We start from the raw sequence: 57,671 nt of genomic DNA, 5'->3' as shown, positions 1-57,671 counted from the left end.
CGGCCTCCTGAAGGACGAGTTCCTGCCGGAATATCCCGAGGCGATCGTCAATATAAAGACCATCACCGGACTCGATCAGATCTGGACGGATGAGGGCGTGCTGCGGATCGGCGCCCTGGCAAGGCTCGTTGACCTGGCGAATTCTCCCCTTTTGAGGGAGCGGTACGGAGCGCTGGCCGAGGCTGCCCATAGCGTGGCTTCCCCCCAGCTCCGCAACGTCGCCACCATCGGCGGCAATATCTGCCAGGATGTGCGCTGCTGCTATTACCGCTATCCCCGCCACCTGGGCGGCCCCATAAACTGCGCCCGCAAGGGGAACGGTCCCTGTCTGGCCGTGAAAGGCGACAACCGCCAGCACGCCATCATGGAGGGGCGGCGCTGTTTCGCCGTCTGTCCCTCCGATACCGCGGTGGCCCTGGCCCTCTACGATGCGCAGCTGGTCGTGGTCGGGCCGGCCGGTGAGCGGCGGATAGGGATCGGGGAGTTCTACACCCCCCTGGGCAACGTTCTGAACGGAAATGAACTGGTTAGGGAGATCGAGATCCCGGCACTTACCGGTCCGTGCCGGCAGACCTTTCACAAGTTCACCCTCAGAAAGCCGATCGATTTCGCCATTGTCAGTGTGGCAACCGCTGTCAGTGTCAGTGATGGCGTCTGTAGCGACGCTCGAATAGCCGTGGGCGCCGTGGCTCCTGGCATTCATCGGGCAATGGCGGCAGAGGAGTTCCTGCTGGGGCGTCCCCTGAACGAAGATTCGGCGGCCCAGGCAGGCGAACTGGCGGTAACGGGCGCACGGCCGCTGAGCCGTAACGGATACAAGGTTGAGATCGCCAGGACCCTTGTTGCCAGGGCCCTCCTGGGAAAAAGGGCCGGGGCTGGCGTTATGTCTGAGGAGGTCCGGACGTCGCAGGAGGAGGGGAGGCCGGGGTGCGACATCCACGGCCATGGTGGGCATGGGGCGGGCTAGCTATCCGAGAGGGTCCCGACTAATAACGGCATCGAATAGCGCAAAAAACAAACGAGTAGCAGGGACACAACCGGTGCGCTTGCAAGGGCCACCCACTTAAAGGAGGCGTGATATGAAACGGAGTATGGTCGTTATCAGTATGGTTGCCGTCATGGCGACCGCCACTGCTGCACGGGCTGACATCACGATTGGTGTGAACCTCTCTTCCACAGGCCCGGCGGCGTCTCTCGGCATGGCGGAAAAAAATGCCGTCACCCTCGGTCCCTCGGTCATTGCCGGGCAGAAGGTCCGCTACGTGGTCTATGATGACGCCACCGATACCACCGCCGCCGTGCAGAACGTGAAACGCCTGATCTCGGAGGGAAAGGCCGATTTTTTGATCGGGCCAACCACTTCACCGGCCGGCCTGGCGGTTGTTTCAGTAGCTGCTGAAGCCAAGACCTCCATGATCCAGCTTGCACCAAGTCCCGCCCCTATTGCCGCCGGTGATGAAAAGCGCAAGTGGATTTTCTACGGCCCGCCGACCGCTGATATCTACGCTGCCGCCCTGATCAGGCACATGGTCAGGAAAGGGGTCAAAACAGTTTCGGTAATCTCCGTGGATGATGCCTACGGTGAGAGTTGTGTTGCGGCATACAAGAAGCTCGCAGATCAAAAGGGGATCAAGACCCTGACTGTCGAGAAATACAAGAGAACCGACACCAGTGCCACCGGTCAGGTATTGCATGCGATGCAGGGGAATCCCGATGCAGTATATATCGCGGCCTCCGGGACGCCGGGGGCACTTCCGCATATTGCGCTGATCGACCGCGGCTACAAGGGCAAGATCTACCAGTCGGGCGGTTCTGCCTCCGCTGAATTTCTCCGTGTCGGCGGGAAGGCCTTGGAGGGTTCGTTCATGCTCGGATTACCTCTCCTTGCGGCGGAACAGTTGCCAGCTGACTATCCAGCCAAGAGAGAAGCTTTGGCGTTTGCGAAGGCCTATGAAGCGAAGTACGGACCCCGCTCCATGTTTGCTGCCCAGGTCTGGAATTCAATGAAGATCCTTGAAGCGACAGTCCCCAAGGCCCTGAAGGCTGGCAAGCCCGGTACGGAGAAATTCCGGGTTGCTTTACGTGACGCCATCGAGAGCACCAAAGGGCTTAAGGGCGCCGGGATGGTTTTAACCTTTTCCCCCACCGATCATACGGGGATCAACCAACTGGGCATGTGTGTGCTGAAGGTGGAAAACGGCAAATGGAAGCTGGAAGATCTCGCTGACTACAAGTAGTCCGAGGTAGTGCCAAGGGTGCCAACGCAGGGCGCTCCTGAATGACCGCCACAATATCGTTAACTGTGAGGGTAATTTCTTCTGGGTAAACCCCCACCTCTGGTGGGGGACCCCCAACGTTCGACAGTTCCGGAAGTATGCCTAGATGTTGCAGTTTCGGGTTTTGATTTTGTCTTAATCGATTGCGAATAGGCCCCTTGAGGGGCCAGCAATCGTAAAGCCCCCGGCTTTGCAGGGGGCGAATTACTTTAGACGGAATTGGGAGTTGTAGGGGGGGCAAGGGGATGTTGTCATGGGACTTGAATCCACAATAAGACGACGAGGGTGGCAAAAGGGGCGAAAGAAAAGAGCGGTGAGGCCAATCAGCAATGGCTGCTCCTTAACGGCTCCGTTGCCCAGGCACCGGTTCAGCTCCTTCCGACAAAGATACAAGACGAGGGCCGCCTTGGAGTGCTCTGAGTGTCTCGATATTGCCACTGCACGTGCGGCGAAACTCCTCGGAAATTCTGGAATCTTTCACCACCTGGCCCCAGAACCGTAGTGCAGCGTCCAGCGCCGAAGTCCATTCCAGGGCCGCTGGCGTTCGTCGCGGGGTAAACTCCGGTTTTGGGCCCCGTCCCTCTTTCGGACGATAGAGCATGGGCAACATGTCGTATGCCGGTGCCAGGCTGAAGCGCTTGTGGCTCAAGCCGGCCGGGATGAGCGAGATATTCCCGAAGTGTTGGTCAGTGTTCCCGATCAAATCGCCGAAAAGGGACAACCAACGAATCGCCGATCCCTCCCCGGGGGAGAGCAGCCTCTCTGCTTCCAGCCTGTTTGCCATCGTGACCCAGTTGCTACCCTGGCCAACAAATTCGTTATCGACAGCGCCAAGGGAATTCATCGGAAGCCGGCCGGAAAGGCCGATTCTGTCAAAGCGCCTGACCTCCAGGAAGGTGCGGTCGCCAGCCTGCAGGATCATGCTTTCAGCTGCCCGTATTCCCGATGCTGCGATGATTTCGGACGCGATGCTTTCGCAGATGAGCAGATCAGCCCAGCGCTGGCCTTCTTCCGTATCCATCCCGGGCGAGAACTTGACGAGTACATGGTGGATGTCGCCATCATTGATGATGGCAGTGAACTTGGGCTGTTCGCCGCCAGCTGATGAGCCGGCAGGGTCGCCCGCGATTGCTCTCTCTGCCAGCCTTGGGTACTCGCTCGCCCGCTCTGACAGATCTATGATCTGTTTAGGTGACGCCACCGCCTCGAAGTATCTGGTAATGGATTCGTGGCCGAGAATCAGGTTCCCCATACAGTCTTCACCGCGGTAGGAAAGAGCGATCAACATATGATCGTTGTTCCAGTCTATAAGACGCGGCGGCAGGTTCAGGTCCTGGTGCTGGCGATGCGCAAAGGCCCGCCCGACGAATCCCTCCGGACAGATGTCACGGATGAACCAGGGGAGGTCTCTATAGAGGACCGGCGGGCCGTCTTCAGCCGGTTCCCAGAAGTATGAGGATTCCCAGACCGAGTACAGCTTTCCTGCGATTCGTGCGTTCCCGTCCTTGTCGACCTGGCACACGGGGAATTCGTGGCCCAAACCTCTTATGTTCCTGGGTCGTGCATATATGGTCGACCGGGCCTTGCCGATTGTCAGGACGCTGTTGCCAAGGGATGTCAGCAACCTGGAAAGCGAAGCCTGGCTGATATCCAGACGCTTCATGAGTTCAGCGGCATTGGCAGGTCTTACCGCCAGGATTGCGAGCAGTTGCTGCTGGGACTTTTCCCTCGAAATTGTGCTCATTTTTGGTTGGATTCCTGAATTGATCATTGAATAGATAGTTGAATATAAGATTACGTTAAAAACCCAGGAGTGTCAACTAACTAGCAGTTGTGACGCTGGTCAGGGTGAATAGATTTTCGAATTGCCCCCCACGACGACAAGTATTTTGACATTTGGGGACAAATAAGGTGGGGGCAGGGCATCGGCTCAGCCCCGCCTGCGTTGGACTTGCCGGGAAAAATTCTCCCAAAGATTCATCGGCAAACAAAAAATGCTTGACGTTATTTTGGTATAGTGGTACCAGTTTACATGAATGTGGTGTTAAACGATGTTTTGTTGTGAAACAAATTACCCAACTCAACGATAGGAGGAAGAAACGATGGCCACAACAGACGAGATAATTGCCCGGACCGCACCGAAGCACCTGATCGATCACAACCTGATCGACCGAGACGTGGAGAGCCTGTGCGACGGCATGGTGCGATATGAGAAGCGGCCGGCCAAGCTTCGTGACGGCAGCGTGGCGGAGGGGATCTACAACGCCTGGATCGTCCTGAACAATCCCAAGCAGTACAACTCCTACACCACCGACATGGTCAAGGCCGTCATCCTGGCCTTCCGCCGCGCCTCGGCCGACCGCGAGGTGAACGCCGTGGTGTTCACCGGCGTGGGCGACAAGGCGTTCTGTACCGGCGGCAACACCAAGGAATACGCCGAGTACTACGCCGGCAACCCCCAGGAGTACCGGCAGTACATGCGGCTGTTCAACGACATGGTCTCGGCCATTCTCGGTTGTGACAAGCCGGTTGTCTCCCGGGTGAACGGGATGCGGATCGGCGGCGGGCAGGAGATCGGCATGGCCTGCGACTTCACCATCGCCCAGGATCTGGCCAACTTCGGCCAGGCCGGTCCCAAGCACGGTTCGGCCGCCATCGGCGGGGCCACCGACTTCCTGCCGCTGATGATCGGCTGCGAGCAGGCCATGGTTTCGGGTACGCTGTGCGAGCCGTTTTCGGCTCACAAGGCGGCCCGTCTGGGGATCATCTGCGACGTAGTGCCGGCGCTGAAGGTGGGTGGCAAATTCGTCGCCAACCCGACCGTCGTAACCGACCGGATGCTGGACGAGTACGGCCGGATCGTTCACGGTGAGTTCAAGACCGGTGCCGCCTTCAAGGAAGGCCAGGCATTGATCAAGGAAGGGGAGGTCGACCTCGGCATGCTGGATCAGAAGGTCGAGGAGCTGTGCGCCAAGCTGCTGGATACCTTCCCGGAGTGCATGACCAAAAGCCTGGAAGAGCTGCGCAAGCCGAAACTGCAGGCGTGGAACCTGAACAAGGAAAACTCCCGCGCCTGGCTGGCGCTGAACATGATGAACGAGGCCCGCACCGGCTTCAGGGCGTTCAACGAAGGGACCAAGGAAACCGGCCGCGAGATCGACTTCGTTAAACTGCGTCAGGCCCTGGCCAAGGGGACGCCGTGGACCGAGGAGATCATCGATAGCCTGATGCCGGCTGTCAAGAAGTAACAACTGACTGTCAACAAAAAGGCAAGATACGAACAGGCCCCCTCTTGATCCAAGAGGGGGCCTGTTCGTCAGATCAACGGTCCTGCATTAGCAAGTCCCCCTTTAAGAAAGGGGGGTAACTTACGGCACGACTACGGAGGGCAGGATGAAGGTCAAAAAACTGGATCACCTCTGCATAGCGGTGAAGGACCTCAATGCCGCCCGGAAGGTCTGGGAACCGGTCCTCGGCAAGAGCTGTCCTGACGACTCCTACGAAGACGAGCCGGAGAAGATCCGGGTTGCCCGTTACTGGCTGGCCGGGGTGGGGTTCGAGCTGATGGAGTCCACCACTCCCGACGGCCCGGTCGCCAGATGGATCGAGAAGAACGGCGAGGGGATCATGCTCGTTGGCCTCAACGTCGAGAACACCAGACACGCCGTTCAGGAACTGGAGGGGAGGGGATATCCGTTCATCCCGCCCGTTGACCCGCTTCCCGGCGACAGTACCGGTAAGGCCCGGCCGTTTAGGGACTGCGAGTATGCCATGATTCACCCGAAAACAATGAATGGCGTACTCCTCGAACTCATCGACTACCAGTGGAAGGAACTCGGAGATGAGGGGGCGCCCGATGTGGAATCGTGACAGCCTTGATTACGAAGGCGCCATCTATCGTCCCCCCAGCGAAGCCCGCTCCATCATCCTGCAGGCAACCATAGGCTGTTCCCACAACCGGTGCACCTTCTGCGCCAGCTTCAAGGACAAGCGGTTCCGGATCAAAGACCGGGCCACCATCGAGGCGGACCTGCAGAAGGCCGCCCGCCTCTACCGGGGTTTCAAACGGCTGTTCGTCGCCGACGGTGACGCCCTGATCATGCCGATGAACGAGTGGCGCTGGCTTCTGCCCGCTATACGCAACTATCTGCCGTGGGTGGAGCGGGTGGGTGTCTACGCCACCGGCCGGGGCATCCGTAAAAAGACTCCCGAAGAACTGGCATGGCTGGCCGACAACCGGCTCGGCATCATCTACCTGGGGGTTGAAAGTGGTGATCCGCAGACCCTTGACTATGTCCGGAAGGAATCCAGTGCCGAGCAGTTGATCGAGGCGGGACAGAAGGTGAAAGCCGCCGGCATCGGGCTGTCCGTGACCGTTCTGCTCGGTATCGCGCCAACCGGGCGCAGCCTTGATCACGGACGCCAGACCGGCCACCTGCTCACGGCCATGGACCCCGACTATGTCGGTGCTCTGTCAATGATCCTCTGCCCGGGGACCGAACTGGAAGAACGGGTAAACCGGGGAGAGCACCAGGTGCCAACGCCGGTGGAGCTGCTGGCGGAGCTGCGGGAAATGCTTGCCCATACTGAGCTGTCGCAGGGGCTGTTCATGGCCAACCACGCTTCCAACTACCTCCCCCTCAAAGTGGAGATGCCTCGGGGCAAGGCCAGGGCATTGGCCCTGCTCGATGCCGCGATCCAGGGGCAGGTACAGTTACGACCCGAATCCTATCGGGCGTTATAAGCGCTGGTGCTCTGCGCTCAGATCAGAATCAATTTTCAGTTCGATGTTTGATTTACCCATACCTCCAGAGCAATAATACTTCCTTAAAAACATGGAAAAGAGCTTGCCTAAGCGTTTCAGTTCGGAAGGTATGTGTGCGCCCGGAATCTGTTGCCGGACAATGAATTCCCGTCAGGTCACGACTGTCTGTTGTCTCGGAATAATACATATAATGAAATTACGTTTCACTGATTGAAAAGCTCGACACTCAGTCCTGAAACAAGCACTACGGCTGCCATTTTGAGATCACGGCAGGTATGATCCCCCGTAGTCTGCCCTCATCTCCTTTCTGTTGCAGGCACTAAAATAAAAATGGTGTTCTACTGAAAAAAACTTGACTGCAAGAATAAAAACGGTATTATGGTACCAGGTTGCTTCATTGCGGTCTGCTGGTGGTTGGAAATGCGATGGGAAGTGTGTCCGTGTATACAAAATTTGTTTGACAACGAATTATTAAAATGGTATTCTGGTACCAAGTTACGTGAATTGGTTTTTGCTGTTACGGGCGCGCTGTGTTTGAGTCGGTCTTGTTGGCCGACACCATGAATTAAGGTGATCTGGAAGGGGAGAGCGAATGAGGTACGCAGAGACTGGATACAATTTGGAGATCGACCTGTCCCGTGGAGCTATCGAGAGGGTTGCAACCGATCCGAGAGACACCGAGATGTATCTCGGTGGTCTGGGAACAAATGCCAAGCTGCTGTGGGACAGGGTCCCCCCTGAAGTCGATGCATTTTCACCCGATAACCTCCTGATATTTGCGGCAGGCCTGTTATGCGGAACGCCGGCTACCGGGTGCAACCGCACAATAGTTTCCACCATTTCTCCCCAGACCAAGTTGATGGCATTTTCCATGATGGGGGGGTTCTGGGCGCCGGAATTGAAGTATGCCGGGTATGACAAGGTGATCCTCCGCGGCAAGTCCCCCAACTTGGTCTATCTGTACATAAACAATGACAAGGTGGAGATCCGTGACGCTTCCCATTTGAAGGGCAAAGGGGCGATCGAGACCGCCGAGATCATCAAGAAGGAATTGAATGAACCGAGTGCTCAGGTGGCGGCCATCGGCTTGGCCGGAGAAAACCGGGTCTTTTATGCTTCCATCGAACAGGGCAGGTCAAGTGCCAGTCGCGGCGGTATCGGTGCCGTCATGGGAGACAAAGGGGTCAAGGCGGTCGTGGTGCGCGGGACAAAGGATCTCTGTGTCGCCAAGCCGCAAGAGTATATGGATCTTTGTAACGAAGTGCTCGGCTACATAAAACACCGGGAGGATAATCCGATCCCCGACGTCATGCCGATTCTTGCCGGCCTCGGGTCGCCGCAGGAGATGAAGGTTCATGATGAGAAGTGGCATACCGAGAACTTCAACTGGGGCAATGCCCGCACCCGTCGCAAGGATTTCTGGACCGAGGATGTCGACAAGGCCTGGGCGGAGACGATGGAGAAGGCCAGGACGCGCCTGATCAGCTGTTACAACTGCCCGATGAAGTGCGGTGCGACCATTTCCATGGAGGGGCTGCCAACCTACATGATGAAATGTTTCACCAAGCTCACCTATACCATGGGCGCCTATTCGGACCTGGATTTCGGTTTGCGGATCGCCCAGAAGGCCACTGAGTACGGGCTGGACGGTTTCTCCGCGCCGCAGGTGATGGCCTTTGCCCTTGAGCTCCTCGAGAAAGGGATACTGACCGACGCCGACTTTCCGGGGATGCCGGAGGATAACGAAGGACGATTCTTCTATCTGCTTGACAAGATCGTCACGCGGGACGGTATCGGCGATCTGCTGGCCAACGGTACCTATTGGGCGGCACAGGAGATCGGCAAGGGCGCGGAAGAGTACGCCCACAACAACATCAAGAAGCACGAGCAGTTGCCGCTCAAGCTCTCCATGCTGAACCCCATCTACTACCTCATGTATTGCACCGGGGAGAAGATAAACATCACCCAGATCGAAGGGCAGTTCCCCCAGGCACCGTATCCCACAAAAGAGCAGCGGGAGGCGTTTGTCAAGGACTGGTTCCAGGTTCCGGATGAGAAATTCAAGCAGATTTTCCTGGATTGGGAACCGCGCGGTGAAAAATCCATGCCGCACTACCCGACAGTGGACATGTGCTGCGATATCGTTGACTGGCAGGAGATGATGCATTACATCGATGACGCCCTCGGTCAATGTGCCGGTCTATCGTCATTCCCCCTGAAGCCCCCGTATCACATCCACAATTATCCGAAGTTCATCTCGGCAGGGGCCGGGATCGACATGGATAAAGAAAAGCTGACCAAGGCGGCCAAGCGATACCGCACCCTGGTCAGGGCCATAAACATCAGAAGGGGCATGAGACGGATCGACGAGACTCCGCCGGCGAACCACTGGAAAAACAGGTTCCCGGAGCTTGAGAAGGATCTGTTGGATTCGTACTACAAGCTCAAGGGGTGGAATGACGACGGTATCCCTACCAAGGAAACCCTGGATGAACTGGGCCTGGGCTACGTAAGCGAGGAATTCCTTAAGAGGGGAATTCTGGCGGGGTAGTGAGAACTTGTTCCTGCGGCATTAGGGACACACAAGAGTGGAGGGCGTGACCTTGAACAGTGATACGAACAAAAGAATAGTCAAAACCATCAATATCGATGCCGACAAATGCAACGGCTGCCGGGCCTGCGAGGTGATCTGCTCCGCTTTCCATGCCATGCCGAAATACAGCAGCAACAACCCGGCCCGCTCCAGGGTCAGGGTGGTGCGTGACCCGCTCAGAGACATCTATGTCCCCCTCTACGCGGGTGAGTACACGGAATCCGAATGTATCGGCCGGGACAAGTACATTATTGACGGCAAGGAATATGACGAGTGCGGTTTCTGCCGGGCCTCCTGCCCGTCCCGTGATCTGTTCCGGGAACCCGATTCCGGCCTGCCGCTGAAATGCGACCTGTGCGATGGCGAAGAGGAGCCGCTGTGTGTCAAGTGGTGCCTGGTTGGCGCCCTGACCATCACGGAACGGGAAGTTGATGTCGTGGACGAACAAAAGAAGGAAGAGATGGAGATTGGCCTGGAGTCGTTGGTAACCAGGTTTGGCATCGAGAAGGTAGCTGATGCGGTTGCGCAGATATCCAAAGAGAAACGCTAAATCGAAAGAACGGGACAGGTGATATCGTGGAGACCGTAACCCCTTATAAAGAAATAGTTGATGTCATCAAGGAAAAGGGTGGCGATTCTTTTAAGTACTGTTATCAGTGCGGACTGTGTGATTCGGTATGTCCGTGGAACAGGGTCCGGAAGTTCAGCATGCGCAAGATTGTCCGCCAGGGCACGTTCGGACTGGCAGAGATCGAGCAGGAGGATATCTGGCGCTGCAGCACCTGTGGCACCTGCCCCAGCCGCTGCCCCAGGGGCGTGAACCAGATAGAGGCCGGGGTTGCCCTGCGCAAGATCGCCGCGGAATACGACGTCTATCCGGGGCAGGCCGGCACGGTCCGCAACGTCGTGGCCAGTCTCACGTCCGAAGGGAACTCCATAGGCGGTGAGCGGGCAAAGCGGGGGGACTGGGCAAAGGATCTGCCGGTAAAACCTTACACCGAAGGGATGGAACTCCTGTACTTCACCGGCTGCTACCTGAGCTACGACCCGCGCATGAGGAAGGTTGCTGCCGCCACGGCCGCAGTGCTCAACAAGGCCGGCGTGGATTTCGGCATCCTCGGTTCCAAGGAGAGCTGCTGCGGGGAAAGCATCCGCAAGACCGGCAACGAGGATCTGTTCAAGCGGTTGGCCAAGGAGAACATCAAGCAGTTCATCGACAACGGGGTGAAGAAGGTGCTGGTCTCCTCTCCCCACTGCTACCATACCTTCAAGAACGAGTATCCCGAGTTCATGGTCAACTTCGAGGTGGTGTTCATCTCCCAGTACATTGCCCAACTCATCAATGAGGGGAGGCTCAAGATCACCGGGGAGTTCGCCAAGAGAGTCACCTATCACGATCCCTGCTATCTGGGGCGTCACAACGGGATCTACGACGAGCCGCGTGAGGTCCTGAAGGGCATCCCCGGTCTGGACCTGCGGGAGATGGCCGATAACCGGGAAAGCAGCTTCTGTTGCGGCGGCGGTGGCGGCAGGATCTGGATGGAGACCCCCAAGGAGGAGCGTTTCTCCGACCTGCGGCTTCGGCAGGCAGTCGATGTCGATGCCCAGGTGCTGGCCACCTCCTGTCCTTACTGCATCACGAACTTTACGGACAGCAGCCTGGACCTGGAGCCGGGTCAGGCGCTCGAGATCAAGGACATTGCGGAGATCGTCCTGGAAGTGATTGAGTAATCTGCCGGAAACCTGGCGACGGACGAAAGAGAACCGAACAGCAATTCAGCCGAAGGATAGACTTCTATGACTACCGCAGAGAGAAATATTGGTGACGTACTTATTGTCGGTGGCGGGATCAGCGGCATTCAGGCCTCACTCGACCTCGCCAATTCGGGATTCCGGGTTTATCTGGTCGACAAGTCGCCGGCGCTCGGCGGCAAGATGTCCCAGTTGGACAAGACCTTCCCCACCAACGACTGTTCCATGTGCATCGAGTCCCCCAAGTTCATCGAATGCGCCCGGAACCCCAACATCGAGATCATCACCTATACCGAAGTTGAGCGTGTCGAGGGTGAGGCCGGCGACTTCAAGGTGACGCTGCTCAAAAAGCCCCGATACATATCCGAGGAGAAGTGCACCGGGTGCAACATCTGTGTCGACTACTGCCCGGTTAAGATCCCCGATCCGTTCAACCAGAACCTGTCAGAGAACAAAGCGGTCCATATCTACTTCTCCCAGGCAGTTCCCCTTGTGACGTACGTGGACCCGGAAACCTGCCTCTACCTCAAGGAAGGCAAGTGTCAGATCTGCGTCGGTGCCTGCAAGACCAAGGCGATTGATCTCCACCAGAAGCCGGAGCGGATGGAGGTGGAAGTCGGGGCGATTCTGCTTTCTCCGGGCTACGAGACGTTCAATCCGAAGCTCAGGAACGATTTCGGCTACGGCAGGATGCCGAACGTCGTGACCAGCCTGGATTTTGAGCGGATACTCTGCGCCACCGGTCCGTACGAGGGGGAGATCCTGCGTCCCTCCGACAAGAAGCACCCCCACAAGATTGCCTGGATTCAGTGCGTCGGCTCACGGCAGGTAACCCCCGGAGGCAACAGCTACTGTTCGGCGGTCTGCTGCGCCTACACCCAGAAGCAGGTGATTCTGGCCAAGGACCATAGTGCCGATCTCCATGCCACGGTATTCCATAACGATATCCGGGCACACGGCAAGGATTTCGAGCGGTTCTATCAGCGGGCGGAAAAGCTCTCCGATGTCCGTTTCATCCGCAGCTATGTCACGGTGGGGAGAGAGATCGAGAGCAGCAAGAACGTCACCATCAGGTACTCGACCTTTGAAGACGGGGTCAAAGAAGAAGAATTCGATCTCGTCGTGCTGTCGGTCGGCCTGAACCCGCCGAAAGATGTGGAAGCGCTGGCCGAGAAATTCGGCATAGAGCTCAACCCCCAGGGTTTCTGCAAGACCAACCCGTACAATCCGATCGAGACCAACCGCAAGGGGATCTTCGTGAGCGGGGCCTTCCAGGGGCCGCTGGACATTCCGGAATCTGTCGTGACGGCCAGCGGTGCAGACGCCCTCTGCGGCCAGCTGCTCGCCTCCCGGCGGGGCAGGCTGGAGAGGGAAAGGGTCTATCCGGCGGAGCGGGACGTCTCCCAGGAGGAGCTCAAGATCGGGGTTGTCGTCTGCTACTGCGGCGCCAACATCGGCCGGGTCGTCGACATCCCTGCCGTTATTGAATACGCCTCCACACTGCCCAATGTTTCCTGGGCCGGCGAAAACCTGTTTGCCTGTTCCACCGAAAACGCCAAGCAGATATCCGATGCCATCGTGGAAAAGGGGTTGAACCGCGTTGTGTTGGCAGCCTGTACCCCGCGGACCCATGAGCCGCTGTTCCGGGACACCTGCCGTGAGGCGGGCCTCAACCAGTACTTCTTCGAGTTCGCCAACATCCGCGAGCACTGCTCCTGGGTCCACTCGCGGGAAAAGGAAAGCGCCACCGAAAAGGCCAAGGATATCGTCAGGATGTCCGTGGCCAGGGCCGCCCATCTGGAGCCGTTGCAGGAATTCCAGCTGCCGGTCGATCACACGGGACTGGTGGTCGGTGGTGGCCTGGCCGGAATGACCGCTGCCCTGAACATGGCCGAACAGGGTTTCGAGGTGTACCTCATCGAGAAGGAAACGGACCTTGGCGGCATGGCCAGGAGGATCAGCTATACCCTGGAAGGGATGGACGTGCAGGGACATCTGAGCGGTCTCATCCGCAAGGTGTACCAGCATCCCCGGGTGCACGTGTCGACCGATGCCACCATCATGGAGGTCTCGGGCTACGTGGGGAATTTCACGACCAGGGTGAAAACCCAGTTGGGTGCCAGGGAGATCAAGCACGGAACAGCCATCATCGCCACCGGTGCCCAGGAGTACAAGCCCACCGAATACCTCTACGGCGAGAACGAGCGGGTGTTGACCCAGTTGGAGCTGGAAGGGGAGATCACCCGGCAGAGTGAAAAAGTGCTCGGCGCCCGGAGCGTGGTGATGATACAGTGCGTGGGCTGCCGACAGGCGGACCGGAACTACTGCAGCCGCGTCTGTTGCAGCCAGGCGATAAAGAACGCCCTGAAGCTCAAGGAGATCAACCCGGAAATCGACATCCATGTCATCTTCCGGGATATGAGAACCTACGGCTTCAAGGAGAACTACTATCGCGAGGCGTCCAACCAGAATGTGAAGTTCATTCGTTACGAGCCGGATGGCAAGCCGGTAGTGGCGGCAGCCGGCAGCGGCTTCACGGTGACCGTGCCCGATCCGGTCCTGGGACAGGTCATGGAACTGGAGGCAGACCTGATCGTCCTGGCTGCCGCGGTCATCCCGTCCGACTCCACCCAGGAGGTAGGCCGCTTCTTCAAGGTCTCCATGAACCCGGACGGCTTCTTCCAGGAAGCCCACGTGAAGCTCAGGCCGGTCGACTTTGCCGCGGACGGGGTGTTCCTCTGCGGGACGGCCCACTATCCGAAACATATCACGGAAACGATCAGCCAGGCCTATGGCGCAGCCGGCCGCGCCGTCGGCATCCTCTCACGGGAGACGGTCACGGCCTCCGGGGCAGTCTGCGATGTGAATGAGAGCGCCTGTATATCCTGCGGGGCATGTATTACCTGCTGTAATTATGGCGCCATCGAGTTTGCCGATACGCCGAACGGCAAAAAGGCCCGGGTCAAATCGATCCTCTGCAAAGGTGACGGTCTCTGTAACACGAAGTGTCCCACCGGCGCCATCTACCTGAAGCACTACACGGATGACGAAATCTTCGCCCAGATCGACGAGGCGATTCCAGCCCGTAAAAAGGCCCACTAAGGAACAAAGCCAGGTATTCCCGGCTTGGAAAGGAGATAAGCATGAGTACAGGATTAGATCATAAACCGAGCGTCGTCGGCTTTCTCTGCACGTGGTGAGCGTACGGCGCTGCCGACCTGGCTGGAGTTTCCAGACAGCAATATACAACTGAAACCAAGATTATTCGCGTAATGTGCACCGGCAGAGTCGACTTGGCATTCGTGCTCAGGGCGTTCTCGAACGGCGCGGACGGGGTGTTCATCGGGGGGTGCTGGCCCGGCGAATGCCACTACGTCACCGAAGGCAATTTCGATGTACTGAAGAATGTGTATATAGCCAAGATGATACTGGAGCGGATCGGGGTAAACCCCGAACGGTTGCGTCTCGAATGGATTTCCGCCTCCGAGGGGATGCGCTACGCTGAAGTGATGAACGACTTCGGCAAGAAACTGAAGGCGATGGGGCCGCTCGGCAGAGGCGAGGGGATGGACGAGACCACCTTGAATCTCAAGCTGGAAGCAGTTTCGAAGATCGTACCCTACATCAAGCTGGTGGAACGTGAGAGACTACGGCCTCGTATGAAAAGCGAGGAAGAGTACAAAACCTACTTCGCCAGCGAAGATGTTGCCCGGCTTTTCGACGAATTGGTGATGGACAAGCTGGCGATCAGCGAGATCACACTACTCCTGCGGGACAAACCCCTTACCACCGGGGAGATTTCACAGTCTCTCGGCCTGAAGGCCTCGGTCGTGGCGAGACATCTGAAAAGTTCGACGCTGCACGGCTTGATCAGGTTCGACGAGGGGCAGAAGCGTTACGCACTGGCCTAAGCGAAGGACGAAGAAAAGGACGGCAACCATGGATATCGCGAAAATAGATGAGATCATCGAAAATCATAACGGCGAGGAAAGTTCGCTCATTCAGATCCTGCTGGATATCCAGAGCGAATATCATTGGCTTCCCAAGGAGGCGCTGGCCAGGGTCGGCGAAAGGCTGCAGGTGCCCATGAGCCGCATCCAGCAAATTGCCTCCTTTTACAAGGCCTTCAGCCTGGTTCCCAAGGGGCGCCATGAGGTGCACGTCTGTGTGGGCACCGCCTGCCACGTCCGTGGCGCCCAGCGTGTCCTCGATACGGTTCAGGACATTACCGGCATCGGTCCCGGCGAGACCGATGCGGAGTTGAAGTTCAGCGTGGAGACCGTCAACTGCCTCGGCTGCTGCGCCCTGGGACCGGTGATGGAAGTGGACGGCAAGCATCACGGCAACATCGCCCCGTCTCAGATCGCATCCGTACTGAATAACTGTGAGTAAGGGCCAAATTATGACAATGTTGAGCTCACCCGAAAAATTGGAATGCGCCAGGAAGGACATCGTCTCCCGGATCGATCCGACCAAGCCCTGTATCTCCGTCTGTGCCGGTGCCGGCTGTCTCGCCTCCGGGGCGGCCGAGGTCATTGCCGCCTTCAAGACGGAGCTTGAATTCCACGGCCTGACCACGGAAGTGAATACCAAGGGAACCGGCTGTCCCGGCTTTTGCGAGCGGGGGCCGATCGTGATGATCTACCCCGAGGAGATCTGCTATCTCCGCGTAAAACCCGAAGACGTTGCCGAGATCGTCTCCCATACCATCAAAGAGAAGAAACTGGTGGACCGCCTGCTCTATGTCGACCCGGCCACGGGCGAAAAGGCGACCCGGGAGTCGGACATTCCGTTCTACAAGAACCAGCAGCGAAACATTCTCAGCGAGAATCTCAGGATCGATTCCAAGAGCATCGACGACTACCTGGCCATCGGCGGCTACTCCGCGCTCTCCAAGGCTCTCTTCCAGATGTCCCCCGAAGAGGTGATGGGGGAGGTGAAGAAGTCGAATCTGCGGGGCAGAGGGGGGGGCGGTTTCCCTGCCTGGCGCAAGTGGGAGGAGTCCCGCAACGCCCCTGACCCGATCAAGTATGTGATCGTCAATGCCGACGAAGGTGACCCCGGGGCGTTCATGGACCGGGCACTGATCGAGGGGAACCCCCACTCGATTCTCGAAGGGTTGATTATCGGGGCTTACGCCGTCGGTGCCCACGAGGGGTTCATCTACGTCCGCCAGGAATACCCCCTGGCTGTCATCAACATCAATCTCGCCATCCGGCAGGCCCAGGAGCGCGGACTCCTCGGCAAGAACATCCTCGGGTCCGGGTTTGATTTCACCGTCAAGGTCCACATGGGCGCCGGCGCCTTTGTCTGCGGCGAATCCAGCGCCCTGATGACGGCCCTGGAAGGGCGGGCCGGCGAGCCGCGGCCCAAGTACATCCATACCGCCGTCAAGGGGGTTTGGGACCATCCGAGCGTCCTGAACAACGTGGAGACCTGGGCCAACGTAACGCAGATCATCAGCAAAGGGGCTGACTGGTTCACCCAGTTCGGCACCAAGGGGAGCACCGGGACCAAGATCTTCTCCCTGGTGGGCAAGATCACCAATACCGGTCTGGTCGAAGTGCCGATGGGCGTAACCCTGCGGGACATTATCGAGAAAGTGGGCGGCGGCATCCCCGGTGGCAAGCAGTTCAAGGCGGTGCAGACCGGTGGCCCTTCAGGGGGATGCATCCCCGAGGCGCAGCTGGATCTGCCGGTGGATTTCGATGAACTGACCAAGGCCGGCTCGATGATGGGGTCCGGCGGCATGATCGTCATGGACGAGGATACCTGCATGGTCGACATTGCCCGGTACTTCCTCGACTTCCTCAAGGACGAATCCTGCGGCAAATGCACTCCCTGCCGCGAGGGTATCCGACAGATGCTCAAGGTACTCACCAATATCACCATTGGCAAGGGTAAAGAGGGTGATGTCGAGCTTCTGGAGGAGCTGGCTGAGTCCACGGGTGCCGCCCTGTGCGCCCTGGGCAAAAGCGCCCCCAACCCGGTCCTGAGCACGATCCGTTATTTCCGGGAAGAGTATGAGGCGCACATCAAGCAGAAGAAGTGCCCGGCACTCTCCTGCAAGGAGCTGGTCGCGTTCCATATCGATCCGGACAAGTGCAAGGCCTGCGGCACCTGTTTCAGGCAGTGCCCCGCCGAAGCGATTGACGGCGGCAAGAAGCGGATTCATGTTATCGACCAGGAAAAATGTACCAAGTGCGGGACCTGCTTCGACGTCTGTCCGCCACGCTTCGGTGCGGTACGGAAGATTTCCGGCGAGCCGGTTCCGGCCCCCCTCCCTGAAGATAAACGAGCCATGGCTTAAGAGAGAAATGACATGAGTGAAATCCACTTGCAGATTGATGGAAAAGAGGTGGTCGCCAGCGAAGGGATGACCATTCTGGATGCGGCGAAGACAGTGGGGATAGCCATTCCCACACTGTGTCACCATGAGAAGCTGGAGCCGTACGGTGGCTGCCGGATATGCACGGTGGAAGTGGAAGTCCGTGGGTGGCCGAAGCTCGTTGCCGGCTGCATTTATCCGGTGGAAAAGGATCTGGTGGTACGAACCAGATCCGAGAAGGTGGACAAGATCCGCAAGGTGCTGTTGGAGGAGATGCTGGCCCACGCTCCTGACGCCGAGGAGTTGCAGGCGTTGGCAAAGGAGTACGGGGCGGACAGGGACCGGTTTGAAAAAGAGCCCTCGTTCTGCATCCACTGCGGCCTGTGCGTGAGGTACTGCGCCGAGATCAAGAAAAAGCATGCCGTCGGCTTCGTCGACCGGGGATCGAACCGGGAGATAAGCTTCATTCCCGAGATCGCCAGCAAGGAGTGCTGGGACTGCAAGGAGTGCTTCCCCCTCTGCCCGACATCGGCCCTCCAGGCGGCATACGTATTGGCAGAGTCGCTGATACCTCAGCCGGATGCAGAGTCGAGTTCCTGCTCCTGTTCGTGTTCCTGTTCCGGCAAGTCCGGGCACGGGGAGTAGCCGGCCGGTCAGCCTGGGCCGTGGTATAGTTTTGATTGGCCGGTAACGGCGTGGTCAGGCCTTGAAAGGAGCCGCATGGATGCTTCTCTTTCAAGGCCTGACCAGTTTTGTTTCCGATGTTTTTATCACGGGCTTGCTGAGATGGGGCGCGTGGGGATATAGTGCAATCGGTTAGGGGGCGTTTTCACGTATGACCGCAAATGGGAACCAACACGACGACAAGTATAACATCAGGGCAATCGAGCGGGCGCTCTCGGTGCTCGATGCCTTTGCCCGCGAGCGCCGGAAGCTCTCTCTGGACGAGCTTACCAAGCTGACCGGGCTTTCCAAACCCACCGTTTTTCGAATCCTTGCCACCCTGCAAAGGCAGAAATATCTTCTTCTGGACAAAAACGACGGACGCTACCGGCTCGGGTCGGTCTTTCTCACACTGGCCTCGTCGGTGCTCGGTTCGCTCAATCTCGGGGCGCTCGCCCGCCCCCACCTGATCGAGCTGCGCAACAGTGCCCAGGCCACGGTGCTCCTGGGTGCGCTCCTGGAAGATCATCTCGTTTATCTCGACAAGACCGAGGGGCGGGGACCGGTGAGACTGGCTGACGACATCGGCTGGCGGCGTGACCCTCCCAACTTCGGCATGCTGGGCATGACCCTCATGGCCTTTCTCGAACCCTCCGAGCAGGAGCGTCTGTTGCAGGAGTTTCCGCTAACGGCGCATACGCTGAAAACGATAACCGATCCCGATCTGTTCCGTCAGCGCTTGGCTGAGGTACGTCGGCTCGGGTATGTACTGGAGTTTGAAGAGGCGATTGACGGTGTGTGGGGAGTCGCAGCGCCGGTATGGAATGCGGCCGGTGAGGTGGTCGCCGCTGTTGGTGCGGCGTTGCCCGTGGGCCTGCAAAGCGAGGAGCGGGCCGCCGAGACTATAGCCAGTGTTACCGGCTGTGCCAGGGCAATCTCCTCCGACCTCGGCTACATGGGATAGCGCCTGCTATTCCCCTGTAGCAGCAGTTCGTTCCTGGATGCACCTCTCTTTTTGTCTCCCCTCTGCAGACGATCTTTATAGTCCCGCCTTCTTCATACACTACTCCCTTCAGCACTCTATCCGTAATTCGGCAGTTGCGAGAAGCCATCGTTCGGAGCTCGTGCAACTGCCGCTAACTGTATTGTTCAAGATGCGGAAATACTGTTTTGCCCATTGCTGCGAATCGCTGCATCTTCTCGTCGCGGAGGCTCGCGCTGCAAGATCGTACGCCACGGGGTCGGAGAATAAAATAGTGTTGACAATTTCTTTGCAGATCGATATTCTTGTGTAAAATAAAATATCATTTCACTGAGTGAAATGGCAGCGCCCGAAAAGGCGTTGCACAACTGGTGGATGACGGGCTGGCGTTGGGTGTGCGGCGCCAGTTGATTCGGTTTTGTTGAAAAATGGTAATTTGGTGCCGGATTGCTGTATGGGCCTGATGAGTTCTGACATTGTTCCTGGCAGTCGGAGACGGAATTGCCAACCAAGAAGGGGCAAGTAGATGAGATATACAGAGACAGGGTTTGATCTGGAAGTCGATTTGACCAAGGGCAATATCGAGAGAGTGGCGACCAGCCAGGAACTGACCGGCCGGTATCTCGGGGGGCAGGGCACTGCCGCGCAGATACTGTGGGACCGGGTTCCTCCGGAAGTCGATCCGCTTTCACCCAACAATCTGCTGATATTCAGCGCCGGTCTCCTTGATGGCGCGCCGGTTCCCGGTGCCAACCGTACCAGTATCAGCACGATCAGCCCCCAGTCCAACCTCTACATCAACTCGGGACTGGGAGGATTTTTCGGGCCGGAATTGAAGCAGGCCGGGTACGATAAAATCGTCATTCGCGGCAAGTCTGACAATCTGGTCTATCTGTGGATACACAACAACAAGGTGGAGATTCGTGACGCCGGTCATCTCCAGGGGAAAAACGCCCTGGAGACAGCAGCGCTCATCCGGCAGGAGTTGAAGGATCCCATGATCCAGGTGGCAGCCATCGGCCTGGCCGGGGAAAACCGGGTCTTTCAGGCGAGCATCGAACATGCCAACTCCAGTGCCTCCCGCGGGGTGGGGGTGGTCATGGGGGATAAGCGGCTGAAGGCGATAGCCGTGCGCGGGTCACGGGACATACCCGTTGCCCGGCCGGCCGAACTTTTCGAGCGCTGCAACCGCCAGTATGGAGATGTCTACGACAACCCGCACTGCGGCGATGTCTTTTTGAAAGAGGCTGACGATTCCTGGCATGTCAGCCACCTCGGCTGGCGCAATCCCCCCAACGGTTTTTGGAGCGAAGAGACCACCAGGGAACTGGCAGTGCGTGTCGAGCGCGATCATATGTCCTACCAGTGGGAAAACTACAGCCAGGAAATGGAAGAGGTGCACGAGACGATTGTGGAGAAAAGCGAGATCGTGCGCGGGACAGGGTGCTTCAACTGTCCCAAGAACTGCCATCTGGTGGTTTCCCTGCCGGGAGAGCGGATCTACTTCCTGAAAAACTACAGCCGGCTTGCCTACGCCATGGCGGCCTATCCGGATCTGAAGCTTAACTATGACGTTTTGAGCGCCATGCAGAACTACGGGCTGGACGAATTCGCCATACCGCAGGTTGTTGACTTCGTGGTCACGCTCCTTCAGGCAGGCATTCTGACCGATGCGGATCTGCCGGAGTTCCCGGCCGACAGCAGCGGCAGGTTCCTTTATCTCCTGGAGAAGATTGCCCGGCGCGAAGGGGTGGGGGATGCGCTGGCCAACGGCCTGTATCAGGCAGCCCGTACAATTGGCAAAGGGGCGGAAGCCTACGAGCGGAGCGCGAAAAAGATCGAGCAACTGCCAGTTAGGCTGCAAGAGGCCAATTACCCCCATTTTCTCATGTATGCCGTTGGCGACAAGATGAACATTACCCAGATCGAGGGCTCCTTCCCCCAGATACCGATTCCCGACCGCAAAGAAAGGGAAGCGTTTGTCGCGCAGTGGGATGCGGCCCCGGAGCGGTTCAAAAAGTGGTTCCTGGACTGGGAACCGGGTGAGCAACTCTCCATTGAAGCGGCGGTCAATATCGTCGACTGGAACGAGGCGATGCATTTCAGCGACGAGGCCCTCGGCATATGTCCGTTTCTCTCCTCGTTCAGAGGTCAGTACGGCGGCCACCCCTCCTATCACCTCCATAACCTGCCGACGTACATTTCCCTGGCCACTGGGGAGGAACTGGACGCGGAAGGGCTGGAGGCGATCGCGAAGAGAACCCGTCTTCTTGTCCGTGCCATCAATGTCCGGAGAGGGCTGCGCAGCTCTGAGGACAAAGTGCCGCAGGAGCTCTGGGAGAACAGGAATCCCGAACTGGAGCAGCAGCACCTCGATGCATACTACGCCTTCAAGGGGTGGACTCCTGAGGGGATACCCACCCGGGAGACGTTGGTCAGCGCGGGACTGGAGTACGTGAGCAGGGATTTTGCGGCACGAGGGATACTGACCGACAACTAGGATGTTAGCTATCCACAATAATTTTGAGGTATTTGAGGTAAACCATGAGGTACGCAGAGACTGGGTTTAATTTAGAGGTTGATCTGTCCCACGGAAGCGTGAAGAGGGTGCCAACCGACCCGAAATTGACCGAGCTCCACCTGGGGGGGCAGGGTACTGCCGCACGGATACTGTGGGACCGGGTTCCGCCCGATACTGATCCCCTTTCCCCCGCGAATCTCCTCATCTTCAGTACCGGTCTTCTGCACGGCACCCCGGTGCCCGGTGCCAACCGTACGTCTGTCAGCACCTTTTCCCCCTTGACCGGCCTCTATGTCAATTCCCTGATGGGGGGGTGGTTCGGGCCGGAACTGAAGTTTGCCGGTTACGACAAGATTGTCATCAGCGGCGAGTCTCCCGGCCTGGTCTACCTGTACATCAACAACGACAAGGTGGAGATCCGCGATGCCAGCCACCTCCAGGGGAAGGGATGCCAGGAGACCGCAACGCTCCTGCAAAAGGAGCTGAAAGAGCCGAAAATCCAGGTGGCGGCCATCGGGCTGGCTGGTGAAAACAAGATCTTCCAGGCCACCATCGAGCATGCCAACTCCAGCGCCTCCCGCCACGGGGTGGGGGCGGTCATGGGGGCCAAGCGGCTGAAGGCGATTGCGGTACGCGGGACAAAGGATGTCTATGTAGCCCAGCCAACAAAGCTTTGGGAGATTTGTCGCGGCAAGTATCAGGAGATTTACGACAACAAGAACTGCGGCGACCCGATGGCCCACGACCACAACGAAAGCTTCCATGTGGACAATTTTGCCTGGGGCAATGCGCGCACCCGGAGAAAAGACTACTGGAACAAAGAGCGTGAGGAGCAGTGGGTGGGGCTCTGGAAAGAGGTGCGTACCCGCGATTCCGGCTGCTACAACTGCCCCAAGGATTGTCACTACACGATCTCCTATCCGGGGCGGCATACCTATTTCCTCAAGTGCTTCAACAAGCTTACCTACAGCATGGCGGCCTTTGAGGAGATCGACTTCAATTACAACATCCTGGGGCTGACCAGCGCCTATGGCATGGATGGTTTTTCCACGCCGCAGGTGCTTGCCTTTGCCATCGAGCTCTATGAAGCCGGGATTCTGACAAAGGAGGATCTCCCGGATTTCCCCGCGGGTGGCGCGGAGAGGTTCTTCTACCTTCTGGACAAGCTGGTTCATCGCGAAGGGATCGGCGACGTGCTGGCCAATGGCGTCTATCGGGCCGCCCGTATCATCGGCAAAGGGGCTGAGGAATACGACCACAACACCACGAAAAAGGTCGAGCAGGTGCCGCTCAAGCTGGGGGTGGTCAACTACCCGTTCTTCTTGATGTACTGCACCGGCGAGAAGATGAATATCACCCAGATCGAGGGTTCCTTCCCCCAGGCGCCCATCGCCAACCCGGAGAAGCGTAAAAAGTTTGTCGAAAACTGGTCTGCCGCTCCGGAGCGGTTCAAGAAATGGCTGCTGGAGTGGGAGCCGAAACAGCACATGCCGATTGAAGCCGCCGTCAATGTCTGCGACTGGAACGAGGCGATGCACTACGTGGACGATGCCATCGGTACCTGCGCCTGGCTGTCGTCGTTCCGTGGGCAGTTCGGCGGGTCGCCCCCTTATCACCTGTTCACCCTCCCGGAAATCATAGCGCTGGCGTCCGGTATCGAGCTGGACTCGGACGGGCTGCTGGAGGTATCCAGACGGAACCGTAACCTGGTGAGAGCCCTCAACATCAGGAGAGGGTTGAGACGGGACGTGGAGAAGCCGCCGGAAGACCACTGGAAGGTACGGGACCCCGAGATGGAGCAAAAGCACCTTGATGCCTACTATGAGTTCAAGGGGTGGACCAAGGACGGTATTCCCAACAAGGAGACGCTGGACCGGTTGAAGCTGGAGTTTGTCAGTGAAGACTTCATACAGAGGGGTATCCTGACAGCCGACGGAGTCGCTCCATAGTGTCTTGTAATTGTAGGTTGGGTTAGGCGGTTGTATCGCCGTAACCCAACAGATCAGCGGCGCTTGTTGGGTTACGCTGGAGCTAACCCAACCTACAATTGATGCGGTGTTACATTGCACTAGCAGGAGACCGGCGCAACAAGAGCAGAATACAGCCAAGGGGATAGTAGCCATGAGCGATCAGTCACAGAAGAAGATAGTCAGAGAGATAAAAGTCGATCTTGATAAATGCATCGGTTGCCGCGCGTGCGAGGTAGCGTGCTCCGGGTTTCACGCCAGCCCGAAATACAGCAGCTTCAATCCGTCGCGTTCCCGGATCCGGGTGGTCCAGGACCTGGTCAATGACGTGTACGTGCCGCTGCGTGCCGGTGAGTATACCGCGGCCGAGTGCACCGGCCGGCAGACCTTCAAGATCCACGGAAAACAGTACACCGAGTGCAACTTCTGCCCCGCATCCTGCCCGTCCCGGGACCTGTTCAAGGAGCCGGATTCAGGTCTCCCCCTGAAATGCGACATGTGCGAGGACGAAAAGATGCCCATGTGTGTCGAGGTCTGCCGTCCCGGTGCCCTGACCTACGAAGAACGGGAAGAGGAGCGGGCCGACGAGGAACCGGCGCTGGGTGAGGTGGAGACCGGACTGCAATCGCTGGTCCACAAGCACGGCGTCCAAAAGGTCATGGATACCATTGCCCGCATGTCGCAGAATAAGTGAGACGATACGGCGCATGAAAAGGATATGAAACGTGGAAACTGTCGCCCCTTTCAAAGAGATCATTGATGTCATCAAGGAAGAAGGCGGTGATGCCTTCAAGTTCTGCTACCAGTGCGGCAAGTGCGATTCCGTCTGCCCGTGGAACCGGGTCAGATCGTTCAGCATGCGCAAGCTGGTCCGACAGGCCAGCCTGGGTCTGACCGAGATTGAAAGCGAAGACATCTGGCGTTGCAGCACCTGCGGCAGGTGTCCCCAGAACTGCCCGCGAGGGGTGAAACAGATAGAGTCCGGGGTGGCCCTGCGCAGGATCGCCACCCAGAACGACGTGTTTCCGACTGCCATGGAACCGCTCCGCACGGTGAGCGTGGGGCTCATGGGAGAAGGAAACCCCTTCAATGACGATCGGAAAAAAAGGGGCGACTGGGCGCAAGGGCTCTCGGTAAAGCCGTTCAAGAGGGAGATGGACGTGCTCTATTTCTCCTGCTGCTACTTAAGCTATGCCCCGCGCTTGAAGAAGGTGGCCGCTGCCACGGTCGCACTCCTCAACAAGGCAGGGGTGAAATTCGGCATACTCGGTGACAAGGAGAGCTGCTGCGGCGAAAGCATCCGCAAGACCGGCAACGAGGACCTTTTCAGAAAGCTCGCCAAGGAAAACATCCAGAACTTTATCGACAACGGCGCCAGGAAGATCCTCGTTTCCTCTCCCCACAGCTACCATACCTTCAAGAACGAATACCCCGAGTTCATGGTGAACTTCGAAGTGGTGTACGTCACCGATTACCTTAACGAGCTGATCAGGGACGGCAGGCTCACGCTGGACAAGGAGTACGCGAAGAAGGTCACCTACCACGATCCCTGCTACCTGGGTCGCCACAACGGCATCTACGACCAGCCGAGGGAGATCCTGAAGGCGATTTCCGGCCTGGAACTGGTCGAGATGGCCGACTCACGGGAAAACAGCCTCTGCTGCGGCGGGGGCGGCGGCAGGATCTGGGTGGAAACCCCGAAGGAAGAGCGGTTCTCCGATCTGAGGGTCGGCCAGGCCGTCAAAGTCGGGGCCGAGGTGCTGGCCACGTCCTGTCCGTACTGCATAACCAATTTTGAAGACAGCAGGCTGTCGCTCGATGATGGCGTTGCCCTTGAAATTAAGGACATCACGGAAATTCTCCAGGAACTTATTTAGGATCGAGGACAGTTATTTCGTAGGTTGGGTTAGCGGCCTCATCGCGTAACCCAACAGTCTCGATTGCTGCCGGCTTGGTCATGTTGGGTTACGGCATACACCCGCCTAACCCAACCTACAAAATCTGATTTAACACCTATAAAGGGATGCTCACGGTGGACAATGACATGGCACAGAAAACGTTCATAGATGTTCTGGTGGTCGGTGGCGGCATCAGCGGTATCCAGTCTGCCCTTGATCTTGCCAATGCCGGTTTCAAGGTCTATCTCATCGACAAGTCGCCCGCAATCGGCGGCAAGATGTCGCAGCTCGACAAGACCTTCCCCTCCAATGACTGCTCCATGTGCATCGAATCTCCCAAGTTCAACGAATGCAGCAGGCATCCGAACATCGAGATCCTGACCTATACCGAGGTCGAGAGCGTCAAGGGAAAGGCCGGGAACTTCAAGGTTGCCCTGGTGAAGAAGCCCCGCTATGTGATGGAGGAGAAGTGCACGGGGTGCAACATCTGCGTGGAATACTGCCCGGTCAAGGTCCCCGACCCGTACAACCAGAACATTTCCACCAACAAGGCCATTCATATCCATTTTTCCCAGGCCCTGCCGCTGATTCCGTATGTGGACCCGGAGGCCTGCCTCTATCTGCGGGACGGTTCGTGCACCATCTGCGCGGGGGTCTGCAAGCCGATGGCGATCGATCTCCATCAAGAGCCGGAGACGATCGAGGTGCAGGCGGGTGCCATCGTGCTCGCTCCCGGTTTCGAGACCTTCGATCCCAAACTCAGGAGCGACTACGGGTACGGCATCTTTGAGAATGTGGTGACCAGTCTCGACTACGAGCGGATTTTGAGTTCCACCGGTCCTTTTGAAGGGACGATCAGCCGCCCCTCGGACAAGAAGCACCCCCATAGAATCGCCTGGATCCAGTGTGTCGGCTCGCGCCAGGTAAATCCCGAGGGGGGGAACAGTTACTGTTCGGCGGTCTGCTGCGCCTACACCCAGAAGCAGGTCATCCTGACCAAGGACCACGACGCCGGCATGGAAGCCACCATCTTCCACAACGATATCCGGGCCTTCGGCAAGGAGTTCGAGCGTTTCTACCAGCGTGCAGAAAAGCTCTCCGACGTCCGCTTCATCAGAAGTTACGTCTCCATCGGGGAGGAGAATCCGGAAACCAAGAACGTGAGCATCCGGTATTCGACCGTCGATCAAGGGGTGAAGGAAGAGGAGTTCGACATGGTGGTCCTCTCCGTTGGCCTGAGTCCGCCGGCCGACGTCAGGACCATGGCCACCACCTTCGGCATCGAGCTTAACGAACATGGCTTTTGCAAAACCAAGCCAGCCAACGCCATTGAAACCACCCGGCCCGGCATCTATGTCAGCGGCGCCTTTACCGGCCCGGCCGACATCCCGGAATCGGTGGTGACGGCCGGTGGCGCCAATGCCCTCTGTAGCGAGCTGCTCTCCTACCGGCGCGGCGACCTCTCCCGGGAGCGTGAATACCCGCCGGAAAAGGACTTCGCCAACGATGACATCAGGATCGGCGTTGTCGTCTGTCTGTGCGGCGCCAACATCGGCCGTATCGTTGATACCCCCTCCGTCGTCGAATATGCTGCCGCTTTGCCCAACGTTGTCTACGCCGCGCAAAACATGTTTGCCTGCTCCACGGAGAACGCCCAGCTGATAGCGGATGCCATCGTTGAGCACAACCTCAACCGTGTGGTGCTCGCCGCCTGCACCCCCCGGACCCACGAGCCGCTGTTCAGGGACACCTGCCGGGAAGCGGGGCTGAACCAGTACTATTTCGAATTCGCCAACATCCGTGAACACTGTTCCTGGGTCCACTCCAAAGACAAGGAGGGTGCCACCGAAAAGGCCAAGGGCATCGTCCGGATGGCCGTGGCCCGGGCGGCCCACCTGGAGCCGCTGCAGGAGTTCCAGCTGCCGGTCAACAAGACCGTGCTGGTGGTGGGGGGTGGCATGGCCGGCATGACCAGCGCCCTGAACATGGCCAACGTCGGCTTTGATGCCTATTTGATCGAAAAGAGTTCCGATCTGGGCGGCATGGCCCGCCGGCTCCACTACACCCTGGACGGGCTGGAAGTCCAGCCGCTCTTGAACGACCTGATCCGCAAGGTCTACCGGCACCCGTCGATCCACATCTTACTGGATGCCACCATCACCGATGTCTCCGGTTATGTCGGCAACTTTGTCACCAGGGTCATCTCCGAAGGGCGTCACCGGGAGATCGCCCATGGCGCCGCCATCCTCGCCACCGGTGCCGATGAATACAAGCCCACGGAATACCTCTACGGGCAAAATGACCAGGTCCTCACGTCGCTCGAACTGGAGGAGCGGATCAGCAGGCGTGACGAGCAGACCCTCAATGCCCGGACCCTGGTGATGATCCAGTGCGTCGGCTGCCGTGAGGAAGGGAAAAACTACTGCAGCCGTGTCTGCTGCAGCCAGTCCATCAAGAACGCCCTGAAGCTAAAGGAGCTCAACCCCGAGATGGAGATCTACGTCATCTATCGGGACATGAGGACCTACGGATTCAAGGAAGATTACTACCGTGAAGCCTCCAGCAAGGACATCAAGTTCATCCGCTACGAGCCCACCGACCAACCGGTGGTGGAGGCGGCCACGGAAGGGGGGCAGCCGATCATCCGGGTCACCGTGCCGGACCCGGTCCTCGGCCAGAAGCTGGCCCTCGACGCCGACCTGCTGGTGCTTGCCGCCGCCGTCATCCCCTCGGCCGCGAGCCAGGAGATGGCCAAGCTGTTCAAGGTGGCCCTGAACACGGATGGTTTCTTCCAGGAGGCCCATGTCAAGCTGCGCCCGGTCGACTTCGGCGCCGACGGCATCTTCCTCTGCGGTCTTGCCCACTATCCGAAGCATATCACGGAGACGATAAGCCAGGCATACGCCGCTGCCGGCCGAGCGGTGAACATGCTCACCCGCGACTCCGTCACCGCCTCGGGCGCCGTCTGTGACGTCACCCGGAGCGCGTGCGTGGCCTGCGCGGCCTGCATTACCGCCTGTAAGTACGACGCCATAGAGTTCGTGGATACCCCGTACGGCAAAGAGGCCACGGTCAACCCGGCCCTGTGCAAGGGAGACGGTCTGTGCAACACCAAGTGTCCGACCGGGGCCATCTATCTGAAGCACTATACGAACCAGGAGATCTGGTCCCAGATCGACGCGGCGCTTCCGGAACTTGATTGAGCCCACTATCTGTACCGAGCCGGCCATTACCGGTGAGAAAGGAGACGAACATGTCTACATCCCTTGAGTTTAAACCGCGGGTCGTCGGCTTTTTGTGTACGTGGTGAGCGTACGGCGCTGCCGACCTGGCTGGAGTTTCCAGACTGCAATATACAACTGAAACAAAGATCATCCGCGTCATGTGCTCAGGCAGGGTCGACCTGGACTTCGTCCTGCGCGCTTTCTCCCGAGGAGCGGACGGGGTATTCATCGGCGGCTGCTGGCTTGGCGAATGCCATTATGTTACCGAAGGCAATTACGATGCCCTGAGCATGATGCATCTGGCCAAGAGGGTACTCGAAGAGGTGGGGATCAACCCCGACCGGCTGCGGCTCGAATGGGTTTCCGCCGCCGAGGGGATGCGCTACGCCGAAGTGATGAACGACTTCGGCCGCAAGCTCAAAGAGCTGGGTCCGATCGGCTCAAGCGAAGGGATCGACAAGGACGCCCTGAAGCTGAAATTTGCCGCGGTCAAGAAGATACTCCCCTTCCTCAAGCTGGTTGAGCGGGAGCGGCTGCGGGTCCGTTTCAAAACGGAAGAAGAATATACCAAATTCTTCAGCAGCCCCGAGGTGGACACCCTGATCCGCGAGGTGATTGCCGAAAACCTGGCAATAAGCCAGATCACCACGCTTCTGGCAAGGAACCCCCTTACCACCAGGGAAATCTCCGAGGTGTTGAGGATTGAGCCGGCCGAAGTGGCCAGATGCCTCAATGTTTCGTCGCGACAGGGATTGATCAGGTACAACGAAAGCCAGAAACGGTACGCCATTGCCTGATCTATGGGGCACGCGGCTAACCGGGAAGAGAGGGCAGGAACTATGGAGATCGGCAGGATTGACCAGATTATTGACAAGCATGGGTGCAAGGCCAGTTCGCTCATCCAGATATTGATCAATATCCAGAGCGAAAACCACTGGCTCCCCAAGGAAGTGCTGGAAAGGGTCAGTGAGCGGCTGGCAGTACCCATGAACCAGATTCAGCACATCACCACCTTTTATAAGTCGTTCAGCCTGGTTCCCAAGGGACGTCATGAGGTTCATGTCTGCATGGGTACCGCCTGTCATGTCCGTGGCGCCCAGCGTGTTCTCGATACCGTTGAAGAGCTGACCGGCATCAAGCCGGGCGAAACGGACGTGGATCTCAAGTTCAGCCTGGAAACCGTCAACTGCATCGGCTGCTGTGCCCTGGGACCGGTCATGGTGGTCGACGGCGAGTACCACGGCAACATTGCCCCGTCCCAGTTGGAAGACGTGTTGAAAATCTACGAGTAAGGAACTGTAAATGAATAACCTGGTCAAAATTGCGCTCAGATTTAGGTCAGATTTAGCCGAACTGATTGAGACAAACCGCAGACGTAGCAGGGCTACGTTGAGGATTTGGCGATTGAAGCTCGGCTAAAGATGGCCTGAAGATGAGATGCAAGATGCCCATATTATTTGTTTACAGTTCCTAAGGGAAGATCATGCCAAAGATAAATTCCTCCGCCGAATTTGAAGCATTAAGGCAGGATGTCTTGTCGTCCAGGGATCCGAACCGCCCCTGCATCGCCGTATGCACCGGGTCCGGCTGCCTCGCTCTCGGCGCGGCGAACCTGGTCACTGCCTTGAAGAACGAGATCCAGTCGCAGGGGCTGGAAAGCCGCATCGAAGTCAGGGAAACCGGCTGTCCCGGCTTCTGCGAGAGGGGCCCCCTGATCGTCATCTATCCCGACGAGACCTGCTATCTCAAGGTACAGCCGGCCGACGCCAAAGAGGTCATCGCCAGCGTGCTGGAAAAGACGGTCATCGACCGGCTGCTCTATGTCGATCCTACGACCGGCGAGCGGGTCGTCCACGAGATGGACATCCCCTTTTACAAGAATCAGTTGCGGCTCCTGATCGGCAACAACATCAAGCTCGACCCGACCAGCATCAGCGACTATCTGGCCATCGGCGGTTATGCTGCTCTGGAAAAAGCGCTCTGCCAGATGAAGCCGGAGCAGGTGGTGGGGCTGGTGAAGGAGTCGGGCTTGAGAGGGCGGGGCGGCGGCGGCTTTCCTTCCGGAAACAAGTGGGAATTCACCCGCAACGCTCCCGATCCGGTAAAGTACGTGGTCGTCAATGCCGACGAAGGGGACCCCGGGGCGTTCATGGACCGGGCCCTCCTGGAAGGGAGTCCGCACGCGGTCCTGGAAGGGCTCATCATCGGGGCCTACGCCATCGGCGCCCATGAAGGCTATCTCTACGTGCGCCAGGAATATCCCCTGGCCGTGGAAAACATCACCCTGGCCCTCAAAAAGGCCGAAGAGTACGGCTTTCTGGGGAAAAACATCCTCGGCTCCGGCTTCGATTTCACTGTCGAGGTGGCGCAAGGGGCCGGCGCCTTTGTCTGCGGCGAGGAAACGGCATTGATCAGGTCGCTGGAGGGGAAGGCGGGAGAACCGAAACCGCGGCCGCCGTTCCCTGCCGTGAGAGGGCTCTGGGACAAGCCGACCAACATCAACAACGTGGAGACCTGGGCCAATATCCCGCTGATCATCAACAAGGGGCCTGCCGCCTTTGCCTCGGTCGGCACCGCGGGGAGCAAGGGGACCAAGATATTCTCCCTGGTGGGGAAGGTGAAGAACACCGGCCTGGTGGAAGTGCCCATGGGGATCACGCTGCGGGACATCGTCTACAAGATCGGCGGCGGCATCCCCGGCGACAAGCGGTTCAAAGCCGTGCAGACCGGCGGCCCGGCGGGCGGCTGCATGCCCGAGTCGCTCCTGGACATGGAGGTTGATTTCGACCAGCTCACCAAGGCCGGCTCCATGATGGGGTCCGGCGGGATGATCGTCTTGGACGAAGAGACCTGCATGGTCGACTTTGCCAGGTTCTTCCTGGCCTTTCTGGCCGACGAATCGTGCGGCAAATGCGTCCCCTGCCGCGAAGGGATCCAGCAGATGCTGACCATCCTGACCGACATCACCCTGGGGAAGGGGAAGATGGAGGATCTCGATCTCCTGCTCCAGCTCACCGAGGTGTCCGGTGCCTCCCTGTGCGCCCTGGGCAAGGGTGCCCCCAACCCGGTAATGAGCACGCTGAAGCACTTCCGGGATGAATACGAGGCGCACATCGAGGGGAAATGCCCGGCATTCACCTGCAAGGAGCTGTTCTCCTTCTATATCGAGCCGGAGAAGTGCCAGGCATGCACGAGCTGCGGCCGGAAGTGCCCGGCAGGGGCGATCGCGGGCGGGAAGAACCTGATCCACGTGGTCGACCAGGCAAAATGCACGAAGTGCGGGGCCTGCCTGGAAGCGTGTCCCCCCCGCTTCGGCGCGGTGACGAGGATACCGGGCAAGACCGTCCCGTCCCCTCTGCCTGAAGACGCTAGAACAATCGTCAGGGGGAGCAAATAGCCATGAGCGAACTGGTCTTACAGATAGATGGCATAGAGGTTACGGCACAGGAAGGCGCGACCATTCTGGAGGCCGCAGAGAGCGTGGGGATAGCCATTCCGACGCTCTGCCACCACCACAAGCTGGAGCCGTACGGCGGGTGCCGGGTCTGTTCGGTGGAGGTGGAAGCCAACGGCAGGACGGTCGTTGTTGCCGCCTGTACCTACCCGGCAGAGAAGAACGTGGTCGTGCGTACCAAGACCGAGAAGCTCGGCCGGATCAGGAAGGCGCTGGTGGAGATGATGATGGCCCATGCGCCGGATTCCGAAAAGCTGGTGGAGCTGGCTGAGGAGTACGGGGCGGACAAGGACCGGTTCAAGAGGAATCAGTCGTTCTGCATCCATTGCGGTCTCTGCGTCCGGTACTGCAACGAGGTCAAGAAGAAGAACGCTCTCGGGTTCATCGACCGGGGAGCGAAGAAGAGGATCTGCTTCATTCCGGAGATCGCCGCCAAGGAGTGCTGGCAGTGCAAGGAGTGTTTCCCTCTCTGCCCGACCTCGGCGCTGCAGGCCGCCTTTGTGCTGAATGAGTCGATCACCCAGCCGGCCGCTTCGGCGGGCACCTGCTCCTGTGGCCATGGGACGGGGAAATAGCCGGCTGTAATGATAGCGTGTGAACTGAACACAAAGAGGCCTCCCGGGTTACCCCCAGGGAGGCCTCTTTGTGTTTGTATCCGCGATATGTAGGTAGGGGGGAGTCACACGCCACTACTGCAATATGTTACACCATGCCGTGAAGTGGCAATGGCCATGGATTTGCCGCCTCTGATGTTTCCGGACGGTGCCGGCGCGAAGTAGGTGAATAAACTCATTGGGCGCCAAAGCGGTGCCAAAACAAAAAAAACGGCTCACCCCGTTAAGGGTGGGCCGTTTTCGTTTCCCGGCCAGATGCTCCAGGGTTCTTGGAGCTGTCATTTTCCGGCAACCTGTAACCCTTTCCCTTAACTTCTTTTACAGCCAAACCTATCCAGTATTTAATCAAATAAATTCTATTAAAATACAGCTAGATCTTTAAGTGATAAAAGAAACATAGTTAGTGCATGTGATTTATTACTTTAGATATTCTACCGATAATGCTCAGTGTGTATAGTGTAATACATTGAAATTATAAAATATAATTAAAAGAATGAGTTGTTTTGAGTTGATATAACAAAATTATATTTTATGATAAAAATGTTGACAACATAAATTGCCCCCAATATAATACAAATAAATTCTAGTATTTATTCGACTTTAAGGGCTCATCTAGGATTCGCGCCACAAGTTTTCAGGTGGAGAGAAAAAGTCCGGTCGGAAGTAAGTGAAAAATTCAATCAAATAAAGGGGATGCAAATGGAACCTATGTTGGCAGGCCGTGTCGCAGTGGTGACGGGCGGAGGGTCGGGGATCGGTAAGGCTGCGGCGGAGGTGATGGCCCGCGAAGGAGCGACGGTCGTCGTAAGCGATCTGGATCTCCTGGGAGCGGAGGAGGTGGCTCACGGCATCGAGGCTAAGGGTGGGCGCGCCATCGCCGTACGTGCCGACGTCTCGAACATCGCCAACCTCGATGAGCTGATCGATTTGACGATAGGCAAGTACGGACGGTTTCACTGCGCATTCAACAATGCAGGGATTCCCGGCGAGGGGGTGAGCCTTATCGACCACACTGAAGCGGGCTTCGATGCGCTTATAGCCATCAACCTGAAGGCGGTCTGGTACGGGATGAAGCGGCAGATCCAGCACATGCTGGCCTGCGGCGGCGGGAGCATCGTGAATACCGCCTCGGTCGGCGGGCTGGTTGGTAAGCCGGGGCTCTCGGTGTACTGCGCCACCAAGCACGCCGTCATCGGTCTCACCAAAACCGCAGCGCTCGAATTCGGCAGCCGTGGCGTGAACGTCAATGCTATCTGTCCCGGCGTGATCAAGACCAAGATGGTGGAGACCGTGATTGGAGGGGATCCCGTGGTGGCCGCGGAGTGGGCCAAGCTGCAGCCGATCGGGCGGATGGGGACCCCCGAGGAGATCGGCGAGGCGGTCGCCTGGCTCCTGTCCGGGCGCGCCTCCCTGCTCCATGGTCACGCCCTGGTAGCCGACGGCGGGCTGGTGGTGGCGTGACGCGAGACGCAAAGCTAACCGTGCGGCGCCAGTGCCGCGAAAGGAGGCCGGAGATGCATTTTGATGAGGAACTGCTGCGCAAGCTCTACGTCGACATGGTGCGGGTGAGAACTCTCGACAAGAAGATGATCGAGTGCCTGATGGCTGGGAAGCTCGTCTCCTTCTATCACAGCTGCCAGGGGCAAGAGGCGCCGGGGGCGGGGCTCTGCGCGCTGTTGAACGACAGCGACTACATCTACTACAACCACCGGGGACACGGGATCAACAAGCTGCTTCCCAAGGGGATGAGCGCGGCCAAGATGCTCGCCGAGCACTATGGCCGCTCCACCGGAGGAGCCAAGGGGTTTGCGGGTTTTCACTACTGCGCTCCCGAGATCGGCATCCCTGGCATGGGTGGGATGGTCGGGGGAGAGCTGACCCTTGCCGCGGGAACCGGACTCGCCTGCCAGTTCAGGGGAGAGGGGCAGGTGGTGGCGGTCTGCTTCGGCGACGGAGCCACCGGCCGCGGCACGCTGCACGAGGCGATGTTGATGGCGGCGAAATGGAAGCTCCCGGTGATCTTTTTCTGCGAGAACAACGACATGGCCCAGTTCACCACCTTGAACGTCACCCACTCCAATACCGATGTCTCGGCCTTTGCGACCGGCCATGGGATTCCCGCGACCATTGTGGATGGCCAGGACGTGCTGGAGGTGTATGCCGCCGTAAAGGTCGCGGTCGACCGGGCGCGGGCAGGTGAGGGGCCGAGCTTCCTGGAGGTCAAGACGGCACGCTGCAAAGCGCATGCGGAGGGACTTCCCGACTTCTCCGTCATCTGCAGCGAAGGTGGGGAACGCTGTGCGATACGCGACACCTGCCGTTTCTTCCCCGACCAGTGCAGCGAGGGGGGGTGCCGGCCCAGAGCAGCGGTGAAGGAACTGGTGGAGAGGGACCCCATCGCCTTGTTGCGCGGCCGGCTTCTGGGGGACGGCATCCTCACCGATGAGGACCTGGCCCGCATCGACCGGGAGGCGCAAAGGGAGATGGATGAGGCGGCGGAGTTCTCGGAAAGGAGCCCGATCGCCACCTACGAGCCGGGACTCTTCGAGCGGACACTCTACGCCAGTTAGAAAGGAGGCTTCAAATGCCGGAGATCATGTACAAGGACGCGGTTCGCGATGCGATCCTCGAGGAAATGGAGATCGATGAGAAGGTCTATCTCCTGGGGGAGAACTGCAGCCAGGACTGCTGGGGGATGAGTGACGGGTTGTTGAGCAGGTTCGGCCGGGAGAGGGTCCGGAACACGGCGATCAGCGAGGCCGCCATCATCGGATCAGCCGTGGGAGCGGCGCTGGCCGGCTACCGGCCGGTGGCCAACATGATGTTCGTGGACTTCGTCATGTGCGGCGCCGACGAGGCCCTCCACAAGGCCGGGAAGTGGCGCTTCGCCCATGGCGGACAGAACGAGATCCCGCTGGTCCTCCTCGCGCCGTGCGGAGGGTACTCGAAGATCGGCCCGGAGCACTCCCAGGTGATGGAGTCGTTCTTCATGCGCTCGCCGGGGATCAAGATCGCCATCCCCTCCACCCCCTACGACGCCAAGGGACTTCTGAAAACCGCCATCCGCGACAACAACCCGGTCGTCTTCCTGCCCCATAAGAGCCTCATGGGGATGGTGGGAGAAATCCCGGCGCAGGAGTACCTCATCCCGTTCGGGAAGGCGGACATCAAGAAGACGGGGAGCGACGTGACCGTGGTTGCCATCGGCTATCTGGTGCAGGTGGTGCTTGAGGTGGCCGAGGTGCTGGAGAGGGAGCATGGCATTAGCATCGAGGTGATCGATCCCAGGACCCTGGAGCCGTTCGACCTCGACACCGTGGTCGACTCGGTGAAGAAGACCAAGAGGGTGGTGCTGGTCGACGAGGATACCTCGCGCTGCGGGGCGACCGCGGAGATCGGGATGCTGCTCATGGAGAACGCCTTCGACTACCTCGATGCGCCGGTCGCGCGGGTGGCGGCGGCCAATTACCCCATTGCCGCAGGCGCCCTGGAGCAGTACGTGCTCCCCCAGCCGCAGGGGATCGCCGACGCGATTGCCAAGGTCCTCGGAATCTCGCGCCAGCTGGACGTACGCGAGCAGGTGAAGCTCAGGGGCGGCTTCGGGTAGACCCTGCCCCGGCAGGCAGGACGGAGCAAACAAGCAACAGAGGAGGAAGAGATGCCAGTCCCGATAAACATCCCCAAGCTTGGAATGTCCATGGCGGCAGCAGATCTGGTCGAATGGAAGGCCTGCGAGGGTGACCGGGTCGAACAGGGGACCGTGGTTCTCACCATCGAAACCGAGAAGGTGAGTTGGGATGTGGAGGCGCCCGCGGCGGGGTTTCTTCGCATCATGGAGCCGAGCGGCAAGACGGTGAAAGTCGGCGCCCAGGTGGCATGGGTCGCGGCAACCAGGGAGGAGTACGAGGCGCTGGCGCGGCAGCTCCCCGAGGCGACGGTACCGCAGGTACCAGCTGCAGCGGGACCGGAGGAGCGGGGCGCAGAGCCCGCACCGACGCGGCCGGTCCCGTCTTCCCCGGCGGCGCGCCGGCTGGCGGGGGAACTCGGGGTTGATCTCGCCACCGTCCAAGGGACAGGCCCCGGTGGACGGATCACGGAAAAGGATGTCGCCGAGGCGGCTGCGAAACCGCGGGCGACCCCCCTTGCCCTGAAGATAGCCGAGCAAGAGGGGCTCGACCTGGCCACGGTGAACGGAACCGGTCCCGGTGGAAAGATCGGGAAGGCCGACGTGGAACAGGCCCTAGGCGCGAAGCAGCCTGCGACGCAGACCTCTTCCGGGGCGCTCAGGGTGGTACCGATGACCGGGATGCGCAAAACCATCGCGGACAACATGTATGCGAGCCTCCACAACACGGCGCAGGTGACCGTCTCGGCGGAAGTGGATGTCACCGAGTCGCTGAGCTTCCTGGCCAGCGCTCAGCAACGCTACGGAAAGAACGGCGCGGTCAAGGTCTCCTTCACCGACGTGCTGGTCATGGCGGTGGCCCGGGCGCTGCGGCGGGTTCCCGTCCTCAACTCGAACCTGACCCGGGACGAGATCATTCTCTTCGACGATGTCCACCTGGGGATCGCGGTGGCCGTCCCGGAGGGGCTGATCGTGCCGGTGCTTCGCAACGCGGAGCGGAAGGGGCTCCTGGAGATCGCCCGCGAGAGCAGGGAGCTGGCGGGCAAGGCACGGGAGGGGCGTTTGGGGATGGAGGAGATCACCGGCGGTACCTTCACCATCTCGAACGTGAGCATGTTCGAGATCGACGGCTCCACCCCCATCCTGAAGCCCCCCGAAACCGGCATCCTCGCGGCAGGGAGAATCCGCGCCAGGCCCGCCGTGGTTGACGGGGAGATCACCATCAGGGAGATGACCACCCTCAGCCTGACCTTCGACCACCGTGTCGTGGACGGTGCCGAGGTGGGGGAGTTCATGGGGCACCTCGGAGCCTACCTGGCCTCTCCGACCATGATGCTCACCTGAGGTGGTTATGGACGTCATCGACTGGGGGGTGCTCGATTTCGAATCTTCTTCAGGCCGGCAGCAGAGGCTGGTGCGGGCCCGTCTCGACGGCCGGGCTCCGGACCGCCTCATCCTGGTCGAGCACCCTCCGGTGGTGGCCATCGGGAGAAGCGGGGCCGAGAGCGACCTGCTCCTCTCCGAGATGCTGCTCAGGGAAAAGGGGGTGGAGGTGCGCCGCGCGGCACGCGGGGGGAAGACCACCTACCACGGCCCGGGGCAGCTCGTAGTCTACCCGATCGTGGAGCTGCGGCCCCGGGACCTGCACCGATACGTCCAGCTCCTCCTGGAGAGCCTGGCTGCGCTGCTCCGGGAATACCGCCTCGAACCGGTCAGGAGGGACGGGGAGCCGGGGATCTGGGTGCAGGGGAAAAAGATCGCCAGCATCGGCGTGGCGGTGAAACGATGGGTGACCTCCTACGGCATCGCCCTCAACGTGAACAACGACCTGGCCCCCTTCGCCTGGATCGTCCCCTGCGGGAACCCGAGGGAGAAGGTCACCTCGATGGCGGAGGAGCTGGGGAGAATGGTGGATTTCTCCAGGGTCAAGGAGCGGCTCGTGGCCCTGCTCCTTCCCGCCATTGGGAGTGAAAAAGGCACGACGAGGCATCCGAGCTGGTTGCAGCTTCGGGCGCCGGAATCGGGACCGATCGAGGCGATGGAAGAGATGCTTCAGGCGGAGGAGATGGCGTCGGTGGACGATAACGGGCCACTGAACCTATGTGGTTAGGGTGGTTAGCCAAGGAGAAAACAGTGACTGAACAGAGCTTCGACGTCGTAGTGATCGGCGGCGGCCCCGGAGGGTACGTAACCGCCATCCGGGCAGCACAGCTCGGGATGCGGGCCGCACTGGTGGAGCGGGAGCACCTCGGGGGGATCTGCCTCAACTGGGGGTGCATTCCTACCAAGGCGCTGCTTCGCTCCGCCGAGATCTACCGTCATCTCAAGGAGGCGCGGCGCTTCGGGGTGAAGGCGGAGCAAATCGGGTTCGACCTGGCGGAGATGGTGAGCCGTTCCCGCGGGGTATCGGCTTCGCTGCAGCGCGGTATCGCCCACCTGCTGAAAAAGAACCGGGTGCCGGTTTTCGAGGGGACGGGGAGGGTCGAGGGCCCCGGCCGGGTACGCGTCACCAGGGATCGGGTGCAAACCATGCTCCTGGCGAGCCACATCGTCATCGCTACCGGGGCGCGGGCGCTGGAGGTGGAGGGGCTGGAAGGAGACGGCAGGCTGGTTTGGACCTACCGTGAGGCGCTCGTCCCGGAAACGCTCCCCAGGCGTCTCCTCATCGTCGGGGCAGGGGCGATCGGCCTCGAGTTCGCCTCCTTTTACCAGGAGCTCGGGGTAGAGGTCACGGTGGTGGAGGCGCTTTCCCGGGTGCTCCCGTCCGGCGACGAGGAGGTTTCGCTCCTGCTGCGCAAGGAACTGGAAAGGCAGGGGATAACGATCCACACCTCGACCCGGGTCACCGTGATGTTCAAGGGGTCCGACCACGTGACTGCTACCCTGGAGGGGACCGGCGCCCCCGGGGAGCTCACGGTGGATCGCGTCCTCCTGGCGATGGGGGTGGTGGGGAACGTGGAAGAGCTCGGCCTGGAAAAGACGCGGGTCCAGGTGCAGCGAGGGGCGATCCGGATCGATGGATGGATGCGGACCGACGAGCCGGGGATCTACGCCATCGGCGATGTCGCGGGACCCCCTTGTCTGGCCCACAAGGCGAGTCGCGAAGGGGTGCTCTGCGTGGAGAAGATCGCGGGGCTGCCGCACCTTCGTCCCCTGGAGCGGAACCTGGTTCCCTACTGCACCTACACCCATCCCCAGGTGGCGGGCATCGGCCTTACCGAGAAGCAGGCGCGGGAGCGTAATGATCCGGTAAGAGTCGGCACCTTCCCCTTCGCGGCGAACGGAAAGGCGCTGGCTCTGGGGGAGACGAGCGGTTTCCTGAAGGTCATTTTCGATGCCAGGACCTCCGAACTACTGGGCGCGCACCTGATCGGCGCCGAGGTCACCGAGATGATCCAGGGGTACGGCATTGCCATGGGGATGGAAACGACGGCAGCCGAACTCGAGCAGACCATCTTCGCCCATCCGACCCTGTCGGAGATGATGCACGAGGCGGTGCTGGCAGCCCACGGGCGGGCGGTTCATATCTAGTCCGAACGGAGTGAAAAGAAGCGGAAAAATCGGTGCGGGTTCGCTGTGTGACAACCGGGTGGGTTCAAAGGGGGGAGCAAATGCGCAACATATTGCATGAGAAGCTTCACGGTCTGGGGAGAAAAGGCGACGGTAAGGGATATCGGCTTGGAACGGCGGCTGCGGTCATCGCAACTCTTCTGGGGCTTTCCAGCGGCGCGGAAGCTCTGGAAATCAAGACGGGAAACGAAGATGTCCAGGTTCGTTTCGACAATACGCTCCGCTACACGCTGGGTCTGAGGGTGGCCCAGCAGAATCAGTCGGTCATGGGCGACCCCGCCACCTCCAATACCGATGACGGGGACCGCAACTTCGCCCACGGCATAGTGAACAACCGGATCGACCTCCTCTCCGAGCTCGACGTCTCCTACCAGAAGCGGTTCGGGATCCGGGTCAGCGGCGCCGGCTGGTACGATGCCGCCTACGAGCCCCCCTTTGACAACACGAACCCCGCCTCTTCCAACCATCTCGACAACGGCCAGCCGGTGGCGGGGGGATTCAACTCCAGGGCGAAGCGCTATTACCTCGGCCCGAACGGGGAACTTCTGGATGCCTTACTTTTCGGGAAGGTCGTGGTGGGGGAGATCCCGGTCAACCTCAAGGTGGGACGTCACACGGTCTACTGGGGCGAAGGTCTGCTGGCGGGCGGCGCGATCCACGGCATCTCCTACGGTCAGTCCCCGCTCGATCTCGCCAAGGCGCTCCCCTTGCCGGGGATCGAGGCGAAGGAGCTCTTCCGTCCGCTGAACAGCATCTCGGCCCAGGTGCAGCCCACCTCTGATCTCACCATCGTGGGGCAGTACTTCCTGGAGTGGGAGCAGATGCGCTACCCGGAGGCGGGGACGTATCTCGGCTTCTCCGACGTGATGCAGGAGAGCGCCGAGTCGCTCATCGCGGCGCCGGGGGTGAGATTCCTGCGGGGCGCCCCGAGCGAACCGAACCCATTCCGGAACTGGGGCGTGGGCGTTCGCTACAGTCCTGAGGCGCTGGACGGCACCATCGGGGTCTACTATCGCAAGACCGCCGACCTCCAGCCGCAGGTCGCCATCCTGCCCGGCGCCAGCAGCATCCCCGGGATCGCCGGAACCTACTACCTCACCTACGGTACCAACATCGACATCGTCGGGGTCAGCCTTTCCAAGCAGCTTCTCGGGGTGAGCGTGGGCGCCGAACTCTCCCATCGCTGGAACATGCCGCTCAACAGCAATGCCGTCGTGGTCGCCTCCGCGCCGACCGACGGCCAGACCTTCGGCGCACGCGGCAATACCTGGCACGGCGTGCTCAACTTCCTCGGTCTGATCAACAAGACCCCCATCTTCGATTCCGCGCAGTGGATCACCGAGTTCACCTGGAACCACCTGGAGAAGGTGACCCAGAACCGGGCGGCGCTGAAATCGAGCGACGTCGGCTACAACGCGATCGACCAGGTCAGCAAAGACTTCTTCGGGGGCGCGCTGGTCTTCATCCCGACCTGGTTCCAGGTCGTCCCCGGAGTGGACATGACCCTCCCCTTCAGCTACGGCCAGGGGATCAGCGGCAACTCCGCGGTCGCGGCCGGCGGCAATCACGACTCCGGGAGTTGGAGCGCCGGCCTGGGCTTCGACGTCTTCACCAAGTACAAGGTCGACCTGAAGTACGTCAACTTTTTCGGGCAGATCGAGGGGGGCGTTGCCAACGATCTCGGTTCCGCGGGACTCAAAGATCGCGACATGGTCACTTTAACCCTCAGGACCACATTCTAGGAAGGAGAGACATCATGAGGCTGCGTGAATGCTTGGTTGCAACCTGTCTGGCACTGGCATATGCAAGCGTTTCCCTCGGAGCGGTAACCGCCGAAGAGGCAAAGAAACTCGGCACCACCCTGACCGCGGTCGGCGCCGAGAAAGCTGGCAATGCAGACGGGACCATCCCACCCTACACCGGCGGGCTCACCACCCCTCCCACGGGGTACAAACCGGGCTCCGGCATCCGCCCTGACCCCTTTGCCCATGAAAAGCCCGTCTTCTCGATCAGCGCGAAGAACCTGAATCAGTATGCGGACAAGCTTACCGAGGGGACCAAGGCGCTGATGAAGAAGAATCCCTCCTTCCGGATCGACGTCTATCCGACCCACCGCACCGCGGCGATGCCGAAGTACGTCCACACCGGGACCGCGCGCAATGCGGTGACGGCACAGACGGCCAACGGCGGCGTCAGCGTGAGGAACGTGAAGTCCGGGATACCCTTTCCGATGCCCAAGGACGGCTACGAGGCGATGTGGAACCACCTGCTCCGCTTCGACGGCGAGGCGTTCGAGTTCAAGTTCACCGTATGGAACGTCGATGCTTCAGGCCGCAGGACGCTCTCCTCCAAGGGGATCGAGATCCAGGAGTACCCCTACTACGACCAGAAAAAGCCGAGCACCGAGCATTCCATGTTCCTGAAGGTCACCTATCTCGAGCCGGCGCGGCGCAGCGGGGAGTCCATCATGTTCTATGACCCCCTCGATTTCGCCAGCAAGGGGAGGCGGGCCTGGCAGTATCTCCCGGGGCAGCGCCGCGTGAAGCTCGCGCCCGACATCGGCTTTGACGGCCCCGACCCCTCTACGGCGGGAACCGGCACCTACGACGACAACTTTATCTTCAACGGCTCGCTGGAGCGGTTCGACTGGAAGCTGGTCGGCAAGAAGGAGATGTACGTCCCGTACAACGCCTACAAGATGGTCTACGAGGTCAAGGCGGACAAGATGTGTCTGCCGAAGTTCCTCAACCCGGACTACGTGAGATGGGAGCTCCACCGCGTCTGGGTGGTGGAGGCGACCCTCAAGCCGGGGAAACGTCACATCTACAGGAAGAGGGTCTACTATCTCGACGAAGACAGCTGGGCGGCCCTTGCCGTGGACAAGTACGACGCGCGCGGCCAGCTTTTCCGGACCGGGTACTCCTCCATGACGCAGAGCTACGACGTCCCGGCGCCGCTCTCCGACCCGTGCGTCTTCTACGACCTCATCGCCGGCGGGTACTGCTTTGCGATCAGCCTCGCGGACGACGGCTATCTCCGCTACATCAAGCCGCTTCCCGCCAGGGACTGGAGCCCCGACTCGCTGGCCGGCAACGGGGTGCGGTAAGGCAGTTCAACGTTCAAGGTTCAAGGTTTTCAACACCGAACTTTGAACCTCGAACCTTGAACCCGGTTCTAAGGAGCAGCAGATGAAACTATTGATCACGATCACGGCGATGCTGCTGGCAGCTCCGACCTTCTCCGCCTATGGGGCCGGCACCTTCCAGGACGTGCTCGACATCCCGGCGGTGAAGAGCCCGCTCGCGGCGAGGACCCTCTACAACGGGGTCGCGCTGACCGGCAAGCGCCTGGTCACGGTCGGCCAGCGGGGGCACGTCCTCTACTCGGACGACCAGGGAAAAAGCTGGGTCCAGGCCGCCGTTCCGGTCAGCTCCGACCTAGTGGCGGTGCATTTCCCCTCGCCCCAAAACGGGTGGGCCGTGGGGCATGACGGCGTGGTCCTCCATTCCGTCGATGCCGGCGCGACCTGGACCAAGCAGCTCGACGGACGCGCGGCGGTGGGGATACTCTCCGGGTACTACGCCGCGCATCCGCCGACCGGCCCGGACGCCGTGCGTGCCATGAAGGACATCAGGCAGACCATCGAGGCGGGGGCGAACAAACCGTTTCTCGACGTCTGGTTCGAAAACGATTCGAGCGGCTACATCGTCGGCGCCTTCAATCTCATCTTCCACACCGCCGACGGCGGAAAGAGCTGGGAGCCGTTGCTGGACCGTTCCGAAAACGTAAAGCGCCTCCACATCTACGCAATCCGGCCGGTGGGGGAGGACCTCTATCTGTGCGGCGAACAGGGGATGGTCCTGAAGCTGGAGCGCAAAACCGGTCGATTCCGCGGGGTCGCCACCTCGTACAAGGGGACCCTTTTCGGGGTGACCGGCAAGCCGGGAGCGGTGATCGCCTTTGGGCTGCGCGGGAATGTCTTCCGGAGCACCGACGGCGGCGCGCGTTGGCAGAAGATCGAGACCGGGGTGCCGGCGACCCTGACGGGGGGGACGCTGACCGGCGACGGCCGGATCGTCCTGGTGAGTCAGGGGGGGGAGGTGCTGGTGAGCGGTGACGGCGGGGCGAGCTTTCGGCCGGTGAAGGTGGAACAGCCTTTTCCAGCTACCGGGGTGGTGGCCCTTGATAACCAAAGCCTGATGTTGGCGGGCTTGCGCGGCGTGAAGAAACAGCCGCTGAACTAGAGAACGCAAACGGAGGGAACTGTCATGGCCGTCGGAATGGACAAGATAGAGGACATGCCGGTAGTTAAGGACCTGAAGGAGTTCGACCAGGGCTCCGGCAATGTGCTGGAGCGGTCGGTCTTCAATCACCGCAAGATCGTGGTGGTGGTCTGCGCGCTGATCACCCTGGCGCTGGGTTACCAGATGTCGAAGCTCGTCTTCAACGCAAGCTTCGAAAAGATGATCCCCCAGAGTCATCCCTACATCAGAAACTACCTGGCCAACAAGAACGAGCTGCGCGGCCTGGGGAACTCCCTGGTCGTGGTGGTGGAAAACACCAAAGGAACCATCTTCGATCCGGAGTACCTGGAGGTGCTCAGGCAGATCAACGACGAGCTGATCCTCACCAAGGGGGTAGACCGCGCCTGGGTGAAATCGCTCTGGACACCGGTGGTGCGCTGGGTAGAGGTGACGGAAGAGGGATTCAAGGGGGGGCCGGTGATGCCGGACACCTACGACGGTTCCCCCGGGAGCATCGATCAGCTCAAGCAGAACATCTCCCGTTCCGGGATCATCGGGAGCCTGGTGGGGAACAACTTCAAGTCATCCATGATCTCGGTGCCCCTATTAGAGAAGGATTACGACACCGGCAAGCGCATCGATTACAGCGAGTTCTCCAGGACCCTCGAGAAAAACATCCGCGCCAAGCAGAGCGGCAGGGTGAAGATCCACATCATCGGCTTCGCTAAGCTGGTCGGGGATCTCATCGACGGGCTGATGCAGGTCATCACCTATTTCTCGGCCGCAGCCCTCATTGCCGCGGTGGTGATCTTCCTCTACACGCGCTGCCTGCGCTCCACGGCCCTGGTGATCGCCTGTTCGGCGGTGGCGGTTGTCTGGCAACTCGGCTTCGTCGCCACCCTCGGTTTCGAGCTAGACCCGTATTCGATACTGGTCCCGTTTCTGGTCTTCGCCATCGGCGTCTCCCACGGCGTGCAGAAGATGAACGGCATCATGCAGGATGTCGGGCGCGGTACCCATCGGCTCGTTGCCGCCCGCTACACCTTTCGGAGGCTCTTTCTCGCCGGCATGACCGCGCTTCTGGCGGATGCGGTCGGGTTCGCGGTGCTGATGCTGATCGATATCCCGGTGATCAGGGATCTGGCGCTCACTGCCAGCATCGGCGTGGCGGTCCTCATCTTCACCAATCTCCTCCTGTTGCCGGTCCTCCTCTCCTTCACCGGCGTGAGCCAGAAGGCGGCGCAGCGCAGCCTCCGGGAAGAGACCGAGGTGACCAGCGGGAAAGGGGTCGGCGCCGTCTGGAGTTTCCTCAACCGCTTCACCGAGCGCCGGTCGGCGACGGCGGCCGTGACCGTATCCCTCCTCCTTGCCGTGGCGGGGTTTCTGGTCAGTCTCCACCTCAAGGTCGGCGACCTCGACCCGGGGGCGCCGGAGCTCCGCCCCAACTCGCGCTACAACCTGGACAACGACTACATCACCAAGAACTATGCGCTCTCCAGCGACATGTTTTGCGTGATCATGAAGACGCCGGCCGACGGCTGTTACAAATACGAGTCGCTCATCGAGGCGGACCGTCTGGCCTGGACCCTGCAGCAGGTGCCGGGCGTTCAGGCCACCATATCCCTGGTCGATCCGGTCCGCCAGGTGACCTCGGGGACCTTCGAGGGGAGCCCGAAGTGGTTCACCCTGTCCCGTGACCAGAATGTCCTCAACTACGGCGGACAGCAGGCGTCGGTCAACAACCAGGACCTATTGAACAACGACTCCTCGGTGATGCCCGTGATCGCCTATCTCGCCGACCACAAGGCCGAGACGCTGAACCGGGTGGTAAAGGTGGCCGACCAGTTCGCCAGGGAGCACACCACCAAGGAGCGCTCCTTCCTCTTGGCCGCCGGGAGTTCCGGCATCGAGGCGGCCACCAATATCGTGGTGAAGCAGGCGAGCCACACCATGATGTTCTACGTCTACGGCGCCGTGATCATCCTCTGCTTCATCACCTTTCGCAGCTGGCGTGCCGTGGTGGTGGCGGTCCTGCCACTGGTGGTGACCTCCATCCTCTGCGAGGCGCTCATGGTGATGCTGGGGATCGGGATCAAGGTCGCCACCCTCCCGGTTATCGCGCTGGGGGTCGGAATCGGGGTCGACTACGCCCTATACCTTTTGAGCGTCCAGCTCGCCAAGCAGCGCCGGGGGGAAACGCTCAAGGACGCTTACAACCAGGCAGTCCTCTTCACCGGGAAGGTCGTCGGGCTGGTCGGGATCACCCTTGCCGCCGGGGTCGTCACCTGGGCCTTCTCGCCCATCAAGTTCCAGGCCGACATGGGGATACTGCTCACCTTCATGTTCATCTGGAACATGTTCGGGGCGCTGGTCCTGATCCCCTCGCTCTCGTTTTTTCTGCTCAACCATCAGCACGTAAAGGTGACGGCCCCGACGGCCGCTCTGAGCGTCGCGGGAGAAGATCTACAGGTTCATGATGGCAAAGAGGGGAACGGATTAATTAAAACAGAACCTCTCTGCTAGCGCGTTTCCGGTTGGACCATATCAGTTTCCGGAGGAATCCATGATGAAGGCGGTCGTTTTCAAGGAAGCAGGAAAAAAGCTGGAGGTGCGGGAGGTCCCGAGGCCCAAGGCGGGGCCGGGGGAGCTGGTCTTCAAGGTCGGCGCCTGCGGCATCTGCGCCTCGGACATCCATGCCACCGAGGTCCCGGGGATGCTGCCGCCGGGACAGGTGCTGGGGCACGAATGTGCCGGGGAGGTGGTGGAGGTCGGCCCGGAGGTAGCCGGCGACTGGAAGGTGGGCGACCGGCTCCTCTCGCTCCCGATGAAGGTATGCGGGACCTGTCCGGCGTGCCAGGGGGGAGACTTCACCCAGTGCAGCGCCATGATCATCCAGGGGTTCGACCTGCGCTTTCCGGGAGGGTATGCGGAATACGCCCCCGCCTTTGCCGCGATGGCGATGAAGATCCCCCCCGAGCTCGATGTGCGTGACGCGGCCGTGATCGAGCCGCTCGCCGTGGGGCTCAACGCCTACCGGACCGCCCAGGTCCCCCCCGGCTCGGACGTCGTCGTGGTCGGCGCCGGGGTCATCGGGTTGGCACTGGCGAACTGGGCCCGCTTTTTCGGCGCCGGGAGCGTGGCGGTCAGCGAGGTGGTGCCGGCGCGCATCGAGCGGGCCAGGAAGCTCGGTGTGGATCTGGTGATCGATGCCGGGAGCTGCGAGAACCCGGCGGCGGAGTTCGAAAGGTCCACCGGCCGGCCGTGCACGGTCATCTTCGAGTGCATCGGACGGCCGATCATCCAAAAGCTCATCGACATGGCTCCCTCCAACACCCACCTGGTGGTGGTCGGGGCGGGGATGCAGCCGGAGCAGCTGACGCCGTTTCCGGCGGCCATGAAGAAGATCCGGATCACCTTTGCCCTGGGGTATGACCCCGCCGACACCGCCTTCGTGATGCGGATGCTGGTGGCCGGCCGGATCAGCGCCTCTTCGCTGGTTTCGGCGACCACGGGGCTGGAGGAGGTCCCGGAGATGTTCGCGGCACTGCAGAAGCCCAACGACCACTGCAAGGTGCTGATTGTTACCTAGAGCCTGCGGTTAGAAAATGCTTGACGGCGCCCCGGAAGCGTCATTATAGGATAGTGCGGTACATCGTTTTACTACCGGAAAAACCGGGCGGACCGGCTCGTTGCCCCTCATTGGCCTGGGAAAAGAGACCTCATGATACCTGTAAAGCCCACTACACCCGCCAAGCGGCCCAGTCGCGAGCGCGGAAGAGCACGCCGGGAGCAACTGCTCAATGCCGCTGCCAAGTTGCTCCTGGACCGCGACGTGGAAGAGATAACCTTCAAGGAAATCTATGAGAACGCCGGCATTCCGCCGGGGTCAGCGTATCATTTTTTTGACAATGTGGAGTCCATTCAACTGGCCCTTTTTGACCGTTTCGCCGACGAGTTGTTCGAATTCATGATCGCAAGTCTTGACCCGTCGAAGCGAAGCAGCTGGATGGAGATACTCGACAACCTCGTCGACAACGTGGCGATCTTTTACAACACCAACGCCGCTGCGCGTCGGATCATTCTGAACTCCAAGGTGCCGATCGGGCAGATTTCCGAGCCGGACAAGCTGGCCGGACAGAAGACGGAAGAGTTGCTGAACCGGTACTTCATCCTGCCGGAGTTAACAAACCGGCTGGAGATCTTCGTTCTTTCCACGAAGATCGTGCACCTGTTTCTCTCGATTTCGGTGATCCTCTACGGGATGATCACAAAGGAGCTGATCGACGAGGCAAAGACTGCGTTCAAGGGGTACCTGAAGACCTACCTGCCGGAGAAGATGGAAAGAAGATGATTCCTGGCGCCGCCTGACAGCGGTTACTCGACCTTTGGGTTACAGACAGGTGGGAACGCCATGTCCAATGCAGCAACGACCCCGGCCGCTTCGGCGGGTTCCTGCTCCTGTGGCCATAGGACGGGGAAATAGTCGGCCGGATGGCCTTTGCCAGACTGTCTCAAGGAGCGGTGAAGAGTTGGATGAGCCAATGCCTGCGGCCGAAAAAGGAAGTTGCCTTACTTCCACCTGAACCGATTTTGTCCCCCGATGCGGATGTTGAGCAACAGGATCGCTTCGGATGATTCGGTCGGCACCCAGTAGAGCACCAGAAAATCTCGGGCGCCCGCATCCAAAACGTACTCTCTGACCGTGACGGACTTGCCGCCGACCGTGCGTCTCCGAACCGGTGCCACCTCCTCGAACCGTGCAATGTTTTCCAGCATGACGAGGTAGCTGGCGTGCAACCGCTCAATGAAGCGGACGGCGCCCTTATCCGCATATTCATCGAGAAACGACTGTAGGCGCCGCACGAACAGCGGCGTTGCAACGATCTCACGGCTCACGTCGGGATTACTCGATGACTGACCGGGCACGTTTCAAGGCGCCGGCAAACATCTCTTCCACGGCAGGGGCTTCCAGGTGAATGCCGGTCAGTTGATATTCTTCCCACGCTTCAAGCGCTTCGCTCTCGAAGATCACGTCCTCCTCTGCTGACTCCAGGGCAGGCGTGCCGATGGCTTCGAGTACCGATGCCATCGGCTTCCCCAGCCTGCGTGCCACCCGGTCGAGGCGCTCGGCAAACTGGTCGCTGACCCTCAAATTCAACTGTCTGCTCATGACATACCTCCTCATGCTTGCAAATGCTAGCACCTGACAGCTCGGCCGTCAATCCCTGTGAGGGGAGGGAACGAGAACTCCTTCACTTGCCGAATAAGAAATGAACTGAGAGCAGCGAGGCCTCCCGGAGAGTTAACCGGGAGACCTCGCTGCTCTCTATCCTCTCATTACGGTCAGTCGGTTTCCATCAGCCCATCTCGGGGGCGAAGGCCAGATCCTTTTCCTCCTTGGCCGCATGCTCCGCGCTGCGTGCAACCAGGGTCATGGCCACCGCGGCAATGGCGCCGGGGATCGCGAAGGCGAGGAAGTTGTAGGTCAGCGGCAGGTTGATGGCCTGCAGGGCGCCGCCCAGGATCGGCCCGGCAATCGCCCCGCTGCGGCCGACTCCCGATGCCCAGCCGATGCCGGTCGAGCGAATCGCCAGCGGATAGAACTGGGCGACATAGGCGTAGAGCAGAATCTGCGTTCCGATGGTGGTGGCGCCCGCCAGTGCCACCAGCAGATAGAGCACGGCCGTAGAGTTCTTGAAGCCGAGCAGGCTGATCGATGCCGCGGCGATGATAAAGAACACGATCACCACGCGCTTCAGATGCAGGCGGTCGCCGATCATTGCGCCGCCGACTGCGCCGAAAATAGCGCCGAAGTTCAGCACCAGCAGGAAGCTCAGGCTGGAACCGAGTCCGTAGCCGGCTTTGATCATCAGCTTGGGCAGCCAGGAACCCAGGGCATAGACCATCAGCAGGCACATGAAGAAACTGACCCAGAACGTCACCGTGCTCAGCGCCCGGCGTTCGGTGAACAGCGCCACCAGAGGGACGTGCTTGGTCTGGCCGGTGGGCATATTGTACTCATCCCCAGCCTGCGGCCTGAAGCCCGGTTCCACCCGGGAGAGCATGGTAGCGGCCTGGTCGTCGCGCTTGGCGCGCACCAGGAAGCCGACGGATTCGGGCAGAAAGTAGAGAATCAGCGGCAATAGCAGCAGCGGGATCGCGCCGACGAAGAACACCGCCGACCAGCCGAATTTCGGTATCAGGTACATGCCCAGGCCGGCCGACAACATGCCACCAACCGAATAACCGCTGAACATGATGCCGACCAGGGTGCTGCGCATCTTTTTCGGGGAATACTCGGTCATGAGCGCCACCACGTTCGGCATTACCCCGCCAATGCCCAGACCGGCAAGGAAGCGGCAGATACCAAATTCGAGCGGGTCGCGGGCAAAGCCATTGAGGAAGGTGAAGGAACTGAACAGCACCACGCAGATGGCGACCATCCATTTGCGCCCGTAGCGGTCGGCCGCCGGGCCGAAGATCATGGCCCCCAGCATCATGCCGAACAGGGCATAACTGCCGAGCGAGCCTGCCTGCAGCGGAGTCAGACTCCACTCCTTCATCAGCACCGGTAGCACTGCGCCGTAGATCACCAGGTCGTAGCCGTCGAAGATGATGACCAGCGCACACCAGAACAGCACCATCAGGTGAAACCGGTTGAATCGTGCCTCGTCGATCAACTTGTGTACATCGATCTTTCTCATGCATTACCTCCTTCGAGAGTGCCTTTCAGGGATGAAAGGCTGTTTAGTGAATTCACAGCGTGCTGTTGAGAGTGAACCGAGGCTTCATGTCCGGTACCTCTCGTTAACGGTACGGGCCTGTTAGTTGGAAAATATAGAATAATGTTTTGCAATTATGTTTCCAAGTAATTAATTAGATGGAAATAAAGGTTTGTGGATACATAACTTACCGTTTTTGCGTTGCTATAATGTTAGTATATTGGTTACATTGTTTTATATATAATGGCGTGTGGTCGGCTTGATATGTAATATTCTGATTCGTCGTGTAAAAAATTGATGGTGCCAGGAAGGGCCTTGGAGCGACGAGAAGCAGGTGGAAAGATGGGCGATTGGACCGCGTATCGAGGTATTGGCGATTAAGTAGAGAAGGGCCAGGGGGTGGAAAGCTGTTAAACCTGCAGATGGCGGCCAAGGGTGCCGTGGCCGGTCATCGGCCTTTTTTACGACACCGGATTGATCCGCATCAACCCTTCCTGGCAGATGGTCGCCACGAGTGCCCCGTCCCGGGTGAAGATGCTGCCCGTTGCAAACCCGCGCGCACCGGAGGCGCTTGGGCTCTCCATGACTAAGAGCAGCCACTGGTCGACCCGGCACGGGCGGTGGAACCACATGGAGTGGTCGAGGCTGGCCATCTGGGCGTTCATCTCCCGCAACGCTTTTTTGTAGGGGAGGACGGCGGTGCGAAACAGGGCGAAGTCCGAGGCGTAGGCCAGGATGGCCTGGTGCAGGTCAGGGGCAGGGGGAACCGCTTCCAGGGTGCGCATCCAGAGGGTCTGTAACGGGGGGCTGGTATCGGCCAGGTAGGGATTGGCCGGTAGAACGGGACGGATGTCCAGCGGTACCTGCCAGGCCGACCGGTCCTTGAACCGGTCCGGGTCAAGCTCGACCGCCTGCCGGCGCAGTTCCGCGAGCGACGGCAGATCGTCGGGACCGGGAACGTCGGGCATCCCGTTCTGGTGCTCGAAACCGCTCTCCTCCTTCTGGAACGACGCGGCCATGTTGAAGATGGGGCGCCCGTGCTGGATCGCCACGATCCGGCGGGTGGCGAAACTGTGCCCGTCGCGGATACGGTCGACGCTGTACACGATCGGGGCGGTCATGTCCCCGGGGCGGAGAAAATAGGCGTGCAGGGAGTGGGCGCTGCTGCCCTTCACGGTCCGGCAGGCCGCAGCCAGTGCCTGGCCCAACACCTGGCCGCCAAAGACGCTTTTCCCTCCGATGTCCCTGCTTTCTCCCCGGAAGATGTTCTCCTCGATCTGCTCCAGATCCAGCAGCTTCAACATGTCCTCTACACTGGAATGCATCATGACGGTTCCTGTTCGTACTGTTTTTTCCGGTAGCGGCACTGTTTTGCGCCACTGCCAGTATTTTAGCAAGCTCAGCTCCGTTGTGTAACGGGTGCATCGCGTGGATATAAACAGAGGGGGACTCCGGCATGGTTCCGAAGCCCCCCGATGATAACCGGACAGGATCAGAGATGCTCTACGATCCTTTCCTTTTTCGACTGCAGCCGGTTCAGGGCGTTGATGTACGCCTTTGCCGACGCCTCGATGATGTCCGTGGATGAACCGCGGGCGAGCACGGTCCGGTCTCCCTCTTCAAGCCGTACGGTGACCTCGCCCAGGGCATCGGTGCCGCCGGTAATGGAGCCGACGTTGTACTGCAGGAGCTTTGCCTTGGTCTTGGTCAGCTTCTTGATCGCCTTCAGGACGGCATCGACCGGGCCGTCGCCCAGTTCGGCGGTACGGCACTGATTCCCTTCGATGTCCATCTGCACGGTAGCCGTTGCTACGGCAAACGAGCCGCAGGTGACGGTGACATGGCTGAGCTTGAATTTCTCGTCAGCCTGGGTATTCACCTCGTCGGCCATGATGGCGTCCAGGTCCTCGTCGAACAGTTCCTTCTTCAGGTCGGCCAAGGCCTTGAAGCGGACAAACGCCTTGTTCAGCTGCTCATCATCGAACTCGTACCCCAGGTCTTCCAGCCGCTTCTTGAATGCGTGGCGACCGGAGTGTTTTCCCAGGACCAGGGCGTTCGTTTTCAACCCGACCGATTCGGGGGTCATGATTTCGTAGGTGGTCTTGTTCATCAGCACCCCGTGCTGATGAATCCCGGCCTCGTGGGCAAAAGCGTTGGCGCCGACAATGGCCTTGTTGGGCTGCACCACGATCCCGGTGACGGTGGTGACCAGCCGGCTGGCAGGGGTCAACTGCTCGGTGGCCACGTTGCACACGTAAGGCAGGATGTCGCGACGGGTCCTGAGCGTCATGACGAACTCTTCCAGGGAGCAGTTGCCGGCCCGCTCGCCGATACCGTTGATCGTGCACTCCACCTGCCGGGCCCCGGCCTGGATGGCGGCCAGGGAGTTGGCGACGGAGAGCCCCAGGTCGTTGTGGCAGTGGACGGAGATGATTGCCTGGTCGATATTGGCGACATTCTGCTTCAGGTAGGAAATGATGTCGAAATATTCCGTCGGTATGGTGTAGCCGACCGTGTCGGGAATGTTCACTGTGGTCGCGCCGGCATCGATGACCGCTGCCACCATCTCGGCCAGGAAGGTGCGCTCGGTCCGGGTCGCGTCTTCGCAGGAGAATTCCACGTTGCTGGTGTAGGACTTGGCCCTTTTCACGGCGGTGACCGCGGCAGCTAATACCTTTTTGGGCTCCATCTTCAGCTTGTACTTCATATGGATGTCCGAGGTGGCAATGAAGGTATGTATCCGCCCCTTTTCCCCGGCGTACTTCAACGCCTCCCATGCACGGTCGATGTCCTTCAATTCCGCCCGGCACAGACCGGCGATCTCCGGTCCCTTAATGGTCTGGGCGATCTTTTTTACGGCCTCGAAGTCCCCGATGGAAGCTATGGGAAAGCCGGCTTCGATCACGTCCACATTCAGCTTCTGCAGCTGCTTTGCGACTCTGAGTTTCTCCTCGATGTTCATGCTGGCGCCGGGGGACTGCTCGCCATCCCTGAGGGTCGTGTCGAAAATCCTGATGCTTGTCTGTTCATCCTTTTTCTTGGCCATTGCGCGGGTTACCTCCTGTTGTTGAATGTCGCTCGGCACGATCTGTCCGTGGTTGTCCCGGAGTGGTGCTGTACAGCATACCATGCCGGAAAAATAAAAAAGCCCCCGCCCCGACAAGGGGCAAAGGCTTTGCCTTCGCGATACCACCCTTTTCACCCGGAATTGCCATGCTGCTGGCTGCCGACGTACACTTCGTCAAGCCAATCTGCACGGAATCAAATCCGGGCCTCATTATACCCGTCACGTGGGTTTGACGTCCCTCCCTACTGCACGAACAGAAAAACATGTTCATGGTTCAGGAAGGAAGCTCCAAGGCGAGTTCACCGTTGCCGCCTGCTGATTCGCACCACCCATCAGCTCTCTGGAAGGGGCCAGCCGGTTACTACTCCTTTTCACAGCCTCTGTTCTATTCGATTTCTGAGAACAGTAGTGAAATGGAAAATTGTTGTCAAGCGTTATTCCGTTTGATTCTGCAATGTTTTGTCCGGCTGAACGAATGTTTTGCGATGTTGTCTAGCCGTGTGGATTGTCTTGTGAAATGGCTTTATGGCCTTTGTACAGAGTGCCTCTGAAGCAATGTCTCCATGAATGTTTTACCGGACCGCCTTCTTGGTGACGGCTATTCTTCATGGGTTGCTCTGTGGGCGAGGCGCTGAGATACCTCCAGATGTTGCGGTATTCGTGCATGTTGTCATTTGATAAAAAAGTGTTTGACTTGAGAGGGTGATGGTGTTATTTATTGATTATTCAATTGACTGGCTAGTCAATCAATTTGGCCAGCCCAGGCGTACAGGGTGTTAGGTGATGGGTGCATGAGTAACATGATAAAGTTACGGTGCGCCATAGTTAGGTATGAAGAGGATGGCAATGCCAAAATGTGGACTTGGTTGTGCTGGTATTGTGATTGGCTAAATAAATGTTTTACTGACTTGAAATGTACTGTGTTTGTCCCAAGGTAGGCACGGCATCTTTGTGAATGTATACATGGTTGACCAGTCAGTCAATGCGCTGTGCCTCGCTGGGCAACGGCTGTTTCGTGATTGCTCGGCGAATCGTCACCATGTTCCAGGTGTCTCTCGAATAATTTCCGGTTACCGGGAAGATTGTTAGGGGGGCGGTCAGTGCCTACCCACCTGGTCTTAGTGGTGGCTGTTGCATAGGCTGTTCAGGGTGTGGTTGCAGGGAAAGACTCAAGATTTGTTGGCATAACTACTTTTTATTGACAAGGATAGGTATGCTTGTATATACAATTAAATAATGGTTGATTGCGATGGGTGCTGCTTGGCTTTTTTATCCGGAAACTCGTTTGGTGAACAAGGATAAGTCTTGTAGGTACGGTGTGTTGAGCGTGTAGAAAGATGCTGGCGTGTGATGGGGGGGAGAGCGATGAGTGTTTTAAGCTGGCGTTGTGTTGATAGATTGATGTTTTGCGGTTTGGCACGAGGGCGAAGAGCGAGGTGAGTTGTTTAACTAGGGGCTGTATCAACCAATCATGGAGGTGGGTATGAAAGTGAGTAGATATTCAAAGGGCCGTGTAGGAATGATGCTGACTGTTTTCATGTCGCTTCTGTTGTCCTCCTTTATGCCTTCATTTGCCGCAGAGCCGATCAACATCGGCTTTACCACCGACTTTTCAGGTCCTACCGCCACCCTGACAATGGTGGAAGCGCCGGTGGTGGAGATGGTCGTGAAGGAGGTCAATGCTGCCGGCGGCATCAACGGCAGACCGATCAATCTCATTGTGCAGGACAACGCCTCTGACCCGGCCAAAGCGGTCGGCAATGCGAAGATGTTCAAGGAAAAATACAACGCCAAGGCGATCATTGCGGGGGTCACGTCATCCGTGAACATAGCGCTCAAGGCTTGGGCGGAGAAGAACCATGTCTCCGTCATTGCCTTTGACCCCCAGAGTGACAAATTGTGGGACAAGAAGGGTAAGTCCTGGTTCTTCCGCAGCGCGTCTCCCGCCTCTCAGCTCGTAGAGGCTTCACTGGCGAGGCTGAAGAAACTCGGCTACACCAAGGTAGCCTTTGAGGGAACCACCCTGGCGTGGGGCACCGATACCCTGGCAACGATCAAGGAAAAGGCTCATGAATATGGAATCACCGTCGTTGGTTCGACCCTGGCAGAGCCGAAGACCAAGGACCTGAGCATCCAGGCGAAGCAGCTTAAGGAAACAGGTGCCCAGGCACTGATCTGCTCGGATTATGAAGCAGAGACGGTCGTCTTTGCGCGGGCATTGAAGGCCATCGGCTGGAAGCCGTTCATCATCCATACGAGCGCCGCGAACCTCAATGCCTCGATGTCGCTCAGTTCTGCGGACATGTACGAAGGGTGGGAGACGGTAACGATAGCCGACAGTGCAAAACCCTTGGTGCAGAAGGTCTGGTCTAAGGCCGAGGCGTATACCGGCAAGAAGATCGATCACGACGAGAAGGCGATTCGTACCTACGACGCCATCAGCCTGCTGGTTGAGGCCCTGAAGAAGAGCGGAAATCCCAACGACGCAACAGCCATCCGCGATGCGTATTACAAGCTGGACAACTACGAGCGGGCGCTCGGTCAGAAGGGTGGCAAAGGCGGCTTTGCCGTCGGCAGAAACCATCTTCTCACTGCCGAAGGAGTAGTTATCTATACCCTCAAGTCCGGGAAGATGCTAGCCGTGAGATAGAGCTGAGAACGTCGCGAAACGTCGTCGGTTTCCGTCCCGAATGGAATCTGTTCGGGACGGAAACTCCCAACAACCAAGAAGGCTCGGGTGTCATATGGACAGTTTTCTTTCAAACCTGGTACCGATCATCATCGTCGGCCTCTCCCTGGGGAGCCTGTTTGGGCTGGTAGGCCTGGCCTACACGGTCATCATCAACGCGACGCAACTGGTGAACTTCGGCCAGGGCGACTTTGCCATGGTAGGGGTGGCGGTCTGCTGGGCACTGATCAGCAAGCTGGGGCTGCCGCTCTGGGTGGCGTTTCCCCTGGCCGTGGTAGCCGGCGGTGCCATGGGGTTCATCACCAACGCAGCCATCGTCACCCCGCTGTTGAAAAAGGATGTGCATCCGTTCTACCCGATCCTCGGCACCATGTCGGTCGGGACGATCGCGGCGGGCGCGGTCGGGATCTTCACCGGGTTCTACTGGATGCCGATTGAGCACTTCCTGGGCAACGAGCCGCTGAAACTGGGCGGCATCCCGATGGACACCCAGGGGCTTTTGATCATCGGTACCACCGTCGCCATCGTCACGGTTTACTGGTATCTGCTGCACAAGACCCGTCTGGGTCTGGCGCTGCGGGCCACCGGCTTCAACCGTGAAGTATCGCTTCTGGCCGGGATACGGGTGGGCAAAATGGCCAGCCTCTCCTTCGTCATCAGCGGCATGATCGCGGCCATCGCCGGGGTCCTGTGCGCGCCGTTCTCCGCCTTCACGGC

The 57,671-nt window shown here is 59.3% G+C and carries 43 protein-coding genes and 1 other annotated feature (1 of these 44 running past the window's edge); of the genes, 37 read left to right on the top strand and 6 right to left on the bottom strand.

Annotation, left to right across the window (positions count from 1 at the left end; genetic code table 11):
- A protein-coding gene (locus JN12_RS15315) for an FAD binding domain-containing protein (protein ID WP_145024303.1) crosses the window boundary here: on the top strand, positions 1-967 show its 3' portion. 107 nt of this gene lie to the left of the window's left edge; 967 of the gene's 1,074 nt are visible here — the last part of the coding sequence; the start codon falls outside the window, past its left edge; it ends in the stop codon at positions 965-967.
- A gap of 112 nt (positions 968-1,079) precedes the next feature.
- Complete coding sequence (locus tag JN12_RS15310) at positions 1,080-2,237, top strand: ABC transporter substrate-binding protein (protein ID WP_145024301.1); 1,158 nt, start codon at positions 1,080-1,082, stop codon at positions 2,235-2,237.
- A gap of 379 nt (positions 2,238-2,616) precedes the next feature.
- Here the strand turns inward: JN12_RS15310 and yjjJ are convergent, their stop codons facing one another.
- Complete coding sequence (yjjJ, locus tag JN12_RS15305) at positions 2,617-4,020, bottom strand: type II toxin-antitoxin system HipA family toxin YjjJ (RefSeq protein WP_170241941.1); 1,404 nt, start codon at positions 4,018-4,020, stop codon at positions 2,617-2,619.
- A gap of 358 nt (positions 4,021-4,378) precedes the next feature.
- Between yjjJ and oah the strand changes: the two genes are divergently transcribed.
- The 33 genes from oah (at position 4,379) to JN12_RS15140 (ending at position 48,827) form a co-directional block, all read left to right on the top strand.
- Positions 4,379-5,524 (top strand): 6-oxocyclohex-1-ene-1-carbonyl-CoA hydratase, encoded by a 1,146-nt coding sequence (gene oah, locus JN12_RS15300; RefSeq protein WP_145024297.1) that lies wholly within the window; start codon positions 4,379-4,381, stop codon positions 5,522-5,524.
- A gap of 145 nt (positions 5,525-5,669) precedes the next feature.
- Positions 5,670-6,146, top strand: coding sequence for a VOC family protein (locus JN12_RS15295; protein ID WP_145024295.1), 477 nt, complete (start codon positions 5,670-5,672; stop codon positions 6,144-6,146).
- Positions 6,133-7,020, top strand: coding sequence for a radical SAM protein (locus JN12_RS15290; RefSeq protein WP_145024293.1), 888 nt, complete (start codon positions 6,133-6,135; stop codon positions 7,018-7,020). The genes JN12_RS15295 and JN12_RS15290 overlap by 14 nt, the downstream gene beginning before the upstream one ends.
- 613 nt (positions 7,021-7,633) lie before the next feature.
- On the top strand, positions 7,634-9,592 hold the full coding sequence (locus JN12_RS15285; RefSeq protein ID WP_145024291.1) for an aldehyde ferredoxin oxidoreductase N-terminal domain-containing protein: 1,959 nt from the start codon (positions 7,634-7,636) through the stop codon (positions 9,590-9,592).
- A 52-nt stretch (positions 9,593-9,644) separates the two neighbouring features.
- Positions 9,645-10,184: a 4Fe-4S dicluster domain-containing protein gene (locus tag JN12_RS15280; protein WP_145024289.1), complete on the top strand. Its 540-nt coding sequence runs from the start codon at positions 9,645-9,647 to the stop codon at positions 10,182-10,184.
- A gap of 26 nt (positions 10,185-10,210) precedes the next feature.
- The gene (locus JN12_RS15275; RefSeq protein ID WP_145024287.1) at positions 10,211-11,365 is read left to right on the top strand and encodes a (Fe-S)-binding protein; all 1,155 of its coding nucleotides are present in this window, start codon (positions 10,211-10,213) and stop codon (positions 11,363-11,365) included.
- Between the two features lie 66 nt (positions 11,366-11,431).
- Positions 11,432-14,488: an FAD-dependent oxidoreductase gene (locus JN12_RS15270; RefSeq protein WP_145024285.1), complete on the top strand. Its 3,057-nt coding sequence runs from the start codon at positions 11,432-11,434 to the stop codon at positions 14,486-14,488.
- 41 nt (positions 14,489-14,529) lie between these two features.
- Positions 14,530-15,297, top strand: coding sequence for a hydrogenase iron-sulfur subunit (locus tag JN12_RS15265; protein WP_145024283.1), 768 nt, complete (start codon positions 14,530-14,532; stop codon positions 15,295-15,297).
- A 28-nt stretch (positions 15,298-15,325) separates the two neighbouring features.
- Entirely contained in the window at positions 15,326-15,778 is a 453-nt protein-coding gene (locus JN12_RS15260; protein ID WP_145024281.1) for a complex I 24 kDa subunit family protein, read from the top strand.
- Between the two features lie 10 nt (positions 15,779-15,788).
- Entirely contained in the window at positions 15,789-17,696 is a 1,908-nt protein-coding gene (locus tag JN12_RS15255) for an NADH-quinone oxidoreductase subunit NuoF (RefSeq protein ID WP_145024279.1), read from the top strand.
- A gap of 12 nt (positions 17,697-17,708) precedes the next feature.
- A complete protein-coding gene (locus tag JN12_RS15250) occupies positions 17,709-18,359 on the top strand; it encodes a 2Fe-2S iron-sulfur cluster-binding protein (protein WP_145024277.1) in 651 nt (216 codons plus the stop codon).
- Positions 18,360-18,549: 190 nt separating this feature from the next.
- Positions 18,550-19,341 carry an IclR family transcriptional regulator gene (locus tag JN12_RS15245; protein WP_145024275.1) on the top strand — a complete coding sequence of 264 codons (792 nt, stop codon included), beginning with the start codon at positions 18,550-18,552 and terminating at the stop codon, positions 19,339-19,341.
- 544 nt (positions 19,342-19,885) lie between these two features.
- A complete protein-coding gene (locus JN12_RS15240) occupies positions 19,886-21,859 on the top strand; it encodes an aldehyde ferredoxin oxidoreductase N-terminal domain-containing protein (protein WP_145024273.1) in 1,974 nt (657 codons plus the stop codon).
- A gap of 44 nt (positions 21,860-21,903) precedes the next feature.
- The gene (locus JN12_RS15235; protein WP_145024271.1) at positions 21,904-23,829 is read left to right on the top strand and encodes an aldehyde ferredoxin oxidoreductase N-terminal domain-containing protein; all 1,926 of its coding nucleotides are present in this window, start codon (positions 21,904-21,906) and stop codon (positions 23,827-23,829) included.
- Between the two features lie 172 nt (positions 23,830-24,001).
- On the top strand, positions 24,002-24,541 hold the full coding sequence (locus JN12_RS15230) for a 4Fe-4S binding protein (RefSeq protein ID WP_145024269.1): 540 nt from the start codon (positions 24,002-24,004) through the stop codon (positions 24,539-24,541).
- A 31-nt stretch (positions 24,542-24,572) separates the two neighbouring features.
- Positions 24,573-25,724: a (Fe-S)-binding protein gene (locus JN12_RS15225; RefSeq protein ID WP_145024267.1), complete on the top strand. Its 1,152-nt coding sequence runs from the start codon at positions 24,573-24,575 to the stop codon at positions 25,722-25,724.
- Positions 25,725-25,891: 167 nt separating this feature from the next.
- Positions 25,892-28,948, top strand: coding sequence for an FAD-dependent oxidoreductase (locus JN12_RS15220; RefSeq protein WP_145024265.1), 3,057 nt, complete (start codon positions 25,892-25,894; stop codon positions 28,946-28,948).
- A 50-nt stretch (positions 28,949-28,998) separates the two neighbouring features.
- Entirely contained in the window at positions 28,999-29,766 is a 768-nt protein-coding gene (locus JN12_RS15215; protein WP_145024263.1) for a hydrogenase iron-sulfur subunit, read from the top strand.
- Positions 29,767-29,808: 42 nt separating this feature from the next.
- Positions 29,809-30,261: a complex I 24 kDa subunit family protein gene (locus JN12_RS15210; RefSeq protein WP_145024261.1), complete on the top strand. Its 453-nt coding sequence runs from the start codon at positions 29,809-29,811 to the stop codon at positions 30,259-30,261.
- A 191-nt stretch (positions 30,262-30,452) separates the two neighbouring features.
- The gene (locus tag JN12_RS15205; protein ID WP_145024259.1) at positions 30,453-32,366 is read left to right on the top strand and encodes an NADH-quinone oxidoreductase subunit NuoF; all 1,914 of its coding nucleotides are present in this window, start codon (positions 30,453-30,455) and stop codon (positions 32,364-32,366) included.
- Positions 32,367-32,368: 2 nt separating this feature from the next.
- A complete protein-coding gene (locus tag JN12_RS15200) occupies positions 32,369-32,998 on the top strand; it encodes a 2Fe-2S iron-sulfur cluster-binding protein (RefSeq protein ID WP_145024257.1) in 630 nt (209 codons plus the stop codon).
- Positions 32,999-33,736: 738 nt separating this feature from the next.
- Positions 33,737-34,498: a glucose 1-dehydrogenase gene (locus JN12_RS15195; RefSeq protein ID WP_145024255.1), complete on the top strand. Its 762-nt coding sequence runs from the start codon at positions 33,737-33,739 to the stop codon at positions 34,496-34,498.
- Positions 34,499-34,551: 53 nt separating this feature from the next.
- Positions 34,552-35,607 carry a thiamine pyrophosphate-dependent dehydrogenase E1 component subunit alpha gene (locus JN12_RS15190; protein ID WP_145024253.1) on the top strand — a complete coding sequence of 352 codons (1,056 nt, stop codon included), beginning with the start codon at positions 34,552-34,554 and terminating at the stop codon, positions 35,605-35,607.
- 14 nt (positions 35,608-35,621) lie between these two features.
- Positions 35,622-36,644, top strand: a complete 1,023-nt coding sequence (locus JN12_RS15185) for an alpha-ketoacid dehydrogenase subunit beta (RefSeq protein ID WP_145024251.1) — start codon at positions 35,622-35,624, stop codon at positions 36,642-36,644.
- Between the two features lie 51 nt (positions 36,645-36,695).
- On the top strand, positions 36,696-38,006 hold the full coding sequence (locus tag JN12_RS15180) for a dihydrolipoamide acetyltransferase family protein (RefSeq protein WP_145024249.1): 1,311 nt from the start codon (positions 36,696-36,698) through the stop codon (positions 38,004-38,006).
- A gap of 7 nt (positions 38,007-38,013) precedes the next feature.
- Positions 38,014-38,772 carry a lipoyl(octanoyl) transferase LipB gene (lipB, locus tag JN12_RS15175; RefSeq protein WP_145024247.1) on the top strand — a complete coding sequence of 253 codons (759 nt, stop codon included), beginning with the start codon at positions 38,014-38,016 and terminating at the stop codon, positions 38,770-38,772.
- A 23-nt stretch (positions 38,773-38,795) separates the two neighbouring features.
- A complete protein-coding gene (gene lpdA / locus JN12_RS15170) occupies positions 38,796-40,193 on the top strand; it encodes a dihydrolipoyl dehydrogenase (protein ID WP_145024245.1) in 1,398 nt (465 codons plus the stop codon).
- A gap of 80 nt (positions 40,194-40,273) precedes the next feature.
- Positions 40,274-41,974, top strand: coding sequence for a DUF1302 domain-containing protein (locus JN12_RS15165; protein ID WP_145024243.1), 1,701 nt, complete (start codon positions 40,274-40,276; stop codon positions 41,972-41,974).
- Between the two features lie 14 nt (positions 41,975-41,988).
- Positions 41,989-43,338, top strand: coding sequence for a DUF1329 domain-containing protein (locus JN12_RS15160; RefSeq protein ID WP_145024241.1), 1,350 nt, complete (start codon positions 41,989-41,991; stop codon positions 43,336-43,338).
- Between the two features lie 82 nt (positions 43,339-43,420).
- Positions 43,421-44,476 carry a WD40/YVTN/BNR-like repeat-containing protein gene (locus JN12_RS15155; protein ID WP_211360555.1) on the top strand — a complete coding sequence of 352 codons (1,056 nt, stop codon included), beginning with the start codon at positions 43,421-43,423 and terminating at the stop codon, positions 44,474-44,476.
- Positions 44,477-44,500: 24 nt separating this feature from the next.
- Positions 44,501-46,999, top strand: coding sequence for an efflux RND transporter permease subunit (locus JN12_RS15150; RefSeq protein WP_145024239.1), 2,499 nt, complete (start codon positions 44,501-44,503; stop codon positions 46,997-46,999).
- 40 nt (positions 47,000-47,039) lie between these two features.
- Positions 47,040-48,065: an alcohol dehydrogenase catalytic domain-containing protein gene (locus JN12_RS15145; RefSeq protein WP_211360554.1), complete on the top strand. Its 1,026-nt coding sequence runs from the start codon at positions 47,040-47,042 to the stop codon at positions 48,063-48,065.
- Positions 48,066-48,197: 132 nt separating this feature from the next.
- Positions 48,198-48,827, top strand: coding sequence for a TetR/AcrR family transcriptional regulator (locus tag JN12_RS15140; protein ID WP_145024237.1), 630 nt, complete (start codon positions 48,198-48,200; stop codon positions 48,825-48,827).
- A 218-nt stretch (positions 48,828-49,045) separates the two neighbouring features.
- Here the strand turns inward: JN12_RS15140 and JN12_RS15135 are convergent, their stop codons facing one another.
- From JN12_RS15135 to JN12_RS15115, 5 genes are all read right to left on the bottom strand, one after another.
- On the bottom strand, positions 49,046-49,372 hold the full coding sequence (locus JN12_RS15135; protein WP_145024235.1) for a hypothetical protein: 327 nt from the start codon (positions 49,370-49,372) through the stop codon (positions 49,046-49,048).
- 7 nt (positions 49,373-49,379) lie between these two features.
- Positions 49,380-49,646 carry a hypothetical protein gene (locus JN12_RS15130; protein ID WP_145024233.1) on the bottom strand — a complete coding sequence of 89 codons (267 nt, stop codon included), beginning with the start codon at positions 49,644-49,646 and terminating at the stop codon, positions 49,380-49,382.
- A 187-nt stretch (positions 49,647-49,833) separates the two neighbouring features.
- Entirely contained in the window at positions 49,834-51,180 is a 1,347-nt protein-coding gene (locus tag JN12_RS15125) for an MFS transporter (protein ID WP_145024231.1), read from the bottom strand.
- A 479-nt stretch (positions 51,181-51,659) separates the two neighbouring features.
- Entirely contained in the window at positions 51,660-52,526 is an 867-nt protein-coding gene (tesB, locus tag JN12_RS15120) for an acyl-CoA thioesterase II (protein WP_246125885.1), read from the bottom strand.
- A gap of 164 nt (positions 52,527-52,690) precedes the next feature.
- On the bottom strand, positions 52,691-54,244 hold the full coding sequence (locus JN12_RS15115; RefSeq protein ID WP_145024229.1) for a 2-isopropylmalate synthase: 1,554 nt from the start codon (positions 54,242-54,244) through the stop codon (positions 52,691-52,693).
- 113 nt (positions 54,245-54,357) lie between these two features.
- Positions 54,358-54,649, bottom strand: a binding site (T-box leader).
- A gap of 1,099 nt (positions 54,650-55,748) precedes the next feature.
- Between JN12_RS15115 and JN12_RS15110 the strand changes: the two genes are divergently transcribed.
- Positions 55,749-56,915, top strand: coding sequence for an ABC transporter substrate-binding protein (locus JN12_RS15110; protein WP_170241940.1), 1,167 nt, complete (start codon positions 55,749-55,751; stop codon positions 56,913-56,915).
- Between the two features lie 94 nt (positions 56,916-57,009).
- Positions 57,010-57,671 (top strand): branched-chain amino acid ABC transporter permease (locus JN12_RS15105; protein ID WP_170241939.1); only part of this gene is annotated, 662 nt, incomplete at its 3' end.

The sequence above is a fragment of the Geobacter argillaceus genome (genome assembly GCF_007830735.1).
GTDB lineage: Bacteria > Desulfobacterota > Desulfuromonadia > Geobacterales > DSM-12255 > Geomobilibacter > Geomobilibacter argillaceus.
This window is presented reverse-complemented; position numbering and strand designations above follow the sequence as displayed.

Excerpts from the sequence above, each read along its gene's own strand:
- JN12_RS15145 (WP_211360554.1), top strand. The coding sequence starts at position 47,040 with ATGATGAAGGCGGTCGTTTTCAAGGAAGCAGGAAAAAAGCTGGAGGTG.
- JN12_RS15200 (WP_145024257.1), top strand. The coding sequence starts at position 32,369 with ATGAGCGAACTGGTCTTACAGATAGATGGCATAGAGGTTACGGCACAG.
- JN12_RS15190 (WP_145024253.1), top strand. The coding sequence starts at position 34,552 with ATGCATTTTGATGAGGAACTGCTGCGCAAGCTCTACGTCGACATGGTG.
- JN12_RS15295 (WP_145024295.1), top strand. The coding sequence starts at position 5,670 with ATGAAGGTCAAAAAACTGGATCACCTCTGCATAGCGGTGAAGGACCTC.
- JN12_RS15185 (WP_145024251.1), top strand. The coding sequence starts at position 35,622 with ATGCCGGAGATCATGTACAAGGACGCGGTTCGCGATGCGATCCTCGAG.
- JN12_RS15195 (WP_145024255.1), top strand. The coding sequence starts at position 33,737 with ATGGAACCTATGTTGGCAGGCCGTGTCGCAGTGGTGACGGGCGGAGGG.
- JN12_RS15235 (WP_145024271.1), top strand. The coding sequence starts at position 21,904 with ATGAGGTACGCAGAGACTGGGTTTAATTTAGAGGTTGATCTGTCCCAC.
- JN12_RS15285 (WP_145024291.1), top strand. The coding sequence starts at position 7,634 with ATGAGGTACGCAGAGACTGGATACAATTTGGAGATCGACCTGTCCCGT.
- JN12_RS15220 (WP_145024265.1), top strand. The coding sequence starts at position 25,892 with ATGGCACAGAAAACGTTCATAGATGTTCTGGTGGTCGGTGGCGGCATC.
- JN12_RS15130 (WP_145024233.1), bottom strand. The coding sequence starts at position 49,646 with ATGAGCAGACAGTTGAATTTGAGGGTCAGCGACCAGTTTGCCGAGCGC.
- yjjJ (WP_170241941.1), bottom strand. The coding sequence starts at position 4,020 with ATGAGCACAATTTCGAGGGAAAAGTCCCAGCAGCAACTGCTCGCAATC.
- JN12_RS15165 (WP_145024243.1), top strand. The coding sequence starts at position 40,274 with ATGCGCAACATATTGCATGAGAAGCTTCACGGTCTGGGGAGAAAAGGC.
- JN12_RS15205 (WP_145024259.1), top strand. The coding sequence starts at position 30,453 with ATGCCAAAGATAAATTCCTCCGCCGAATTTGAAGCATTAAGGCAGGAT.
- JN12_RS15110 (WP_170241940.1), top strand. The coding sequence starts at position 55,749 with ATGAAAGTGAGTAGATATTCAAAGGGCCGTGTAGGAATGATGCTGACT.
- JN12_RS15245 (WP_145024275.1), top strand. The coding sequence starts at position 18,550 with ATGACCGCAAATGGGAACCAACACGACGACAAGTATAACATCAGGGCA.
- JN12_RS15210 (WP_145024261.1), top strand. The coding sequence starts at position 29,809 with ATGGAGATCGGCAGGATTGACCAGATTATTGACAAGCATGGGTGCAAG.
- JN12_RS15310 (WP_145024301.1), top strand. The coding sequence starts at position 1,080 with ATGAAACGGAGTATGGTCGTTATCAGTATGGTTGCCGTCATGGCGACC.
- JN12_RS15150 (WP_145024239.1), top strand. The coding sequence starts at position 44,501 with ATGGCCGTCGGAATGGACAAGATAGAGGACATGCCGGTAGTTAAGGAC.
- JN12_RS15140 (WP_145024237.1), top strand. The coding sequence starts at position 48,198 with ATGATACCTGTAAAGCCCACTACACCCGCCAAGCGGCCCAGTCGCGAG.
- JN12_RS15160 (WP_145024241.1), top strand. The coding sequence starts at position 41,989 with ATGAGGCTGCGTGAATGCTTGGTTGCAACCTGTCTGGCACTGGCATAT.
- lipB (WP_145024247.1), top strand. The coding sequence starts at position 38,014 with ATGGACGTCATCGACTGGGGGGTGCTCGATTTCGAATCTTCTTCAGGC.
- JN12_RS15230 (WP_145024269.1), top strand. The coding sequence starts at position 24,002 with ATGAGCGATCAGTCACAGAAGAAGATAGTCAGAGAGATAAAAGTCGAT.
- tesB (WP_246125885.1), bottom strand. The coding sequence starts at position 52,526 with ATGATGCATTCCAGTGTAGAGGACATGTTGAAGCTGCTGGATCTGGAG.
- JN12_RS15270 (WP_145024285.1), top strand. The coding sequence starts at position 11,432 with ATGACTACCGCAGAGAGAAATATTGGTGACGTACTTATTGTCGGTGGC.
- JN12_RS15260 (WP_145024281.1), top strand. The coding sequence starts at position 15,326 with ATGGATATCGCGAAAATAGATGAGATCATCGAAAATCATAACGGCGAG.
- JN12_RS15250 (WP_145024277.1), top strand. The coding sequence starts at position 17,709 with ATGAGTGAAATCCACTTGCAGATTGATGGAAAAGAGGTGGTCGCCAGC.
- JN12_RS15255 (WP_145024279.1), top strand. The coding sequence starts at position 15,789 with ATGACAATGTTGAGCTCACCCGAAAAATTGGAATGCGCCAGGAAGGAC.
- oah (WP_145024297.1), top strand. The coding sequence starts at position 4,379 with ATGGCCACAACAGACGAGATAATTGCCCGGACCGCACCGAAGCACCTG.
- JN12_RS15115 (WP_145024229.1), bottom strand. The coding sequence starts at position 54,244 with ATGGCCAAGAAAAAGGATGAACAGACAAGCATCAGGATTTTCGACACG.
- JN12_RS15180 (WP_145024249.1), top strand. The coding sequence starts at position 36,696 with ATGCCAGTCCCGATAAACATCCCCAAGCTTGGAATGTCCATGGCGGCA.
- JN12_RS15125 (WP_145024231.1), bottom strand. The coding sequence starts at position 51,180 with ATGAGAAAGATCGATGTACACAAGTTGATCGACGAGGCACGATTCAAC.
- JN12_RS15155 (WP_211360555.1), top strand. The coding sequence starts at position 43,421 with ATGAAACTATTGATCACGATCACGGCGATGCTGCTGGCAGCTCCGACC.
- JN12_RS15240 (WP_145024273.1), top strand. The coding sequence starts at position 19,886 with ATGAGATATACAGAGACAGGGTTTGATCTGGAAGTCGATTTGACCAAG.
- JN12_RS15290 (WP_145024293.1), top strand. The coding sequence starts at position 6,133 with ATGTGGAATCGTGACAGCCTTGATTACGAAGGCGCCATCTATCGTCCC.